The following is a 55,881-nucleotide window of genomic DNA, read 5'->3' on the forward strand; positions in this document are numbered from 1 at the left end:
CCGCTTTGACCTGTTCGTAGCGTGCATAGCGATCACCGTAGGGATCTTCGCGCCAAACGATATCCGCGCGCGGTTTGATGGTATTGGCTTCCGAAACGGTCAGCGTCTCAGGAACGGTCACATTCACCTTGGTGACACGGAAATCTGGCGCAACCATTGCCGCACCGGCGCTTGCACCGCCGAGCGTAATGGCCCGTGAGGTAGCGTGCGATGTGGATTGTGTCGTACAGGCGCTTGTGGCAACGGCGATCAACAGAGCTGCGGCGATTTTGGTGGACTTTTGAACATTCAGAACAGTCATAACGGACCTTGATATTTTCTCTTTAGGTGAACGGGCACGCCCACTCATTTACGCGTTAACAAATCGTTTAAATAGGGCCAAAATGCGAAAATCCCGGAACATTTCCGGGATTTTCGTATGATATCGCAATGTCTTCTCGCAGCCCGTCAATAGGTCAGGCCACGCTACAGCCCATCTTAGGCCAGTTCGGCAGCCCGGCCGCCGTGAAGGCGAGCACGCAGCCATTGGCCTGCGCTGCGCACGACGGAGCGCATGATTTCTGCGCGCATTTGGCGGGCTTCTTTTTCGATTGCGGTCATGTCGATAAAACCTTCAGTCGTCTTGGTCATAGGATCACCTTTGCGTTGTCTTCAGCCTCTCGGCTGAGTGCCTGTTTGGCGGCGTTGTTACGTGGCCGTGTTCTGTTTTGGCCTGTCGTGACAAAGCCGGTTTGCGTTGATCCTCCCGATGTCATCAATATAGGTCAAAACGCCTGACGCAGACGAGTGCCAAAGCGGAAGACCCGTTATGCATCTGCAGCAACCCCCATGCGCTTGCAGCATGGCGGGAAATGCAGCGCAGGAGACAGGTGGACATTTTAAGGGAGACTTGATAGGTTAGCGCTAACTCATACACTTTCCGAAAGTGGCGCGACGCACGAAAGTAGCGTCGCGCAACTCCCAAACTCTTTATTTGCTAAAAGATATTCCCCCATCAGACCACCACCCAAGCAAAAGGCAAAGCCGTGAACAGCCAGATCGCCCCCCAGATCGCAGACGTCACCCAACGCATCATCGAACGGTCGAAACCCACCCGCGAGGCCTATCTCGCTCGCATCAATGAGGCGGCGGAGCAAGGCCCCGTGCGCGCGCATCTTTCCTGCGGCAATCAGGCCCACGCCTATGCTGCAATGGGCGACGACAAAGAAGTGCTGGCCGACGGGCGGGCGCCCAATATCGGCATCATCACCGCCTATAACGACATGCTTTCGGCGCATAAGCCCTATGAGCACTACCCCGAGATCGTCCGCGAGGTTGCCCGCGCGTCGGGCGCCACGGCACAGGTCGCAGGCGGCGTTCCCGCCATGTGTGACGGCGTGACACAGGGGCAAACGGGCATGGAGCTGTCGCTGTTTTCGCGTGACACCATCGCGCTGTCGGCCTCCATCGGCATGTCGCACAATTGCTTTGACGCAGCACTCTACATGGGTGTTTGCGACAAGATCGTGCCGGGTCTCATCATGGCCGCCGCTGCTTATGGCCATGTCCCCACCGTGTTCATCCCGGCAGGTCCGATGACCTCGGGCATCACCAATGATGAGAAGGCAAAGGTGCGCCAGAAATTCGCCACCGGAGAGATCACCCGTCGCGAGCTGATGGATAGCGAGATGAAGGCCTATCACGGTCAGGGCACTTGCACCTTCTACGGCACGGCGAATTCGAACCAGATGCTGATGGAAATCATGGGCCTGCACCTGCCCGGCGCGTCTTTCGTCAATCCGGGCACGGAACTGCGCGATGCGCTGACGCGTGAAGCCACCAAACGCGCGCTTCAGATCACCGCATTTGGCAATGAATACACGCCTGTGGGTGCCATTTTGGACGAGAAAGCCTTTGTGAACGGCATCGTCGGGTTGATGGCGACGGGCGGCTCGACCAACCTCGTGCTGCACCTGCCCGCCATGGCCCGCGCCGCCGGGATCATTCTGGATCTGGAAGATTTCTCCCAGATTTCCGACGCGGTTCCCCTGCTCGCCAAGGTCTATCCGAACGGTCTCGCCGATGTGAACCATTTCCACGCCGCAGGCGGCCTTGGCTATCTGGTGGGGGAATTGCTCTCCGTGGGTCTCTTGCATGAAGACGTCAAAACCGTCGCAGGCACCGGCCTGTCGCTCTATACCAAAGAGCCGAAATTGCGCGAAGGTGTGCTCACTTTCGAGCAGCCAACACATGAGACGGTGAACGACAAAATCGTCCGCCCCGCTTCTGACCCGTTCCAGAAATCAGGCGGCCTCAAAGAGCTGAAAGGCAATCTGGGCCGTGGTGTGATGAAGGTCTCCGCCGTCAAGCCCGAACACCATGTGGTCGAGGCAAAAGCGCGGATTTTCCACGATCAGCATGACGTCAAAACCGCCTTCCAGAAAGGCGAATTTACCGAGGACACCGTGGTCGTCGTCCGTTTTCAAGGACCGCGCGCCAATGGCATGCCAGAACTGCATTCGCTGACACCGACGCTTGCGGTGTTGCAGGATCGCGGCCTCAAAGTGGCGCTGGTGACCGACGGGCGGATGTCCGGCGCCTCGGGCAAAGTCCCCGCCTGCATCCACGTCTCACCCGAGGCCGTCACCGGCGGTCCGATTGCGAAACTCAAAGACGGCGACCTGGTGCGCGTCGATGCCACCAATGGTGTTTTGACCGTGCTCGAAGACGGCTTTGAGGCGCGCGAGGCGGTGACCGTCGACCTGACGGCCAACACGGTCGGCATGGGCCGCGAGCTGTTCGAAACCTTCCGCCGCAACGCCGGTCCCGCGACCGAAGGGGCGTGCTCCCTGTTCTGAGACAAAAACGCCCGCCGTTTTGGCGGGCGTTTCCATTTGTGAGCGCTTACAGCAATTGCGCCAAAGCCGCCGGATTAAACCCGCTCAGCTCATCCATCGCGCCGCGTTTGACCTTTTCGGCCCAGGCGTAATCCGACAAAAGCGCGCGGCCTACGGCGATCAGATCGAACTCCTCCGCCTCCATCCGTTTCACCAGATTGTCGAGCGGCGTCACCTTTGAGCTTTCGCCGCCGAAGGCCGCGAGGAATTCCCCCGACAACCCCACGGAGCCGACGGAAATCGTCGGCACGCCCGTGATTTTCTTGGCCCAACCGGCAAAGTTCAGCCCCTCTTCGCCGCCGTCGATCTCGGGGAATTCCGGCTCCCAGAACCGACGCTGCGAACAGTGCAGAATGTCGACACCGGCCTCGACCAGAGGCGCAAGCCAGCGCTCCATCTCCGCCGGATCGGCGGCGAGTTTCACGCCGTAATCCTGTTGTTTCCATTGGCTGAGGCGCAGGATGATCGGGAAATCCGGTCCGACGGCCTCGCGCACTGCCTTCACCACGGCGACGCCAAACCGCGAGCGCTCTTCGATCGTGGCGCCCCCCCAATGATCGTCGCGCAGGTTGGTGCCCGCCCAGAAGAACTGGTCAATGAGATAGCCATGCGCGCCGTGCAGCTCGGCCACGTCAAAGCCCAGTTCTTTCGCCGCCTTGGCGGCCTCTGCATAGGCGGCAATCGCGGCCTCGATGTCGGCCTCGGACATCGCGACACCGCGCGGATCGTCCGGACCAACCAAAGCGGAGGGGCTCTCCACCGGCGCCTCCGGCTCCCATTTGCCCGCGCGGGTCGAGCCGGTGTGCCAGATCTGCGGCCCCATCTTGCCGCCCTCGGCGTGAACCGCGTCGATCACCCGGTTCCACCCCGACAGGGCCTCGGGGCCATGAAAGAACGGAATGCCCGGATCGTTTCGCGAGGCCGGGCGGTCGATCACTGTCCCTTCGGAGAGGATCAGCCCCACTTCATGGGACGCACGGCGGGCGTAATAGGCGGCATTGTCCGGACCGGGAATGCCCCCGTCCGTCATGCTCCGCGTCATTGGCGCCATGACGATGCGGTTTTTGAGTGTGAGGCCCTTATAGGTAAAGGGACGGAATAGCGTTTCAGTCGGTATCTTCATCGGTGCAGTCATATCTGCGCTCCCAACGGGTTTGGAGTGTTTTGGCATGAAGGTCTCGCACGGCTCGTTTGCCATGTTTGATCTGTGCGTCTCTGTCGCGCTGATCTAAGAGGGCGCGCGCACGTGACAAGCCCCGCGGGGGTGGCTTGACAAAATCGCTCAGGCTGAGAGGCTGAGACATGAGATGGCATGTATCAGGGCTTTCCCTGCAGCGCATTTAGCGCTAACAAACACATACACACCGAACACATACCCCAACAGCCCACTGGAGACCGATCATGACCCCGCAGGACGCCAGCCTGAAATCCGCAGAGGTCTGTGGCCTCGCCCCCGTCATCCCCGTGCTTGTCGTCAAGGACGTGGCCCATGCCCGCCCCTTGGCCGAGGCTTTGGTCGCGGGCGGTTTGCCTGCGCTGGAAGTCACGCTCCGCACGCCGGTTGCGCTGGATGTGATCCGCGAAATGTCCAAGGTCGAAGGCGGCGTTGTCGGCGCCGGCACGCTTTTGACGCCAGAGGATGTGAAGAACGCCATTGCAGCAGGCGCCACCTTTGGCGTGTCCCCGGGCGCGACGGATACGCTTTTGGACGCCTGCGAAGCCGCCGATTTGCCGCTTCTAGCCGGGACTTCGACGGCATCGGATGTCATGCGCCTGTTGGAGCGCGGCTATACGGTTGCGAAATTCTTCCCCGCCGAGGCCAATGGTGGCGCGCCTGCGCTCAAAGCCATCGGCGCGCCCCTGCCGCAGATGAAATTCTGCCCAACGGGCGGCGTATCTCTCAAGAACGCCAATGATTACCTGTCGCTGTCGAACACGCTCTGCGTGGGCGGAAGCTGGGTCGCTCCCGCTGATCTGGTGGAAAAAGGCGATTGGAAAGCCATCGAAGAGCTCGCCCGCGAGGCCTCGCAACTGCCCCGCTAAGGCGGTCACCTACCCTTCCCAAGCACGCGGCACGGCCTGCTGCGTGCGTTTCAATCCTTCGCGCAGCACATGGCTCATCGGATGATCTGCCCCTGCCTGCGGCGCATAGAGCGCCAAGAGCCGCCGGATCGCAGTGCCCGTTGAAACACGCGGGCCAAGCCGGAACGCCCAGTCGAGATAAACCGCCCGCGCCTCTTCAATCCCCATGGCCGCGTCGCGATAGGCGGCCAAGATCATCCCCTCTGGATCAATCGCCTGATCCACGGCAGGAAAATCCGGAGGAAACGGGTCAGCAGTCATCCTGTCACGACCTCGACACGGCCCGGTCCAGCACCTCAGAAATCACGCGGGCTGCGGCTTCCGCCCGGCTGCGCAGCTCTTCGGACAAGGCTTCCATCGACACCGCCCCGTTCGAGCGGCGCAAAAAGTCGCGCCCACCCGCGCCTATAGCTTCCGGGTCCAGCTTTTCGCCGGTCAAAAGCCGTGCTGCCGATTGCAGTCGCCACATCAGGCGATAGGTTTCGACCAGCAACGCATATTCATCGCCCGTCAGCCACTTCGCCGCCCGTCCAGCGCCCAGTTGCGCATAGATGTCCTGCTCCGCGCTGCCCGCCAAAAGGGCGGCGGTTTCGGCCAAAAGCTCGATGTCCATCATCCGACCGGGACCGTTTTTCGGGTCCCAATCGCTGCCAGGTTTGGCCTCGGCCAATCGCTCGCGCATCTCGCGGGTTTCTTGGCGAATGCGGGCCTCGTCTCGCAGGTCCGCAATCAGATCGGTGCGGAAATCTTCCACACCGCACATCAGGTCTGAATCCCCCGCCAGCGCCCGTCCCCGCGTCAACGCGAGATGTTCCCAGACCCAAGCCTCGGTCTTCTGATAGCTCATGAAGCTCTCAAACGAGGTTGCCACCGGCCCCTGTTTGCCCGACGGACGAAGCCGCATATCGACCTCGTAGAGCCGTCCTTCGGCGGTCTGGGTGGTGATCGCGGTTATAAGCGCTTGGGTCAGACGGGCATAATATGTGCGCGACGGCAAAGGCTTGCGCCCCTCGGAGGCTTCCACGCCTCCTGCGTCATAGATCACGATCATGTCGAGATCAGAGGCCGCCGTCAGCCGCCCTGCGCCCAAGGACCCCATCCCCAAAACCATCGCGCCACGCCCCGGAGGCGTGCCATGTTTGCGGGAAAACTCCGCCACGACGGGCGGGTAAAGCGCGGCCACACAGGCCGCCGCGACATCGCAATATTGCGCGCCCGCCTGGTCGGCTGTGATCAGATCGCGCAATTGATGGACGCCGACGCGGAAATGCCATTCCTTGGCCCAACGGCGACAGACGTCGAGTTGACGTTCATAATCCCCCGCCTCTTCCAAATGCTTGGCCAAATCCGCGATCAGGGCCTCGCGCCCCGGCCAAGGCGCAAAGAATCCGCCGCCGATCACCGCATCCAGAACGCTGGCATTGCGCGACAGGTAGCGCGCCAGATGCGGCGCGGTAGAGACGATGTCGAGGATCAGATCGATGAGTTGCGGATTGGCCTCGAAAAGCGCGAAAAGCTGCACGCCAGACGGCAAGCCCTTGAGAAAGCCGTCGAGATGCGCGAGCGCCTCTGACGGTTTATCGAGGTTCTGGATACGGCGCAAAAGTTCGGGTTTGAGGCGGGTGAAAATCTCCTGCGCCCGCGTTGTCCGCAGGCAGGGATAGGTCGACCAGCGTGCGGTGATCTCAGCCTCTTCCGCCGAAAGCTCCGGCGCAGGGGCGGCGTCCCCCGGCGCAAAGAAATCCTCGGTCAGCGCGTTGACCCGTTCGCAGCGCTCGGCGATCTCGGCGCGCATTTCGGGCACTGTCGTCCCCATCAAAGCGGCCAGCCGGTCGAATTCTTCGGGCGAGGTCGGCAGGCTGTGGGTCTGTTGATCGCGCAGCATCTGGAGCCGGTGCTCGACCTCGCGATGGGCGATGTAATCAGTGCTGAGCGTCGCGGCGACCTCATCCTCCACCCAGCCCTTTTCCGCCAGCACCTTGAGCGCCGGCACGGTTTCACGCAGCCGCAGATCGGGGTCGCGCCCGCCCGCGATCAACTGTCGGGTCTGAGCGAAGAACTCGATCTCGCGGATGCCGCCATAGCCCAATTTCATATTGTGGCCTTCGAGGCAGAGCGCGCCACCGAGACCTTTGTGCGCGCGGATTTTCAGCCGCATGTCATGCGTCTCGCGAATGGCGTTAAAATCGAGGTGCTTGCGCCACACGAAAGGCGTCATATCCTTCAAAAACCGCGCGCCAGCCTCCATGTCACCGGCACAGGTGCGGGCCTTGATATAGGCCGCGCGCTCCCAGGTGCGCCCAACGCTTTCGTAATACCGCTCGGCGGCATCCATCGCGAAACAGACGGGCGTCACCGACGGATCGGGCCGCAGGCGAAGATCGGTGCGGAAGACATAACCCTCACCGGTCAGATCCGAGAGCGTCGCCATTGCCTTGCGCGTTGCGCGAATGAAACCCGCGCGGGCCTCCATCCGGTCGATGCCATCGAAACGGCTCTCATCAAAGAGGCAAATCAGGTCAATATCGGAGGAATAATTCAATTCCCCCGCCCCGTGTTTGCCCATGGCGATCGCGAACATGCCACCACAGCTTTCAATGTCGTCTTCGGTTTGGCCGGGGATTTTGCCGCGTGTAATCTCGCGCGCCACATGCGCCCGGATCGCCACATGGGTAGCGCGGTCGGCCAAGAGCGACAGCGCGCCGGTAACTTCGAACAGCCCCCAGACGCCCGCCACATCGCACAGCGCCGACAAAAGCGCCACGCGGCGCTTGGCCTGTCTTAGTCCAGCGTTGATCTGATCGAAGGGCAGCGCCTCAATACGGGCGATTTCGGCCTTGAGCGCCGCTTCCGGGGCGTCGAGCGCGTCGGTCAACCACTCTGCCTCTTTCAAGATCAAACCATGTAAGTAAGGCGCCGATCCTGCCGCGCCTTCTATCACATCCGCCACGGCACCGGTCACCGCAGGCAAGGCCGCACGGGCTTCCGCGCCGCGTTCTGGTTCATAGGCGCGCGGGCTTCGGGTGATCCGGGATTCAAACGTCATGACTGTTCCTCCAACTGCCTTAAAAGAGCGGATTTTTGACCCGGAGTGCAAGCCCATTCGACCTACGCCTTCGGACGCAAAAGGCCTGCGCAGGGGTGCGCCTTGACTCTTTGAACCAAGACGCGCCCTCTGGGCGCAAAGACAAAGGACTGACGATGCCACAGGACAGCCAAACCCGCTTTGATGACGAACTTGAAACCCGTTTGATGCGCTACGCCGCGATCGACAGTCAAAGCGATGCGAATTCTCAAAGCTCTCCCAGCACCGCGCGGCAATATGACATGCTGAGGCTGTTGGAGGCGGAGTTGACAGAGATCGGCGCGGAGGATGTTGAGATCACAGAGTATGGCACGGTTCTTGCCACCATTCCCGGCACTGCCGCGGGTCCAACCGTCGGATTTTTGGCCCATGTCGACACCGCACCACAGTTCAACGCAACGGGTGTGAAACCCCGCGTGATCAAGGGCTATAACGGCGGTGACATCACCTATCCGGACAATGCCGAACTGATCCTCTCGCCCACCGAATTTCCCTATCTCGCAGAAAAACAGGGACATGACATCATCACTGCCTCGGGCACCACGCTCTTGGGTGGCGACGACAAGGCAGGCGTGGCGATCATCATGACGGCGGCGCGACATCTATTAGCCAACCCTGAGATCAAACACCCGCCGCTGCGCATTGCCTTTACCCCGGATGAGGAGATCGGGCGCGGTGTCGATGCGGCCCTGCCGAAAGATCTGGCCGCCGATTTCGCCTATACCTTCGACGGTGGCGAGGTGGGCGAGATCGTCTACGAGACCTTCTCGGCCGATGGCGCCGAAATCGTGGTCAAAGGCGTCTCGATCCACCCGGGACACGCCAAGGACAAGCTGGTGAATGCCATTCATTTGGCGTCCAAAATCATCCAGACCCTGCCGCAATCGGTCATGGTGCCGGAGACCACAGACGGCCACGAGGGCTTCATCCACGCAACCGATATGGTGGGCGGCTCATCGGAGATGAAAATCTCACTGATCTTGCGGGATTTCGAACGCGAGGGCCTCGCCGAGAAAGGCGAGATTGTGCGCAAGGTCTGCGAGGCGGTGGCGGCCACTGAGCCGCGTGCCGAGATCACCTGCACAGTCACGCCGCAATACCGCAACATGCGCTATTGGCTGGAGGAGGATATGACGCCCGTCGATCTGGCGCGGGACGCCTGTCGCGCGCTTGGGATCGAGCCAATGTCCGTGCCGATCCGGGGCGGCACGGATGGGTCGCGGCTGACCGAAATGGGGGTGCCGACGCCGAACCTCTTTACAGGCATGCAAAACATCCACGGCCCTTTGGAGTGGATTTCGGTGCAGGATATGGCGCTGGCGACCGAGCTCTGTCTTGAGCTGGCCGGATTGGCTGTGGAGGGCTAATCCCGAAACGTCTCGCCCCTGCCCCAGTTAGAGAGCCCGCTGCGCAAAAGCGGCGAGCAATGTGGGGAAGCTGTCCATCTCCGGCATAGCGTCGAATTTATGCGGCGCAGGCGTGTCGGCCCAGGGCAGCTTGTTCGCCAACATAGTCTCGATAAAGGGCGTGGCCCAGCCCATGACATCCGAGTCCGACAGGTCGAACAGCGTCGGGCGAATATTGACGAGCGCGTCAAAGCCGGTGATGCGGGTGAACATCCATGTCATGCAATTCGGACAGCAATAATGGTCGAGATCGGGCCCTTTGGCACCACCTTTGACCACCTCGCCCTTTGCAACGCGAAAGCCCTCGGCAGGCACCATGGCCGTCAGAGAAAACGCGCTCGCACTCATTTTCTGACAGCCCGTGCAATGACAGGCCGCGGTCATCACCGGCGCTTGAGAAACTTCGATCTCAACAGCGCCGCAGCGGCAATTGCCAATTTTAGATAGAATTTTATCGGGCATGGGCAGAACCTTATCTCAGACGTCACCACGGTATGCCACCTAGCAAGACGATACTCCGGACGTTCAACTGAAAGGTCACTCATGAGGGACTTGCGTAAAAAAACGGCCCCTCTTTCGAGCGGCCGTTCCCCTGTCTCAGTTTTTGCGAAAACTCAGAATTTATAGCCCAAACGCAGGGAGATGGAATCCACATCCGGACCTGCTTCGTAAGACGACCCCATCACGTCATATGTCAACTCACGACGGGACCATTCGAGACCCACGAGGAAATTCTCCTTGATCAGCATATCGGCGCCAAGACCGTAGGCAATGCCGTCTTCATCGAGGGACACAGAGCCGGTCGGCGTCGGACCGGAAATCTCGGACTGCGCGTAGCCGACAAAACCATAGGCCAAGATATTGCCGAAGCTGTAGCCAAGACGACCGCGCAGCTCGAGAACCTCGTCCTGCTTGACCCCGGGGGCCGCACCGTCAAAGCCGGCATCGAGCGCCATGTAGTCAAGCTCACCACCGAAGACGATATTGTTGATCTGCCAGTTGTAACCGACGAAGAGGCCGGCGGCGGTGCTGTCATCCATCTCCGGCAGGCCGCCCATGACGGGGGCATTGGTGTCAAAATCGCCGCTCATCATGTTGGCGGAGACACCGCCGTAAAACCCGGCCCAGGATGTATCGACGGCAGCTTTAGCCGGCGCGATGACTGCGGGGGTTTCGACGGCCGGGTCATAGGACCCTGCGGTGGCGGCGGTTGCAATAAAGGTGGCGGCCAAGCCAAATGCGATTGCACGGGACATACTCATACTCCTGATAACGATATGTACTTTTTAACGTTCGGTCAGAAATAGAGAACGCGTCAGCGGGTTCAAGACATTAAATTCCGCAAGTTCTCAAAACCATATTTACGTTGCAGATTCGCAACCGGGGGAATTTTGGACCTACCCTCCCCCACAAATTAAGCTCCACAACCATTTGGGAAAAAAGAGTATTTCCAACTAATGTAAAAAACATTCACATTACCCCTTGCGCGACAGATACAAGCCTCCCATCTTGGTAATGTGAAAAGCATTCACATCAACCGAAACACAAACCTCACTTCTTCGAAAGGGAACCCCAAATGACCCATGTCGCCTCCACTTACGCCCCCGCCGGGACCGCACAGAGCTGGTTTCGCCGCGCTGAGGCCTGGCTTGACGACAAGGGCAAAGGCGCCTGGATCGCGGCTATGGTCCTTGGCTTTATCTTTGTCTGGCCCGTCGGCCTCGCCCTTCTCGCTTATATGATCTGGAGCAAAAGAATGTTCGCTTGCAAACACCGTTCTGAATTCGGCCCGCGTGGTCGCCAAATGTCCCGCAACCGCTTCCGCACAGCGCACGCCGCAACGCGGTCGTCCGGCAACACGGCTTTCGACGCCTATAAAGAAGAAACCCTGCGCCGCCTCGAAGAGGAACAGGACCAGTTCGAAACCTTCCTCGAGCGTCTTCGCGCCGCCAAGGACAAGGCCGAGTTCGACCAGTTCATGAACGACCGCGCCAAACGAGCCACCGAGGAGCACGCCGAGGCCGACGCGTCCGAGAAAAAAGAGAACGAGTAATCCTCAAGCGAGCCCCACTTGTATCGCAGGCGGGGCTTGCCCACATAGGAGACAGGACAATGAGTATGATGATGCCCGAAGACAGATTTGGCGACAGCCGTGACGAAATCCACTGGGGCCTTCCCGACCCCGACCGCCAGTCCGCCTTTTACGATATGGTGGCCACCAAACGTGCGCTGGCCTTTCTGGTCGACTTGATCATCGGTGTGGTGATTGCCGCACTCATCGTGCCTTTCACCGCTTTCACCGGCATCTTCTTTTTCCCCTTCCTCGTAGCCGTGGTGAGCTTCGCCTATCGGGTGATCACCATCGCCAACGGATCGGCGACCTGGGGGATGCGCCTCATGGGTATCGAGTTCCGCGACCGCAATGGCGCGCGCTTCGATCTGGGAATGGCCGCGCTGCACACCACACTGTTTACTGTCTGGTGTTCGGTGGGGATTTTGCAGGTCGTCTCCGTCGTCCTCATGGCCACCACCGCGCGTGCGCAGGGCCTGACCGACCTGATCCTCGGCACAGCCGCGATCAACCGTCCGTCGAGTTACTGAACTGGGTCCGGCGAAAAGCGCCCTTGGTAGCGCCCAAACAGTTTCAAATTTCAGGCAAATGGGGGCCGTTTGGCTCCCTTTGTCGCATCCGGACGGCTTTTCTACATGTCCCCCTTGGCGAATGGCAACGGAGTTGCTACCTTTTTGATCAAGCTGTTAACCCGTCCTTCGTGAATTCATCGTAAGTCCACCCCATGCGTCACTCCCTCCCTTTAGCGCCGCAGTTTTACGTGACGGCCCCTCAGCCCTGCCCCTATCTCGAGGGCCGGATGGAGCGAAAGCTTTTCACATCTTTGCAAGGCGAAAACGCCAATCAGCTGAATGACAGCCTGTCGAAACAGGGGTTTCGCCGGTCGCAGAATGTGCTCTACCGCCCGACTTGCGCCGACTGCAGCGCGTGTCTCTCGGCGCGCATCCGGGTTGCAGATTTCAAACCGTCGAAATCGCAGCGCCGGACGATCAACAAGAACAAATACCTGAAACGCGGCGCCACCTCGCCTTGGGCCACCGAGGCGCAATATGAGCTGTTCCGCGAATATCTCGAGACTCGTCACGCCGATGGCGGCATGGCGGATATGGACGTTTTTGAGTTCGCTGCGATGATCGAGGAAACCCCGATCCGCACCCGCGTCATCGAATATTACATCCCAAGTGAGAGCGGCCGCCCACGCGAACTGGCCGCGACCTGTCTGACGGACCTGTTGGATGACGGGCTGTCGATGGTCTACTCGTTTTACAAACCCGATCTGATCAAGGACAGCCTCGGCACCTATGTGATCCTCGACCACATCGAGATCGCGCGCGAGGCGGGTCTTCCCTATGTCTACCTTGGCTATTGGGTGCCGGGCTCACCGAAAATGGGCTACAAAGCGCGGTTCTCCGCACTTGAGGTCTATCAGGGCGGTCAATGGGTGGATCTCAAGGACCCCGAAGAGTTTGAGCAAGACACACATCCGCTGGAGAGCGAGCCAATCGCTCAGCAGGTGGCAAAGATTGACCTGCCGGATATGCAGGGTTCAGGGCACAATACGCCTGAGTTTTGAAACGAAAACGCGGCCGGATGGGCCGCGTTTGTTTTTGAGCTCACCGGATCAACCAGCTTAGTGAACCATCATAGCCCGCGGGTCGGTCCGAAGCGTGGCGTCGATCAACAGGCCCAGTTGTTCCGCCATGGAGACGGCCAAGGGCGCAATGTCTGCGCGCAGCATCAGCATGGCCATGAGCGTGGCGTCTTCGCGTTTGCCGCGGGCGGCGAGGTTCACGAATTGCGCCAGAACCGCTTCATCCGCCCCGAGGCAGTCACAGCGCATGCCGTGGCTCACCAAAGGGCGGCGCGCGTGGCGCGCGAAGACCAGCATCATCTGGTCGAACACCTTGCCCAAATCACTAGGCCCGCGCAACGCGTCTGACCTGCGAAACAGGGTCACGACCACCCGCCCCTGTTCCGAAATCTGAGAGAGCTTCCCCACCGGCTGCGCGCCGTCACGGGCGTCTTCAGAGATTTGATCAATGGCACGGGCGGATTGGAAAGACATGGCGGTTCCCTAGCGTTTAAATACCTTAGTATTTCTATAAGACATTATGCGACGCGCAAGAGATTCTTTTCCATAAAGAAAAACCCCGCCGAAATCGGCGGGGTTTGCAGTGATCTTATTTGGACAAAAGGTTCGGCACGATGGTCACAATATCCGGGAAGAGCCAGAGTGTGCCAAGGCCAAGGACCTGAATGAGCACGAAGGGAATGATGCCCTTGTAGATGTGCCCTGTGGTGACCGATGGCGGCGCAACACCGCGCAGGTAGAAGAGCGCAAAGCCGAAGGGCGGCGTCAGGAAGGAGGTCTGAAGGTTGACCGCGATCATGATCGTCACCCACTTCGGGTCCATCGTGCCACCGTAGATCACCGGACCGACGATCGGTACGACGATGTAGATGATCTCAAGGAAATCGAGCACAAAACCCAGAATGAACAGCACCAACATCACCAGCAAGAAGACGGTGAATTCATTGTCGAAGCTGCGCAGGAAGCTCTGGATGTAATGCTCGCCGCCGAAGGAAATCACCACGAGGTTCAACAGCTGAGAGCCGATGAGGATGGTGAAGACCATCGAGGTCACCTTGGCCGTTTCGCGCACCACGATGCCCAAAGTGCCATCTGAGAACAGCACCCAGCAGGCGTAGAGAATGCCGAACATGGCGTAGTAATAGGCGCCCAAAGCGACGATATAAGCGGCCCAATCCTCGAACGGCACATCGCCCCGGCCCAAACGCAGGTCAAAGTTCGACCCGATCAGGATCATCACGATCACGGCAAAGGCCGCGCCGAGGATGATTTTGCCGGACTTATGATGATCGGCAAGCTTGCGATAGGCCGCCAAAAGCAACGCACCACCAGCGCCCAGACCAGCAGCTGGCGTCGGGTTGGTGACGCCCCCCAAAATGGAGCCAAGCACAGCCACGATCAGCACGAGCGGAGGGAAGACGACGCGGAACAGCTCATTCTTGGCCAGATGCGAGGCAGCATATTTCAGCCCGTAGAGCAACGCCAGGAAGGGGATCAGATAGATAACAAAGGCGGTGCCGGAGCTGGTCAGCGGACCGACAAAGAGCGCGTCAAGCACGAGAACACCCGCGATACCACCAGCACCGATCAGCAGCGGAGCCGGGTTCGCCAGCGGCGCCACACCACGGCCAAAAGCCAGCGTGATCGCCAAAAGCACCATGACGGTCAGCAGGCCGGAGCCCAGTTTCGGCGCGTTGGCGATGGCTTCGAGCGTCAGCGCCTCGATCTGTTCCGGCGTGCGCTGGACAGAGACTTGCGCGCCACCAGAGGCTTCGATCGCGGCTTGTTCGGCCAAGGCCTTGTCCCAGGCCATCTGACCATGCAGATCAATCATCGCTGCCTGACATTGCGCCGAGACATTGGTGCGAAGGCTCGCGGTCGCGCCAGCTTCGGTAAACTCGGAGACCTGCACCTCTTGCGAGCCCGACAAGCCGAATTGGCCAGAGAACACCGCAGCACCGATCAAAAGAACCGGCACGGCCACCATCCACAACAAGCCGTCACGACGGGTCATGGTTTCGTGGCTGGTGTGCTCAAGATGCACCGGCGGCGCCTTGGACGGGTTGAACAGCGCGTAGCCGAAAGCATAAAGCGCATAGAGACCGGCGAGGAAGATGCCCGGCAGCATCGCCGCTTGGAACAACGTGCCGACAGAAACCACGGCGGGTTCACCAAGGAAGGTCAGCGCATCGGTACAGCCGGCAGCTTGGGCGCGGGCTTCTTGGGCTGCGGAATAGATGTCGCCCGCCAGCGTGCCCAAAAGCACGATCACGATGGACGGCGGAATGATCTGACCCAAAGTGCCGGAGGCCGCGATAACACCGGTGGCCAGCTGCGGCGAGTAGCCGTGACGCAGCATGGTCGGCAGGGACAAAAGACCCATGGTCACAACGGTGGCGCCAACGATTCCGGTCGAGGCGGCCAAGAAGGCACCCACAATCACCACGGACACCGCCAGACCGCCCGGAAGCGGACCAAAGACGCGGGCCATCGTGGTCAGCAAATCGTTTGCGATCTTGGAGCGCTCCAGCACGATCCCCATCATCACAAACATCAGAACCGCCAGAAGCGTCTCGATGGAAGCGCCTGCGAAGACCCGTTCGTTCATCCGGTTGACGATGAAGGAGAGGTTGCGATCCACCGCCTGCTCCCAGCCGCCGGGGAAAAGTGCCTCTGAGACCGTTGGCAATTCCGGGTATCGGAAATGCGAGATCATATTGGGGTTCACCCCAGAGTTTACCAAATCCCTATAGGCCTGCGAGCCGGTATCCAGCGCTTGGTGCACCAGAATGCCCGCGCTGTCCAAAGCGGCAATGATGCCAAAGGACATCAGACCCGCACCACCGATGGCGAAAGCCACCGGGAACCCCGTGAGAATACCGCCGAAAAGGCAAAGGAAAACGATGATGAGGCCGATTTCTACGCCATCAAGTCCGAAAAGCATGTGTTTGTTCCTTCGCCCGAATTAATGCGTGCCTTCAAAGGCTTCTTCGCCTTCGCCGAGCGTGTCTTTGTCGAGATATTTGCCTGCGCTCTCCTCGCCTTCAACAAATTCGAGGAAGGAGCGGTAAAAGAACGCCAGCGCCTGCAAGATCACCAGCACGAGGAAGCAGAGCATCAGGATCTTGAACAGGAAATAACCGTTGAACCCGTTGGCGGAGAAAGAGATCGTCTCGACGTTCCACTTTACGATCCGGGCTTTCATCAGCATGCGGTCGAGCGCATCGGAGGCCGACACCTTCGGCGTGATCAGGTGCCGCCAGAGGAAGAACCAGGCATACATCCATGTCAGCAGCGCCACGGGCAGCATGAAGAACAACGCGCCGAACATATCGATCGCACGTTTGGTACGGTGCTTCACGCCCGCGTAGACCAGATCTACCCGCACATGGCTGCCCTGCACGAAGGCGTAGGAGACACAGAGTGCCACAACGAGCGCGTTCTCGAACTTGAGGCTCTCGGAGAACCAGCCGACGGATTGCGTAAAGCCGCCACCGAAGGGAGAGATGGAAATCTCACCCTGACGGAAGATCGACTGAAGGAAGACCACCATGATCTGTTGCAGAACCATGAGAAGACCGCCCCATGCGGCCACACGGCCCGCAGTGTTGGCGATCTTTTCAAGCCCGCGCACCAGCGCCCAAAGGAAGGGCCGGTAGACAAAGCCGATCACGGAGACCACGATCACCAGATCGAAAAACACGAACAACAGCTCCTTCGAGCCGCCGTAATAGACAAAGCGCAAAAGGCTTTCCTTGTCCGACCAATCGAGCCAAAGGCTCGGATGCGTGATCGCATAGATGATATGCCAGAACCCGAGCCCGAGATTGACGACGAGGCTCACCACCGCGTCTACCATGAGCCCGAAGAAAGACGTGCCGGTCTGTTCTTCCATCTCGTCTGTCCCCTTCCCGGCCCGCGAAACCTGCGGCCCGTTCCCAGAATGTGTTGTTTTCTTGTGTTTTGTTATCGCGCTGCTTTACGCCCCTCCGCACCGGACGACAACCCCGGACACCCCTGCGAAAAGGCCGAAAATGCGCGCGAGAACCGCGCGCATTTCGTATTTTTACCGATCTTACAAAAAGATCATTCGGCTTGGGACGCCATCACGCGGTCGCGCTGCGGCGTGTAGTTGCCATCGGAACGACCGATCCAGGCAGAGGTCTGCGCCATCGCGCTCTCGTAGGAGGTGCGAATTTCCGCGAAAATCTCGTCGCCCATGTAGCCGTCGAGTACCTCTTTGGCGGCATTGCCGAAGGCGGACCAGACATCGTCGGAGAATTCCTTGAGCTGGGTGCCACCCTGAATAAGCCGCTGAAGCGCGGGACCGTTGTTCGCAACGAAGAGCGCATAGTTGTGCTGATGGCACTCGCCCGCGGCGATCTCGATGGCCTTTTGCTGCATCGGGCTCAGACCTTCGAAGACTTCGAGGTTGGTGGTGACGCAGAGTGCGGCGCCCGGCTCGTGGAAGCCAGCCGGATAGTAGAAGTCACAGACCTCCTGCAGGCCGAGCTTCTCATCCGACCACGGGCCGATCCACTCGGTGCCGTCGAGCGCGCCGGAGGACAGCGCTTGGTAGATCTCGCCGCCCGGAAGCACCTGAACGGAGGCGCCGAGTTTCGATACGGTCTCGCCGCCGAGACCCGGCATACGGAATTTCAGGCCCTGGAAGTCGGAGGGAGAAGTGATCTCCTTGCGGAACCAACCGCCGCCCTGACCGCCGGTCTGACCAGCAATAAAACCTTTGAGACCAAAGATTTCGCCCAGTTTGTGGTGAAGTTCCATGCCACCCATCGAATAATACCACACCATCATCTCAGGTGCGGTCATGCCGAAGGGCACAGTGGTGAAATAGGCCAGTGCCGGGTGTTGACCGGTGAAATAATATTCGCAGCCGTGATAAAGATCGGCCTGACCTGCGGTCACGGCGTCAAAGACTTCAAGCCCACCAACGAGTTCACCCGCCGCTTTGGCGTCAATGGTCAGCTGGCCATCGGTCAGCGCATCAACATTGGCTGCAAAACGTTCAACAGAATCCCAAACGCCCGCAAGACCGCGCGGCCAGGTGGTGACCATGGTCAAGGTCCGCTTGCCCTGCGCATATACGGGGGCCGCAAGCGTGGATGCAGCAGCGGCAGATGCCCCGCCCAGAGCGGACGTTTTCAGAAAAGAACGACGATCCATAGATAATTTCCTCCCAAGATGGTCTATGGTTTCCCTGCTCCGATCCCGTAGTCCCTTCCCCCTCATGCGGTCTTCAAAGGTCAAGACGCCTCCTGCATCTTTCTCTTCTCGACACGAACACGCCATCTACAGACAGAAGCTCTCGAAATAATTGAAAATAATTGAGCAAATCCACATGCAGACGTCAAAGGACAGGCCAAAACCGGACCAGATCGTAGGGGGACGTTAACGCTCACGGCGACGTGATGAAATACCCAACACTACGCAGTCCCGTATTTTTTATGTTCCGTTAGCGACCAACATCGCAACTTTACTGCGGGGCAGGCGCGGCTCAGAGAACAGATCGCGCGATTGACGCGCCCCCAGTCGTCGCTATCCTTCGCAGCTGCAAAACCTCACGATCATCTGTATCCAAGCCCTGAAAGCCCGACACTCACCCGATGATACGACTACGCCCCGAGCTGACCTATGCGCGCAAATTGTTCCTGCTCGCCACCCTACCGCTGATCCTGTCGGTGGCAGCGATTGCGCTTGTGGTCGCGCATCAGTCGAACAGCATGTCCGAGCGCGAGATCGCGGAGTTGGAAGATCAGATCCTCATTGCCAAGCGTCAGGAGCTTCAGAACTACCTGCAACTGGCCCGCAATTCGATCACCGCCGACTATAGCCCCGCCCCACCCGATGACGAAGAGGCCAAGCTCAAGGTGACCCAGACGCTTGCGGCGATGACCTATGGCACGGAGGGCTATTTTTTCGTCTACGACTATGACGGCACCAACCTCGTCGCGCCCCGTCAGACCGACCTGATCACCCGCAACTGGGCTGGCCTCAAAGACAGCGCCGGAACACCGATCGTGGATGAGTTGATCCGGCTCGCACGTCAAGGCGGCGGCTATCACGAGTTTCTCTGGCCGAAACCCTCGACCAATGAGGAGGCGCAGATGATCAGCTATGTGATCGGCCTTCAGGACTGGCAATGGGCCATCGGCACCGGCGTGTTTATCGACGATGTGCTGACCTCGGTGGCCGCCGCGCGCGCCGACGTCCAGACCCGCGTGCGCCGGACATTTGCCTATATCGGCGCGATCACCATGGCGGCGGTCTTGCTGGTCTTTATGTCCGGGGTGACGATTACAATCCGCGAACGCCGTCTGGCGGATGCCAAGCTCAAAGAACTGACCCAGCGGATTTTCGACACACAGGAAGAAGAGCGCGGACGCGTCGCGCGCGAGTTGCATGACGGGATCAGCCAGATTTTGGTCGGCGTGCGCTACGCCATGGAATTGACCCGGCGACAGCTGAAGGCGAATGATCCGAAGGCCCCTGCCAGTCTGGATCGCAGTTTCGACATGCTGGGCGGTGCTTTAACGGAGGTGCGACGCATCTCCCGCGATCTGCGTCCGGGTGTGTTGGACGATCTGGGCCTTGGCCCGGCGCTTCAGGCCTTGGCGGAGGAGTTCGAGAAACGCACCGGGATCAAGACCGAGCTTGAAACCGTTGTCTTCCGCAACCGGCTTGATGAGGAGGCCCGGATCGCGCTGTTCCGGATTGCGCAGGAGGCGTTGACCAACATCGAGCGCCACGCGGGCGCCACCGAGGTTTCGATCAAACTTGCAGGGCATCGCACCGGCGCGACGCTGTTGATCTGCGACAACGGGCGGGGGTTCGATCCCCAGACGCAGGGCAAAGCCGGGCGCGGCATCGGGTTGCGCAACATGGCCGAACGGATGGAACAACTGGACGGCACGCTGAAGATCACGCCTCGGTCTCCCGGCACCTCCATTGACGCCACGGTTCCGTTAAAGCATATCCTGCCACCCGCAGGTTCCAACCGACCCCGCTCCGAGATAGGAAACGCTCGATGACAGAAAAAATGACCCGTGTCCTGATCGTCGATGACCACCCGATGGTGGCCGAAGGCATCCGCGCGCTGTTGGAAAGTTTTGACGACCTCGACGTGGTCGGCACGCTCTGCAACGGGCGCGAGGCGGTGGATCAGGTCGAGGATCTGGCCCCCGATGTGGTGTTGTTGGATTTGAACATGCCGCAAATGGGCGGGCTGACCGCGACCGAATTGCTCTTGGAACGCCGCCCCGAAACCCGCATCCTCATCCTCTCGATGCATGACAGCCCCGAATACATCGGCGCGGCCCTCAGCCATGGCGCCATGGGATATGTCCTAAAGGATGTGCCTACTGAGGATGTGAAAGAGGCAATTGACGCGGTGATGCGCGGCGAGCAGTTCCTTTGCACCGGCGCGCAGGCCGCGATCGGCCCAAAGATCCGCGACGGGCGCGAGCCTTTGACCGAGCGCGAGCAGACCATCCTTTTGGAGTTGGCGCAGGGCAAATCGAACAAGGAAGTCGCCGCCGCCCTCGACATCTCTGTGCGCACGGTCGAGACCCATCGCAAGAATATCAAACGAAAGTTGGGGATTTCCTCGACCGCCGGTCTGACGCGCTACGCGATGGAACATGGCGTATTACAAGGCACGGGACGGTTTTAACCCCCTCAGGCAGAGAGCCAACTTTCGAGTTTCGCCTTATCTGGCAATCCGCCCGCATGGACGAGTTTGCCGTCGATAGAAATCCCCGGCGTAGACATCACGCCCGCCATGGCGATAGATTTCGGATCGGTGATCTTTTCGACATCGACCTCAAGGCCAAGTCTCAACGCCGCATCCCGAACCATCTGTTCGGTGGTTTCACAGCGTTTGCAGCCGGGGCCATAGACTTTGACAGTTGTCATGACGGTCTCCTTTCAGAAAATCAGGTTGAACAGGATGCCGACGGCCAGAATGCCACTGCCGACGACGCCGATGAAGACGGCGATCAGCCGGTAGGTCAGCACCTGTTTGAGGATGATCATTTCAGGCAGGCTCAGCGCAATGACGCTCATCATGAAGGCGAGAACTGTGCCAAGCGCTGCGCCCTTACCCAAGAGCGCCTCGACGATGGGGATCACACCAGCCGCGTTGGTGTACATGGGAATGCCCAGCACCACGGCGGCAGGGACCGACCACCAGGCGTCCGCGCCCATGATCGAGACCATCAAGTCCTCGGGCACATAGCCGTGGATCAACGCGCCCATGGCAATACCCAAAAGAATCCAGGCCCAAACCTTGCCAAAAATCTCTTTTACAGCGGCAATGCCGAGGCGATAGCGATCAACCATCGTCAGGCGTTCGCCTCCGGGCATCTCGACCGCTCCTGCCCCGGAATGGATCTCCCGCACCCAGTCCTGCAACCAGCCTTCGAGATGCAGCTTGCCGATGACAAAACCCGCGACGACGGCGAGACCCAGACCAAAGGCCAGATAGGTCGCCGCCACCTGCCAGCCGACCAACCCGAAAAGCAGCACAAGCGCCACCTCATTGACCATGGGGGCGGCGATCAGGAAGGAGAAGGTCACGCCCAAAGGCACACCCGCCGAGACAAAGCCGATGAACAGCGGCACGGCAGAACAGGAGCAAAACGGCGTGAGCACGCCGAGACCCGCGGAAAGCACATTGCCGACACCCTCGCGTTTGCCGGACAGGAGCGCGCGGGTTTTCTCCGGCGAGAAGAACGAGCGCACCACGCCCATGGCAAAGACGATGAGCGTCAGAAGCATCATCACCTTCGGCACATCATAGAGGAAAAACGCGATGGCCTCGCCTGTGTGACTATGACGCTCGACCGGAAGCTGGGCGGTGAGCCAGTCGGCGATCGGTTGTAGCTGATGGTAAATCCCCCACCACAGAGCGACGAAGGTCACAACGCCAAGGTGCCAACGCCAATCGGGACGTGTCGGATGGGTCGGGTGTGTTTGGATCGTGCTCATGCTGCACTCCTTTCCCTGTTCAGCTGCGCCTCCGCCCGAAACAGGGCGTCGAGCAGTGTGCGAAGCTCGGGCGAGAGATCGGGGTTCATCCGATATCGCACCCATTGCGCATCGCGGCGATCCACCACGAGACCGGCCTGTTTCAGCACCTGCATATGCCGCGACATCCGGCTTTGCGTGGCGCCAATGACGCGCATCAACTCACAGACGCAATGCTCGTCACCGTCATACAACAGGCGCATGGCGTGGAGTCGGGTGTGTTCAGAAAGAGCGGACAGGATGGGCAACATGGCTCAGACCTCCTTATGCGCCTCGGCGCGGGCCTCCTTATGCGCTTAAACGCATACACCTGTAGACGCGCCGTCGCAATGTGACACGATGTCCTGACGCTGTTGAAAAACCCTCCGTCCGAGATAGTTTCTATTCCGCCCTAAATTCGCCTACATTAAGGGGTATTTAGTGAATAAGTTAAGTTTTCGTCGTGGAGCGAAATATGCCTTTTGATACGACCTACTGGGCTAAGATTGATAGCCCGACCGCCAAGAACGCCGAACTCAATCTCAAAGGCGACGATGCCTTGGAAATCACCTTTGTTGCCGAAACGGCCGATGGTGGTGAGGGGGATTTGATCCTTGATCAGGAGACCGGGGGTGGCGCGGACAGCGACACGATGCTCCAGATTGGCGAGGACACCTACGCGTTCAGCGTCGAATTCACCGGCACGCTGCCGACTTTGGCAAAGGACGGCGCGGGCAAATTCCCCAGCGAATATATGGACTCAACGGTGATCGTGATCACCGTCTACGACTATCCCACGCCGGGAGAAACGACCCAACTCGTCTTTATGCCCGACGAAGATGCCACCGCGGCGGACATGAACGCCTTTCAGACGGGCGCCATCAAGTTGCAGGCCGTCGACACCACTGTGCCATCCACACCGGTTTGCTTGCTCAAAGGGACGCTCATCCGCACCCCGACCGGAGACCGCCGCATCGAAGATCTCCGTGAGGGAGATTTGGTCCTGAACGCCTCCGGTGCGCCCATGCCGATCCGCTATATCACGCATCAAAGCTTTGCCGATCTGGGCATAGTCAGCCACGACAATGTCCGCCCTCGCATGATCCCGAAAGATTTTTTTGGCGAAGGACGACCTTATCAGGACCTCTATCTATCGAACAATCACCGGATTTGTCTCTCGGACGCGCTTGTCGCGCTGCTCTTTGGCACCGAAGGCGCTTTTGCGCAGGCCAAATTCTTCTCGGAAACGTCGATCACCGCCCCGCTCGGTCTTATCGAATGGTTCAATATCCTGCTGGATGATCACGCGATTATTGTCGCCAACGGTCAGCCTGTCGAAAGTCTGTTCCTCTGTGAAACGACGCTCAAAATGCTGTCGACGAAAGATCGTCGCGCGATCCGGCTGCGATTTGGCGCCGAAATCGCAGCACAGATTGATGAAAACGCGACCCACCTGCCCTCGCTCAACAGCCATGAGGCGGCGGTCTATTGTCATGCGCGTGGGCTGAAACCTGTCCGCGCGTCAGGCAAAGCATATCTCGCTCGGGCGGCCTGACACGTACAAGACACATCTCCCGAACACGAAGAAACGCGCGAAGGCTCCCCTTCGCGCGTTTCTTTATCTCTTAGACCCTGTGTCCGATCACTCGGAGCTTCATTCGGCGATCATACCCAGAACACGGTTGCGCTGTTCGGTGTAGAAGCTGTCGGACTGGCCCATCCATGCGGAGGTGGCGCGCATCGAGTCTTCGACGGACTTGCGGATTTCGACGAAGAGATCGTCGTCCATATACTGATCCAGAACCTCTTTCGACGCGCGACCGAAGGCTTCCCAAACATCGTCGGGGAATTGTTTGATCTGCGTGCCACCTGCGATCAAACGCTGAAGCGCCGGACCGTTGTTCGCCATGAAGAGCGAATAGTCGAACTGGTTACATTCCGCAGCGGCGTTGTCGATGATCCGCTGTTGCGCGGGTGTCAGCGACTGGAACACGTCGAGGTTGGTGTTGACAGTGAGCGCGGAGCCCGGCTCGTGGAACCCGGCCGGGTAGTAATAGTCACAGACCTCTTGCAGGCCGAGACGCTCGTCCGACCACGGGCCGACCCATTCGGTGCCGTCCAAAGCGCCAGAGGACAGCGCCTGATAGATGTCGCCCGCCGGCATCACCTGAACGGAAGCGCCGAGTTTGCCGACCACTTCGCCGCCGAGACCCGGCATACGTAGTTTCAGACCCTGGAAGTCAGAGACAGCGGTGATTTCCTTGCGATACCAGCCACCGCCTTGCGCGCCGGTCTGGCCGCCAATGTTGGTATGAAGGCCAAAGATTTCACCGAGGTTGCGGTGAAGCTGCTGACCGCCCATGCCGTAATACCAGACCATCAGCTCCGGTGCGGTCATGCCGAAAGGCGAGGTGGTGAAGAACGCCAGAGCCGGGTGTTGGCCGGTGAAATAGTAATCGGCGGAGTGGTAGATGTCGGCCTGACCAGAGGTCACGGCGTCGAACACCTCAAGACCGCCGACCAGTTCGCCTGCGGCGCGGGCTTCGATGGTGAGCTGACCGTCGGACATGGTGTTGACGCTGTCGACAAAACGCTCGACCGCGTCCCACACACCCGCAAGACCGCGCGGCCAAGAACAGACCATGGTCAACGTGCGCTGGCCCTGCGCATACATCGGCGCAGCCAGCGTCGATGCGGCGGCGGCGGAGCCGCCCAGAGCGGAAGTTTTCAGAAAAGAGCGGCGATCCATGGTCTATCCTCCAAAGGGCGCGCGAGGGGAGGCCCCGCGCCAAATCGCGCGCACCATAGAGACCGCCCGCGGAAGATTGAAGGGGGTGAGACGCGACATTTCGGCCCGAGATTGCGCGCGGATGCGCAAAGGGGGATGCATTGTTGCTCAGAAAGCCGATTTTGTGACGTTTTATATTGCAAAGAACATCCCGTCGAGATTGCAAAGCCGCAGCGGACAGCAAGTCCCGCGCAGCCACAAAACGGCCCTCAGCGTGTCACGACGCTTGCCAGATCGAAAATTCATCGCATAATCGGAGAAAAGAAGCGCAACGACAGCGCATCGGAACAGGCGGCATGAACGGGATCATCTGTCCCGCACAATGAACAGGTTTGGGCGCAAAAAGATGGACCAGCGCCACCATCCCCCGGCCCCGCCCCATAAAGAAAGCACGTATCATGACCTCTGTCCTGTCTGGCATCTGGGCCCTGCTTCTCGGCATCGTTCTTGTCATGCTCGGCAACGGCATGCATTTCACCCTTATTGGCCTGCGCGGCGCAGTCGAGGGGTTTTCGGCGACCGAACTGGCCGTAGTCACCTCCGGTTACTTCATCGGCTTTCTCTCAGGCGCGCGCACCACGCCCAAAATGATCCGTCGCGTCGGGCATGTGCGGGTCTTTGCGGCGCTCGGCAGTTTCATGTCGGCAGCGTTGATCGCCCTGCCCCTCTTGACCGAGCCGTGGGCCTGGACACTTCTGCGCATCCTCATCGGCTTTTGCATGTCGGGCATTTATGTGACCGCCGAAAGCTGGCTCAATGACGCGGCGACGAACGAAACCCGCGGCAAAGTTCTGTCCGCCTACATGCTGGCGCAAACCATCGGCATCATCGGCGCGCAGGGGCTTCTGACCTTGGGCGATGCGGCCACCTCGGCTCTGTTCATCGGGGCGTCGATCCTTGTCTCGATCTCCTTCGCGCCCATCCTTTTGTCCGTCACCCCCGTGCCCGCCGTCGAAGTGGCACCGCCGATGCCGCTTAGAACTTTGTTCAAACACTCGCCTCTCGGCACGGTCGGGATTTTCCTCTTGGGCGGCGTCTACGCTACGCAATCCGGCATGGGCGCGGTCTTCGGCACACAAATCGGGCTCAGCGCCTCTCAGATTGCGATGTTCGTTGCCATGCTTTTCGCCGGCGTTCTCGCCTTTCAGTATCCGATCGGCTGGCTGTCAGACAAAATCGACCGGCGCAAAGTCATTCTGGGCGCGGCCGTCATAGGAACCGCGGCCAGCGCCTTTGGCTGGATCATGGCCGACAATTTGTGGCTTTTGATGGCAACCGCCTTTGTCGCGGGCGGCGTCACCACACCGCTCTACGCCCTCTTCCTCGCCTACACGAATGACACGCTCACCCCCGATGAAATGCCCGCGGCCTCCGGCGGGCTAGTCTTTACCTTTGGCATCGGTGCGATCGCCGGCCCGCTGGTGACCGGCGCGGTGATGGAAGCACTTGGTCCCTATGGGTTCTGGCTTGTGACCGGGCTCACCTTTGTGGCCATCGCGCTCTATGCGGCCTACCGCATCCTCAAACGCGCAGCGGTGCCGGTTGAGGACACCGAGAGCTACCTGAACGTCCTGCCCTCAAGCTCCGCAGTGGCGGTCGAAGCCGCCGGGGTTTGGTCTGCGGAACATGGGGGGACGGAGGCGGATGAGCGAGAAAAATAGCACGTGATATTGCCATCTAGTCTCCTACTGGCGCGCCTAGACCGCTCTGCCTCCAAATGCAGGCTCAGGGAAAAGACAGACGAAACAATAAAAGCGCTAGAAATGGGGTGGACTTGGGGAGGGGGCAGTCGGATGACACCCTAGGCCTCAGAGCAGAGGAACTAAAAACTATCAGCCCGCAAACTCCCAAAAAGATTTATCTCCACCATATTGTTCACAAACACTTAGCAACTCGGCCTCGACCTGAGGGATCGCCCCTGCCGTCAGCGGGACCACGATATCATAGCGGTAATAGACAATTTTTTGAGGTTCGTTGTGTGTCACCGAACCATGGAAAGCCGCTCGTTTAAAAACCTTGCGCATAGATGCGGCGGCCTTGAACACATCATCTTTGGTTGGCATCTCAACGAAAAACCCAACTTCCTTTTCTGAAAACAAAGTTACGCCATCTTGCTCAAATTTTTTTAAGATACTTTCATTCACGCCATAGAGACGTTCTTGAAGTTCAATAATCCGGTTCTTCATACTGTTTCCTGTTCGAAATTATTTGCAAAATTCCGACAACAACGGGCAACATCTACTGCAATGGCGGTCTAGATGCTCAAATCGCGCCGCCATGGGCGATCGCAATGAGTGCCTCTTTCTTCAATTCATCTAGCAATATGTCCGGGTCCACCCCCTATCTCTGTATGGCCTGCCCCAAGGGCCCTTGCCCTGTCCCGGTGTAAATGTTGGCGGATGTCTCTTTGATTTCGAAAAACCACCTTGGAATATCAACAAAACTTAACATCAAATTTCTCTCAAGAATTTGCTTTCTCCATATCCACCCTCGCCAACGGATGGCATGCGGGTCAAGGTTGGGGCTCACGTCCCCCCCCTTAAAAATAAGAGGTGCGGCTTTCACCGCACCCCTCGCCTGATAAAATCTCGGGATGAAATCCCTTGGCCTAATCGGCTTAGCCAATCAGAGCGCCATCTTCACGCCACACGGCAATCACCGACGAGCGCGGTTTGCCGTTGCCGTCCGGCCAGGAGCCGCCCGGGTGCTGGATGCCGACGAAAGCCACTTTCTTATCCGCGGACCAGGTGAGGCCCGTGACCTCGGCGCCGTTCGGAGCCGTCAGGAAGCGTGCGATTTCGCCTGTTTCCGTGTTGCCCACGAGCATCTGGTTGTTGCCTTGGCCGGCGAACTCGCCTTCGTTGCTGTCGTCGCCGTCGGTCTGGATCCAGAGGTAGCCATCGGAGGAGAACGCCATACCATCCGGCGAATTGAACATGTTGCCCGCGTTAACGTTCTCGGAACCCGCATAGGCGTTGTCGTAGACGTCGGGGTTCCCCGCCATGACGTAGAGATCCCAAGCGAAGCTGTCCGCGCCGTGATCTTCGCCTTCCGGGCGCCAGCGCACGATTTGACCGTAGTTGTTGGTCTCACGCGGGTTCGGGCCGGAGGCCGGAGTGGCATCGCCACCGGCGTTCGGTTTTACGCCACGGTTTTTGTTGTTCGTGAGCGCGCAATAAGCCTCGGCCTTGAGCGGGTTGGCGGCGATCCATTCCGGACGGTCCATGGTGGTCGCGCCCACTTTGGAACCAGCCATACGGGAGAACACGAGGATCTCTTCCATCGACATGCCGGTGGTTTCCGGCGTCAGGGTCAGCCACTCGCCGGTCATGTCGTCGTTGAACTTGGCCACGTAGAGCGTGCCGTCGGACAGGAGACCTTCGGTCGAACCGCCTTCGGTCCAGGTGCCGTTGGAGACGAATTTATACATGAATTCGCCACGCTCGTCGTCGCCCATATAGACCACAACACGACCGTCAGCGGCCTGTACCATCTCGGCGTTTTCATGTTTAAAACGGCCCAGAGCGGTGTGTTTCACCGGAGTGGACGCCGGGTCGAGCGGGTTGATCTCGGTGACCCAGCCGTGACGGTTCGGCTCGTTCGGCTCTTGGCTCAGATCGTAACGCGGATCGAATTTCTCGTAGGCGTAGCGGCCTTCGCCACCGATGCCGTAGCGGGTGTGGCCTTCGGTCTCGGTGTATTCGCCGGTCGCACCAAAGTAGCCGTTGAAGTTCTCTTCGCAGGTCAGGTAGGTGCCCCAAAGCGTCTTGCCGGAGCCACAGTTGTTCATCGTGCCTTTGGGCGACATGCCTTCCGGATCGGCGTTGGTTTTCACCAGATCGGAACCGGCCGCCGGGCCGTCCATCGTCATCTGGGTCTCATGGGTGATGCGGCGGTTGTAGGGGCTGTCGACGACAACCGCGTAACCTTCGCCATTGTCCGCGACTTCCATGACGGTCACGCCCTGCATGTTCTTCAGAAGCGTCACTTCGTCGGCGGTCTGCGGCATGCCTTCGGAGACGGCGGGGAGGTTGATCTTCGGGTTCACATATTCGGAGTTGATCGCGAGGATCGTTTTGTCGCCATCGACAAAGGTTTCCATCCCGTCGGTGTTCTCGCCGAAAACCTTGTCGGACATATCAACAGACACGCCGGTCTCGGCGGAATAGGCGCCTTCGGCTTCGGAGAACAGAGCATCGCCCCAACGGACGAGGACTTTCCACTGGTAGCCTTCCGGCACGTGGATGTCGAAATCGGTGGCGATGTCGATCGGCTTGAACGCAAAGCCCATGCTTTCGGCGCGGGCCGCGGTGGTGGAGGACATCAGGCCAGCGGCGCCCATCGCCAGGGCGCCAGACCCAAAGGCCAAGGCGCCGCCCAGGAAACCGCGGCGCGAGATCGCGCGTTCGACGACCGCGTCGAAATCATTGGTGTTCGGACGCGGGTCGCGCATCTCGTCAAAATCATCCCAAGACAGGTCGGTGATATCCTGATCTTTCATCTGTAGCTCCATCGCTTTTGTGCGTTGCTGAATTCCATGTGTCGCGGTGCCCCTTGCAGCGGCCCGATCCATCGCCGCGACAAGTGCCAAGTCTTCGCAACAGTTCCGTGACCGACGTATGACAGCTCTGTGAAGCCGAGGAGATCAGAATATAAGATCGAAATAAAAGCTTTTTTTATCACGTAGATAGATGAAAACCTTATGTCACACATGACCCAACGTGAGGCTATGAATTTTTCGAAAGCAAAACCTGACAACAGGGAAGATTTCACTTTCTTTACCCCTTTTCTCTTGCCGCCGCTCCGGTCAGAGTTCCCGCGATTGAATGCCGGGGCCGACCGCCCCGAAACGAAAAGGATTTCCCGATGTCGTCACTGACCCCTTTCATGCGCCCTGCGTTGCGCGCCTTGGCCACCGCCTCCGTTTTGGGCCTCACCGCGCTGCCCGCCGCCGCCGAGACGGAAGTCCTGACCTTTGACGATCTTGATGTCTTTGAAGAACTGTTGAGCGGCTTTGGCTCGGTCGAGGCAGACACGGATGGCGAAGACGACCCTATGTTCCGCGGTCGCATCAGCGGTACGCCCTACGCACTTTATTTCTACGGCTGCGACAACCACAAGGACTGCAACAACGGCACCTTCGTGGCCTATTTTGACGGTGATGACTATTCAACCGACCCAGCTGTGATCAACGACTACAACAACAGCTATCGCTTCGGCAAAGCCTCCATCGACCGGGATGGCGATCTTGAGATCAACTACTCTTTCACCTTCAAAGGCGGCATCACGCGGGTGGGGTTGGACGACACCTTTGACTGGTGGCGGGTGATCTTGGATGAGGCCGAAGAGCATTTCGAATAAGCGAAACGCGTCTCTGAATGTCACGAAAGGACGTCCTCACCGGGGCGCCCTTTCTCTTTAGGGGCGTTAATTTGAGGTAAGATTGGGCAAAAACAGGTCGTTGTTCACGTCGTAAAGCAGCGCACTCCACGAGGTCACAATCTGTCGGATGTCCCTCTTGGACAGCGCCGGATCAAGCGAGGCCGACATTTGCACAATCATGACGGGCTCGCTCACATGATATGCAACACGCCCCCCCGGATGCTCCGCCATAAACCGCTCAAGTCGGTCCGGGTCCTTGGTGTAAGCGGCCGCATCGTATTTTGCGAGGAAGTCGACCCGCTGACAGTCTGTCTGCGCCGCACAATCTTCGAAATAGGCACGGTAGTGGACGGTGTGTGTCACGGCACTGAGGGCACCGTAGAGAACAGGTTCGCCATGCGCGCGCCAGCCGCGATCAACCGTCCCCTGCCGATCCAGAGAGGCCTCAAGCGCGATCATCTGAGATGAATACGCCGCTTTCGGCGTCATCTCTTGTGCCAAAGCAGGGGCGCCCGCCAAGAGCGCCAATAAAAACCATCTCAAAAACATTTGCCGCCCTTTTCGGGGATTATTCAGGTTCTGAACATCCTTCATCGGGGCGGCACACGCAAGGCAATGTGAAGCTTATCTCAAACGAGACGGAATCCCAGAGGATCAGTCAACCCAGAACCCCTGCCCCGCAAATGCCTCCCGCGCGGGCGCGCCGTCAAGATAGCCCATAAACTGTGCTGCGGCGTCCGTGTCATGGCCCGCGATCATGGCAATAGGATAAACGATGGGCGGATGGCTCTCCGCAGGGAATTTCGCAACCACGCTCACACGCGGTTCTGCAGCAGCATCCGTAGCGTAGACGATCCCGTAGGGTGCTTCGCCCAAGGCGACGAGCGCCAAAGCGGCGCGGACATTGTCAGCCTGTGCGACCTGCGGCGCGAGTGTGTCCCAGAGGCCGAGGTGCTCCAGAGAGGCTTTGCCATAGATGCCCGCAGGCACCGCATCGACCAGCGCCATGGCGAGGCGGTCGTCTCCCAAGGCCTCGGGCAGCGTCTCAATCTCCATCGCGGCGGCGTCGCCCGTCGCGATCAGCACGATCGCATTGGTCACCAGATCGCGACGTGTGCCCTCGGCCAAAAGACCGTCCTTTTCGAGCACATCCATCCAGCCGGGATTGGCGGAGATGAAAATATCGGCGGGAGCACCCTGTTGAATTTGCCGCGCGAGCGCCGAGGAACCTGCATAGGAAATCGCCAGATCATGGCCGGTCTCTGCCTCGAAAGCGGTTTCGATCTCGCCCAAAGCATTCGTCATGCTGGCAGCGGCGAAGACGGTAATCTGATCGGCAGATAGGGCAGCAGGCGCGACAAACAGCGCCGCAGCAAAGGCCGCGGACAGGGAACGGATGAGCATGTGATCTCCAAATGTCTTTCGATATGTTTTTCAAAACATATTGCAAAGCAACAGGTCGGACGCAAGCAATATTCCTCAATGAACATATCGAAAGCCTGCGGTTCAAAAACCTACGGTGCCAAAAGCGCCTCAATCGCGGCGATGTCGTCTTGGCCGGCTTGCAAAATGATCTCTTCAAGACGACGATAATGTGCCAGCACGCGTTCGCCCATCTCCGTCAAGGACGCCCCGCCGCCCTGCGCGCCCCCGCGGCTGGAGTGCACCAATGGCGCACGAAACGCCGCGTTCATCTCCTCAACGAGAGACCAGGCGCGTTTGTAGCTCATCGACATGCCGCGCCCTGCAGCAGCGATGGAGCCAGTGTCGCGAATACCCTCCAACAAATCGGCCTTGCCCGGCCCGAGCTTCAAAACATCACCAAAATGCAGTCGAAGCCGCAGGCGGATCGGTGAGGGAGTTGCGGGCAGCGCATCTGAGGGAGGGCGTTGTGCGTTGGACATGGGCGCACTCTGCCCCGCCGCCCGATCCTGCGCAAGACAGAGGTCAAAACAGTGCGGAATGGCCTCCTGAAAATAGGTCAGTCCTTTTAACATTATTTCGCGCACACCCCGCCCCGCGACATTTTATTCACGAAACGTCGGTTTTGCAGTTGACGCCTGCTGCGGCTGCACATAATGTCCCCGCACGCAATGAAGGACCCCAAGCCATGTCAGGCATCATTCTTGTAGTCGTAGGGAAAACGCGCATGGGCCGGTGACGGTTAACCAGAATGGAACCCATGCGCCCCCGATTGAAACCGGGGGCTTTTTTATTGCCAAAAACGTAAGTGACGCGTGAGACGGAGAGAAACATGACACGTCAGATGACCGGAGCAAAAATGGTGGTTCAAGCCCTGAAGGATCAGGGTGTGGACACGGTATTTGGCTACCCGGGGGGCGCTGTCCTTCCGGTCTACGACGAAATTTTCCAGCAGAACGACATCAAACACGTTCTGGTGCGCCATGAGCAGGCCGCGATCCACGCCGCCGAAGGCTACGCCCGCTCGACCGGCAAACCCGGCGTGGCTCTCGTGACCTCTGGCCCCGGCGCGACCAATGCTGTGACCGGTCTGACGGACGCGCTGTTGGACTCGATCCCGCTGGTGGTGTTCTCCGGTCAGGTGCCGACCTTCATGATCGGCACGGACGGGTTCCAGGAAGCCGACACCATCGGCATCACCCGCCCCTGCACGAAGCACAACTGGCTGGTGCAAGACACCGACAAGCTGTCCGAGACGATCCATCAGGCATTTCACGTCGCCACCACCGGCCGCCCCGGCCCGGTGCTGATCGACCTGCCGAAAGACGTGCAATTCGCCGATGGCGAATACACGCCCCCCGCGAAGGCCAAGGTGAGCCATTACAAGCCGCGTGTGAAAGCCTCGATTGAAGAGATCAACAACCTCGTGTCTCTCATCGAAAAGGCCGAGCGCCCCGTGTTCTACACCGGCGGTGGCGTGATCAACTCCGGCCCCGGCGCGTCTCAGCTGCTGCGCGAGCTGGTGGATGCCACTGGCTTCCCGATCACCTCGACGTTGATGGGTCTGGGCGCCTACCCGGCCTCTGGCAAAGCCTGGCTCGGCATGCTCGGCATGCATGGTCTCTATGAGGCCAATATGGCGATGCACGGTTGTGACCTGATGATCAACATCGGTGCGCGGTTCGACGACCGGATCACCGGCCGGATTCAGGATTTCTCGCCGAACTCCACCAAAGTGCATGTCGACATCGACCCCTCGTCGATCAACAAGATCATCCGCGTTGACCTGCCGGTCATAGGTGACGTTGGCCATGTTTTGGAAGACGTGCTCAAGGTCTGGAAATCGCGTGGTCGCAAGACTGCCGATACTTCCGCGTGGTGGAAACAGATCGAAGAATGGCGCGAGGTTCGCTGCCTGACTTACAAACCGTCCGAGACGGTGATCAAACCGCAATATGCGCTGGAGCGTCTTGAGGCGTTGACCAAGGGTATGGACCGTTATGTCACCACCGAAGTGGGCCAGCACCAAATGTGGGCGGCACAGTTCCTGAACTTTGAGGACCCGAACCGCTGGATGACCTCCGGGGGCCTCGGCACCATGGGCTACGGCTTCCCCGCCTCCATCGGTGTGCAACTGGCGCACCCGGACAGCCTCGTGATCAACGTCGCGGGCGAGGCCTCGTGGCTGATGAACATGCAGGAAATGGGCACGGCGATGCAGTACCGCACGCCGGTGAAACAGTTCATCCTGAACAACGAACGCCTCGGCATGGTGCGCCAGTGGCAGCAACTCCTGCACGGCGAGCGCTATTCGTCGTCGTGGTCGGAAAGCCTGCCCGACTTTGTGAAATTGGCCGAAGCTTTTGGCGCAAAGGGCATTCAGGTGTCCGATCCGAAGGACCTGGACGATGCGATCATGGAGATGATCAACTACGACGGTCCGGTGATCTTTGACTGCCTCGTCGAGAAGCATGAAAACTGCTTCCCGATGATCCCGTCGGGCAAGGCGCACAACGAAATGCTGTTGGGCGATGCTTCGACCGAAGGCGCGATCAAATCCGACGGCGCGGTTCTGGTCTGATGAAACACTTCGGCAAACTCATCCGCCGGGCTCTGGTCGCGCTGGTCGCGACCTGGGGTCTGGCCGGCTGAGACCGGGATCTACAAAGATATTCGCCACGCGCCCCGCGTGGATTAAGGGAGAAAAGCATGTCCGCCCTACGTATCCAACAAGGCTCCACGAGCCATTCCGCCTATGACCTTCGCGACTACCACGCCGAAGTGATCGAGAAACACACGCTGGCCGTTCTGGTCGACAACGAAGCGGGCGTTTTGGCCCGTGTCATCGGTCTTTTTTCCGGCCGCGGCTACAACATCGAAAGCCTGACCGTCGCCGAGGTAAACCACGACACCCATCTGTCGCGCATCACCGTGGTGACCACCGGCACCCGTGACGTGATTGAACAGATCAAGGCCCAAGTCGGTCGCATCGTGCCCGTGCACGAGGTCCACGACCTGACTGTTGAAGGTCCCTCAATCGAGCGCGAACTGGCGCTGTTCAAGGTCGAAGGCACCGGCAACAACCGCATCGAAGCACTGCGTCTGGCCGAGATTTTCCGCGCCAATGTGGTGGACAGCACACTTGAGAGCTTTGTCTTTGAAATGACGGGCACCTCTGAGAAAATCGACGCCTTCGCCGATCTGATGCGCCCGCTGGGTCTGGTGGAAACCGCCCGCACGGGCGTCGCCGCTCTGGCGCGTGGCAGCCACGCCTGAGACGCAACAAAACGAGACAGAGAAAGGGCCCGGTCGGGCCCTTTCGCTTATCTGAGCGGCGCGAATTTGTCGAAAAATCCCCGCACCAAAGGCGCGTAAATCTTGCGCTCGTGAATGCCGAGCCGGTGGCGGGATCCGACAAGGACAGAGAGTTTCGGCTCCAGACGCTCCATGAGGATCGGAGACGGCGCGATGACATCTTGGGTCGAGACCGAGCTGCCGAAGTAGTATTTCGGATTACCGATGTAATTGGCCTCAAAGCCGCCCAAGACCATCAATGGCACATGATCCATCGTCGCCATAAAGGCAAATCCGACCAGTTGACGAAACACCACCCCGTGAAATACCCGGGCAGGTGCGGCCCGCGGCAGACCGATCCGGGCGCCCGACGCATAGGGCATATAGCCTCGAATACGCAGGTTGGCACTGTCGTCGTAATAGAACTGCAGAAGTGTCGTGCTGATCTGGTCGGGCACAAAATAGGACACGCGATGATGCAGGTAATAGCCCGCAGGAAAGGCATCCGGCGCGACTTTGAGCGCATCGACATCGAACAGAAAAGAGGACAGCACCCGTGCAGCATCTTCTTTGCTGGCGCGTTCTGTGAGGCAGTCCAGCGGCTCCAACAAGATCCGCGCATCGACGTCGAAATACTGGCAAATCTTGGAAAGCACATCAGGGCGCGGAAACGCCTCGCCGTTCAGGTAGCGGTTGAACTGGGTCCGGTTGATGTCGAGATCGCGACAAAGCTGAGAGATCGAGCTCGCTCGCTTCGAGAGCTGCCTCAAATTCTCTCCAAATATATGGCGCAATTGCGCGGGAGATAATTCCCCTTGCCGCACGCGTCCCCCCTTCTATGTACCGGAGTGCCTCATGCGTTTTAAGACATCGCAATTTTCTGCGGCATCCAAGTCAGTACTCAAGCCAATTGACGCCAACCTCCAGGCTGACGCCAAAGGTCTAAGAGAGGCACAGGAACAATGTTCCCGGTATGAATGGTCCAATTATGCGACTTTAACGCCGCGTTTGATACAGTTTTGTTTCAATCCGCTAAAATTCAAAGCGATTGACGCGAATTAGCGTCAGCGCGCGTTCGTTTGTGACACATAACTCAGAATATTTTGCGATATCTGCTCGTGCTACAAATGAATGCTCACATGACGTGATCAATAACGAGTGTTGAAGAGTATTCACATGGATGGAATTGTTCTCTGGTCCAACCCGGACACGCAGAAGGCGGTGATCTGGTGCAGTGACCACGCCGATTTGGTTTATGCGTCCGGCGCAGGCGCCATGCTTGGCTCTTTTCAGATGCCGGAACCGGGAACCATGGTCTCGTTCAAAACTCGAATGGAAAACGGTGTGCGCATTTGCTCCCATTTGACCCCGCTTCAACGACACGTGGCCCCCGAACTGGCTCAAGCGCTGCGCGACTTTGCTGCGAGTATGATCGCGGCCTAATTCGCCCTTTTTAGAACTCGGGCACGCGCCCGCTCTTGGCGCAGGCCATAAAAAAAGGGGGACCGAACTGGCCCCCCTGAGGTTCGCTGATCAGGCTCATCATTGATACCGCCCGGTAAGTTTTTTTGCCTGCGGCCTGATCCGCGTCAGGGGCGAACGCATCCACCCCGGAAAAGGAATTCTTCTCAGAACCCCTCACTCTGGATGCCCTGATCAACCAATGTAGTCGATCAAAGCATCCCCACCCCGGATCGCCCATGTGAGGCGGACGATCCGTATTCCTTCAATGCAACACCTGCCCCGCAGAGCTGTTGACCGAAAACGTCGCGCGACACCCGCGCTCGCCCTCGGTGCGGTAGGTTTGCACCGAATAGGTCACCGACAGTGACGGCACCCCCAAAACAGAAACCGCATGACTGCCGTCATAGGCGTCAGCCAGCGCGCCCACCACGTTGCGGTCGAACTCCGCCTCCAAAGTGTTGCCCTTCATCGTCACGCGATCTGCCGCGCACAATTGACCGGCGATGTCGAAAACCAGTTCCATTCCCATGCTCCTCAGCTACAGCCGGACGTGCCGCCGCAGGTGTTGCATTTCATGCAGGTGCCGTTGCGCACCAGCGTATAGTTGCCGCATTCGCCACAAGGATCGCCCTCGTAGCCCTGCATCTTTGCCTTGTCCCGCGCGGTCATAGACACGGTGCCGGTGGAGAGCGCCGTTTCCGAGATTGCTTTGGTCTCAGGCACCAACGTCTGAAGCGCGACTTGCGGATCGATGGAACCATCCAGAGCCACAGCACCCGACTGCATTCCGCCTTGCAGAACAACGAGTTCCTGCGGCAGGCGCTTGCGCAGATAGCCGGTCGAGGAAATCTGTTTCAGCACCTCGATGGATTTGGCAGACGCACTTTCCGACGGGGTCTTGACGTTCGACACTCCCTCAGCCGCGTCACGGTCGAGATCATCGAAAGCCGCGCCCTGCGGTTTCACATGCGCCAGATCGGTGCGGTCGAGGTACGACACGGCCAACTCGCGGAAGATATAATCGAGGATCGAGGTGGCGTTCTTGATGCTGTCATTGCCCTGCACCATGCCCGCCGGTTCGAATTTGGTGAAGGTGAAGGCATCGACGAATTCTTCGAGCGGCACACCATATTGCAGACCGACAGAGACCGCGATGGCGAAGTTGTTCATCATCGCCCGGAAACCCGCGCCCTCTTTGTGCATGTCGATGAAGATTTCGCCCAGAGAGCCGTCTTCGTACTCGCCAGTGCGCAGGTAGACTTTATGTCCGCCAACGATGGATTTCTGAGTGTAGCCTTTGCGACGATCCGGCATCTTTTCGCGGCCGCGGGCGACCTCTTTGATGATAACCTTTTCGACGATCTTCTCGGCCAGCACGGCGGCTTTTTCCTGCGCGGTGCCGGAAGACAGAATTTCCTCAGCCTCTTCGTCGTCCTCGATCAAAGCGGTGGCCAACGGCTGCGACAGTTTCGATCCATCACGGTAGAGCGCGTTGGCTTTGGTGCCCAAGGACCAAGACAGCTCGTAAGCGGCCTGACAATCCTCGATGGTGGCGTCATTCGGCATGTTGATCGTCTTGGAGATCGCACCGGAGATGAAGGACTGCGCCGCCGCCATCATCGTGATATGGCTCTCAACCGACAGATAACGCTTGCCTTTTTTGCCGCAGGCATTGGCGCAATCGAAGACGTTGTAGTGCTCTTCCTTGAGGAAGGGCGCGCCTTCGAGGGTCATCGTGCCACAGACATGATCGTTGGCCGCCGCGATGTCTTTGGCGGTAAAGCCAAGGCTGCGCAGCAGGTCAAAAGACGGATCAGCGAGCTTCGCCGCCGGGATGCCGAGCGTCCCGGTGCAGAACTCTTCGCCCAGCGTCCATTGGTTGAACACAAAGCGGATGTCGAAGGCGGACGGCAGAGCGGCCTCAATCTTGTCGATCTGCGCCTGACCGAAGCCGTGGCCGATCAACGCGGTGTGGTTGATCCCCGGCGCGTTGCCGATGGTGCCATGACCCACGGCGTAGGACACGATTTCCTCAATCTCAGACGAAGAATAGCCCAACTTTTCAAGGGCTGCGGGCACGGAGCGGTTGATGATTTTGAAATAGCCACCGCCTGCGAGTTTCTTGAATTTCACCAGCGCAAAGTCCGGCTCGATCCCCGTGGTGTCGCAATCCATCACCAGACCGATGGTGCCGGTGGGCGCGATCACGGAAACCTGCGCGTTGCGGTAGCCGTTTTTCTCGCCAAGGGACAAAGCCTCATCCCAAGCGGATTTCGCCAGCTCCACGAGATGCGCGTCAGGGCAGTTGGCGTGATCCAAAGCGACCGGTTTGACCTCAAGGCCTTCGTAGCCCGTGGTCTTGCCATAGGCGGCGGTGCGATGGTTGCGGATGACGCGGAGCATGTGCTCGCGGTTCTTCTCGAACTTGGCAAACGCGCCCAATTCGCCCGCAATCTCGGCGGAGGTCGCATAGGACACACCGGTCATGATCGCAGTCAGAGCGCCAGCCAAAGCGCGGCCCTCGTCGCTGTCATAGCCAAAGCCCATGTTCATCAAGAGGCCGCCGATGTTGGCATAGCCGAGACCCAGCGTGCGGAAATCATAGGAGCGCTGCGCGATCTCTTGCGACGGGAATTGCGCCATCATCACGGAAATTTCCAGCGTCAGCGTCCAGATGCGCGTCGCATGCATGTAGCTTTCCGCATCGAACACGCCGTCATGCAAAAAGGTCAGCAGGTTCATCGAGGCGAGGTTACAGGCCGTGTCGTCGAGGAACATATATTCCGAGCACGGGTTGGAGCCGCGAATCTCGCCGTCTTCCGGGCAGGTGTGCCAAGCGTTGATCGTATCGTGGAACTGGATGCCCGGATCGGCACAGGCCCAAGCGGCGTGGCCGACTTGCTCCCAGAGATCGCGGGCCTTGACCACTTTCGACACTTTGCCGTCGGTGCGGCGCAGCAGCTCCCATTCGGCATCGTCTTTCACGGCTTTGAGGAAAGCGTCCGTCACGCGCACGGAGTTGTTGGAGTTCTGACCGGAGACGGAGGCATAGGCCTCGCTATCCCAATCCGTGTCGTAGGTCGGGAATTCGATCGAGGAATAGCCCTGTTTCGCGTAATCCAGCACGCGTTTGACATAGGTTTCCGGGATCGCGACCTGTTTCGCGGATTTCACAGCCGCCTTCAGCGCTGGGTTCTTGGCCGGATCGAAAGCATCGACTTCCGCGCCATCCCAAGTGCCAATCGCATCGAAAATCGCGTTCAACTGACGTTCGTGCATCTTGGAGCCCGCGACGATGGACGCCACTTTCTGCTCTTCGATGACTTTCCAGTTGATGAAATCCTCAATATCCGGGTGATCCATGTCGCAGATCACCATCTTGGCCGCGCGGCGCGTCGTGCCGCCGGATTTGATCGCACCCGCTGCCCGGTCGCCGATTTTCAGGAAGCCCATGAGGCCGGAGGATTTGCCGCCGCCCGAAAGGCTCTCATTCGCCGCACGCAGCGAGGAAAAGTTGGTGCCGGTGCCGGAGCCATATTTGAACAGACGCGCCTCACGCACCCAGAGATCCATGATGCCGCCATCGGACACAAGATCGTCGGCGACGGATTGGATGAAACAGGCATGCGGCTGCGGATGTTCATAGGCGGAGGACGAGCGGGTCAGCTCACCCGATTGATAATCCACATAATAATGCCCCTGCCCCGGACCGTCGATGCCGTAAGCCCAATGCAGACCGGTGTTGAACCACTGCGGGCTGTTCGGCGCGCCCATCTGGGCCGCGAGCGTGAACCGCATCTCGTCGTAATAAGCTTTGGCGTCTTCTTCAGAGGAGAAATAGCCCCCTTTCCAACCCCAGTAAGCCCAAGCGCCTGCCAGACGGTCAAACACTTGTTTCGCGGAGGTCTCACCGCCGAAACGGGCCTCTTCGGGCAATTGTGCGAGCTTGTCCTCATCGGGAACCGAGCGCCAGAGAAAGGACGGAACGCCTTTTTCACGCACTTTTTTCAGCGCCGCCGGTACGCCCGCTTTGCGGAAATATTTCTGGGCGATGACATCGGAGGCAACCTGCGACCACTTCGCCGGGACTTCACAGTCATCGAGTTTAAACACCACCGTGCCGTCCGGGTTGCGGATTTCAGAGGAGGTCTTGGAGAACTCCAGTTCCGCATATGCGTCTTTGCCTGCCGTCGTGAATTTGCGTTCGATTTTCATCTGCCTCAACTCTCGCGTTGTTGTCGCTTTACCGCCAAATTTCCGTCACCGGCGACACGTCGACCGCATCCACATCTTGTGTCTTCTGGCTGGCGAGAAACGCATCCTGATCGCAGACAACCCCCGTCCCCTCCGATGCGGCCATGGCCCCCGGCTGTGTGGTAGATTCGTCTTTGGTCCTCAAGATGATCCTCAGCGCCATATCCGTTCTTACCCCGGCCGCATGCCTTATTTTCATGGCTATTCGCCCGAAAACCGCTGCGATCCCTATGCGGATATGCTCCCCGAGACCCTTGTCCCTCGCCGCACAATAACAACTAAATGTAGTGTGTCCCTCATCCGGCCTCCACAATGTGCAGCGGCCAAGCCCTCGTGGTCAACGCAAAATTTACCCTTTCGAAACGCAAAAAACGTTTGACGAAAATTGCCCACAGGCCCCTTCGATTCGAAGCGGTTCAAGTTAATACTTTTTTCTTTGTTTCCTATAGGTTTCGTGAAAATCGTTAAGACTTTGCACAAGCCCATGTGGATAAGTGACCGCGACAAAAAAAGTGCCGGAGGAGACGCTGTGTGGCACATTTGCACATTTTGTCAGCATACTACATCTAGTGGACGCCCTCTCGCGCTAAAATCCGGGAAATCAGCATTTTTCATAGGAAATTCCCTGAAAACATATGGGCTTACCGCGTCAGAGCGCCGTTTCTGACACCAAGAGTGCACCAGGACCGTGCACAAGGCCGCGCTCGAATCAGTTTTACGACGCAACTCAAAGTTGAGAGGCCAGCACACCACTTCAGATCAATCCAGCACACGCCCGAGAGACGCTCTGCGCCCACAGATCATATGAGCGTTCAAAACAGTGCCATGTGATGAAAGGAAGAAAGTGGTCGGGGCGGCGAGATTCGAACTCACGACCCCCTGTACCCAAAACAGGTGCGCTACCAGACTGCGCCACGCCCCGACCGTGCGCCTCTCCTACCGTGCAAACGCGCGGTTGAAAAGCACTTATTTTCGCGCTTACTCCGTGAGACAGGGATCAGCGGCCTCCGGGCCAAAGGCCGGATGGCGCAGATGATCTCCGGGACGAATACCCAGAGCCTCAGCCAGCCCTCCGTTGATCTCCAAAACCGCAAAGACCGCGTCGCCGCCCTCGATGGGGGTGCGATCCAGAGGCACCGCCTCATCATGCACGCGGGTCACGACCCCGCGCTGATCCAAAAAGATCATATCAAGCGGAATCAAAGTATTGGCCATCCAAAAGGACACCGGCTGCGGTTGTTCATAGATAAAGAGCATACCATGCGAGCGCGGCATCTCGGGGCGGTTCATCAACCCCAGAGCACGTTCGCCCGCGTCATCCGCGATCTCGACGGTAAAGCGGGCCTTTGGCTCCGGCCCCGTGACCAGAACCTCGTCGTTCCGACAAACGGACTGTGCCGACAAAGCGCCGGAAGACAGGCAGATCAGCGCGGCCAACACGCCCGTCGAAAGACGTGACCAGCAACGCATCTCAGGCGTCGACCTCTTCGGCTTCGCGCAGTGCCGCGTCCCACGCGGTCACATGAGCCGCCATCCGACCACGACGCCCATCGATCACACGAAGACCGACGGCCTCGCCCGGCATCAGATCGGCCAGACCAGAACGGCGGAGCACTTCGATATGGATGAAAACATCCTCCGGGCGTCCGAAAACATTGGCGAAACCAAAGCCCTTGCCCTTGTCGAACCATTTCACACGCGCGGGTTCGAGCGGCAGAGACAGGCTCTCTTCATCGACCTCTTCGAGGTCCTCCAACATCGTGCCCGTGCCCGGCGCCGGAGGTGCAATCTCAAGCACCTCGACCGCCTGCACGCCGCGATCCGTGCTTTGCACAACGAGACGCACCATGGCGGCATCCGCCACGGAGCTTTGCCCGAAGTTACGCAAAACATTCGCGTGTAACAAGATATCCGGACCGCCGTCATCGGCGATCACAAAACCAAAGCCGCGAGTCGGATCGAACCATTTTACATGGCCCGAAACGACCTTCCCCAAGTCTGTGTCGTTCATTCTCTCATTTACTCATAAGGGCCAATGCGAAATTCGACCGGCCCATAACAGGGGGTACGCACCCCTCATCCCGCTCTGAACCTGAGACAATCGGACGAAAGGTGCAAGCCCCCTTCCCCCTGTCTTTTTGACCAATTGCAAGCGCGGTCCGGTGAATTTCGTGATTTCAGGGATTGAGACGCCGAATTTCCCACGCCGCATCTGGGCTCTGGCGGCGCCAGCGGAACCGGTCATGCAGGCGGAATTCGCCATCAGCCCAGAACTCGATCTCCAGAGGCGTAATCCGATAGCCTCCCCAAAACGGCGGACGTTTCGGATTGGGACCGTGTTTGAGGCCCTCCTTGGCCACAGCCTCCATCAACGTGGTCTTCGACTCAAGCGGTCGCGATTGCTGACTGGCCCAGGCGCCGATGCGCGAGCCGAGCGCGCGCGATTTGTAATAGGCATCCGAGGCTTCCGGCGTTTCGCGTGTGACCAAGCCTCGCACACGGAGCTGACGGCGGAGAGACTTCCAATGCATCACAAAGGCAGCTTTTCCTGCGCTTTCAATCTCTTGCCCTTTGGCGCTCTCATAGTTTGTGAAAAACACAAAGGCGTCGTCGGCAATCTCTTTCAAAAGCACCATCCGCACGTTCGGCAGACCGTCGGGGTCCACCGTGGCGATGGCCATGGCGTTGGGATCGTTGATCTCCTTGGCCTCGGCCTCCTTCAACCACAGTCGCGAAATCTCGAACGGGTCGTCTCCGGCAAAAATGCCTTTGCGTGGCACATTTCCTGACACCATTGTGGCTCTCCTCTGGCGGCTTTCTTTGGCTGCTTTCTCGATAGTCCGAATGCGGAAAATCGGCAAGGGCGCGCCCCTGCCAAGCAGCCGTGCACAGGCGGTTTGCAGTGCCCAAATGACCCTACGTCGCGAAATTGCGGGGGCCAGACTTGATCGCTTTGCGCAAAACCCCTAAAGCACGTTTCAACACCAATAATAAGCGGAACATAGGACGCCATGACGAAACTGATGGACGGCAAACGCGGGCTGATCATGGGCCTTGCCAATGACAAATCAATCGCCTGGGGTATTGCAAAAGCGCTCTCCGATCATGGCGCAGAGCTGTGTTTTTCCTATCAAGGCGAGCAGCTTAAAAAACGTGTGGACCCTCTGGCCGAGCGCCTGGGCTCTGACTTTGTTGTCGCCTGCGACGTCTCTGACGAGGCCTCGATGGACGCACTCTTCGCCGAGATCGAAGCGAAATGGGGCAAGATCGACTTTATCGTGCATGCCATCGGCTTCTCTGACAAAAACGAGCTGCGTGGCCGTTACGTCGACACCACGCGCGACAACTTCAACCTGACCATGGATATCTCCGTCTTCTCCTTCACCGCAGTCGCACAGCGCGCCGCGAAGCTGATGACCGAAGGCGGCTCGATGCTGACCATGACCTATTACGGCGCCGAGCGCGTGATGCCGCATTACAATGTGATGGGCGTCGCCAAGGCCGCTTTGGAAGCCTCCGTGCGCTATCTCGCCGAAGACCTCGGCAAGGACGGCATCCGCGTGAACTCCATCTCCGCAGGCCCGATCAAAACGCTCGCCGCCTCCGGCATTGGCGATTTCCGCTACATCATGAAGTGGAACGAATATAACTCGCCGCTGCGTCGCAATGTGACCATCGACGATGTGGGCAACTCCGCGCTTTACCTGCTGTCCGATTTGGGCGCGGGCGTGACCGGCGAGACCCACCACGTCGACGCAGGTTACCACGTCGTCGGCATGAAAGCGGTCGATGCCCCGGACATTTCCAAGGGCTGATCTGCGCCATAAACGCTTTTAAAACGGGGGCTTCGGCTCCCGTTTTGTTTTACATATGTCTTTGGGAGGAGACATGACCCTCGCGATTTTTCTGTCCATTTTGAGCCTGCATTTCGTCGCAGCCATGTCGCCCGGCCCCTCTTTCGTGGTCTCCGTGCGCACCGCCGCCTCCGAAGGCTTTCGTCCGGCCTTCGGGCTTGCCGTAGCCTTTGGGCTCGGCGCGGTAATCTGGGCGCTGGCCGCATTGTCCGGCCTTTCGATCCTGTTCGAAATCTTCCCCCGCGCCTACCTTGCCTTTAAAATCGCGGGCGGGCTCTTCCTGATATGGATCGGCTACAAAACCATTCGCCACGCCCGCGATCCACTGCCCGAGGCCACGACACTCGCCAGCCCGCGTTCGCTCGCCAATGCCTTTCGCCTCGGTCTCATGACGCAATTGTCGAACCCGAAGCCTGCGGTGTTTTTCGGCGCGGTCTTTGCCGGGCTGATCCCGCCCGAGACTTCTTTGGCCGTTAAGGGCTTGTTGTTGTTTTTCGTCTTTTTTGACGAAACACTGTGGTATGTGATTGTCGCGCGGGTTTTTTCACGGCAAAAAGCACGACAAGCCTATGGCCGGGCCAAACTTTGGACCGACCGCGCTCTGGGGGGCCTCATCGCCCTCTTCGGAGCCCGGATCGCGACCAGTTGACCTCCCTTCCGGCCCGCCACTTCGATGAAAGGATCAAAAGAGATGTCCGACCGCCTGCCCCATGAAAAAGGCTTTCACATCAGCTGGGATCAGATTCACCGCGACAGCCGCGCGCTGGCGTGGCGGCTCGACGGCAAGGGACCGGATGACGGCGCGTGGCGTGCCATCGTGGCAATCACCCGCGGCGGCATGGCGCCCGCGATGATCATCGCGCGCGAGCTGGACATCCGCACGGTCGACACGATTTCGGTCAAATCCTACGACCATCAGAACCAATCCGAGGCCGTGGTCCTCAATTCGCCGGATGCGGAGATGATGGGCGATGGCACGGGCATTCTGGTGATTGACGATCTGGTGGACAGCGGCAAAACGCTTGAGCTCGTTCGCTCAATGTACCCCAACGCCCATTTCGCCACCGTCTACGCCAAGCCGAAAGGCCGACCGCAGGTGGACAGCTACATCACCGAAGTGTCTCAGGACACATGGATATTTTTCCCCTGGGATATGGCGATGCAATACGTCAAACCCTATCGTGGGCGCGACTAAGACCAGACGTCAAAGGGGCCTCACGGCCCCTTTTTCATACGCCCTTCGCACCCAGAGCCTCAACCTTTTTGAGCCAGCGCGTGACTGTTTTGGGCGTCGCATCGGTGGCGCCCGCAAATTGTGTCAGCCGCACCGGTTTGATACCGACAAAGCCCAAGATATGGCCCTTGAGCGTCGACGCAATCGGATTGCGATAGGCCAGCCACAGGAACCATGTCGGCGTATCTGACGTCAGCACAACCCGCGCGCTGCGCCCCGTCAGCATCGGCGCAGGCATCCCGAACCGGTTCGGATTTCGTGTATCAAACGTCCGCCCCGGCAAGAAGGCGCGATCAAAGAGCCCCTTGAGCTTTGCAGGCAGCCCGCCCCACCACATCGGCGCAACGATCACCACATGCTCCGCCCACGCGATGTTGATCAAAACCTCTTCAAGATCAGGTTCCAGCGGCTTGACGTCTTTGTAGCCTGCGCGTTCGAAATCCATGTCAAAACTCAAACCATTCAGGTGCTGCACACGCGTTTCGAACCCTGCTGATTTGGCTGCCTCCGCGTAGGTTTCAGCGAGCGTTTTCGACAGAGACGCCGCGGCCGGATGACCATTTAAGATATATATGCGCTTTCTGGACATAATGTCCCCCAGATTAAATTGACCACGGTCACTTTCATAAACTTCAAAAATGACCACGGTCAATAATTAAATTTGACCACAGTCAGAAAACATGCACACTCCCCCCATGACCAAAACCGTGACCAAACCGATCCAGAAACGCGCGCTTGCGACCCGGGACAAGCTGCTCACAGCCGCAAAAGATCTGATTTCAAAAGAAAGTTTCGAGGCCCTGCGAGTCGAGGACGTAGTGCGCGCGGCGGGTGTCGCCAAAGGTACGTTTTTCGCGCACTTCAAGGATAAGGACGCCTTGATGGAGCAGATCATCGGCGCACGTATGGCCGAACTGATTGCCGAGACCGCGGCGGCGGCGACACCGAAAGACATACCGGAGATGGTCGAACTGCTCCTGCCGCTGATCCATTTCATGACGTCGGAGCGCTATGTCTTCGATGTGATCGTCCGCCACTCAGGGGCGGCGGCAATTTCGGACATCGGGCCGATTGCCACGCAATTCGATGAACAAATCGCTATATTCGCCCGCTGGGCGCAAAAGGCCCCCTACCGCCCCGACATTGCGCCGGAATTAGTGGGCGAAGGCATCAGCGCGTTTTTCATTCAGGCCATCGCCCTGAATTTCTGCGCGCTGAACAGTCGTCAGGCGCTGGAGAGCCGGCTCACAAGCTATCTCGATGCCTGGCTCTGTCCGAAGTAAGACGGTTCAGGCGGCGGAGGCCGTGCCCTGCGACCGCCAGAGCATATCCTGAACATTTTCAATCGCATGTTCGGCGGAGGCGAGACTGTTTTCGCGATCAAATCCGCGCATTGCCGCATCAATTGCGCCGCAGGCTGAGCGTACCAGATAGCCCGCCTGTCTCGGCATCATCTCGTAAGAAGCGTCGCGAATCTCTTCCGTCATTTCCTCTTCGCGGGCGAGATCGCCATCGCGCGCGGCTGTCAAAGCCGCCTTGAGCGCGTTGATCAGTGTGTCATATCCATTCGGCGCGGCGAAACCATATGCCATAATGTTAACCTCTTAAGTCCTGTTGTGGCGCGGGACACGGTCCCGGCGCTGTTCTGCTTCTTGTCTTCGCGCGCCCTCAAATTTCCAAAATGGCAGCGCCTCCTGTGGAGAGGCAGATGGGGGCGTTTTTCTTCAGAGTCATCCAAGATTGTGTCAAAAGAGGTAAACAAAGCTTGAAGCCACCCGATCAAAACCGCACAGCCGAGGTGAACGTCTTTTTTTTCAGCACCTTGCCTGCGTTTTGATCCATTTTAATGCGTCGCTCGTGATGCGTGCAGATGATTGCATCCCTCGCGAGCGCCCCCTAATCTTATCCCGTGATTTAGACCAAGGATTTCCGATGCTGACGCCTCTCGCCGCCCCCATGGCCCGCACCTTTGCCTCGCCCATCGTGGCCTCTCGTAAATGGGCCGAAGGTGTCACCTTTCCGCCTGAGCGCCCGTTGATCAACGTAAGTCAGGCCGCGCCGATGGAGGCGCCGCCGCTGCCCCTGCGCCAAGAGATCGCCCGCATGGCGATGGACGACACCAGCGCACATCTTTATGGGCCGGTTCTGGGCTTGCCGGAGCTGCGCAGCCAGATCGCCAAGGATTGGTCCTCCGCCTATCACGCAGACATCACCGCCGATCAGGTCGCCATCACCGCCGGCTGCAATCAGGCGTTCACCTCGGTTATGAGCACGATTGCCGCCCCGGGCGACGAGGTCATTCTGGTCGCGCCGTGGTATTTCAACCATAAAATGTGGTGCGATATGTCGGGCGTCACCGCCGTGCCCCTAGTCGCGGGAGACGATCTTTTGCCCGATCTCGAAGAGGCCGCGCGTCTGATCAGCCCGCGCACCCGCGCCATGGTGTTGATCACGCCGAACAATCCGGGTGGCGTGGAATATCCGCCGGAGCTTTTGACGAAATTCTACGCGCTGGCCCGTGATCGAGGCATCATGTTGATCCTCGACGAGACCTATCGCGATTTCGACAGTCGCGATGAGGTGCCCCATTATCTGTTCCGGCAAAAGGGCTGGCAGGACACGCTGGTGCACCTCTATTCCTTCTCAAAAGCCTTCCGCCTCACCGGCCACCGCGTGGGCGCCGTGATCGCCTCAGCAGAGCGGCTTGAGCAAGTTGAGAAATATCTCGACACCGTTTCGATCTGCCCCAATCAAATCGGCCAGAAGGCAGCGCTTTGGGGGCTGCAAAACCTGAGCGACTGGGTCGCGGGCGAGCGCGCCGAGATTCTGTCGCGTCGCCAAGCGATCATCGACGGTTTCCCGCAACTCGACGCCAAAGGCTGGCGCCTTTTGGGCTGTGGCGCGTTTTTTGCCTATGTCAGCCACCCCTTCGAGATGCCATCATCTGAGCTGGCCCCTTGGCTCGTTCGTGAGGCTGGGGTGCTTTTGCTGCCCGGCTCGACGTTTATGCCCGAAGGCGACAAACGTGCCGAGCATCAGCTCCGCATCGCCTTTGCCAATATCGATCAAGCGGGGATCACGGAGCTTTTCAGCAGATTGGCCGAAATCACGCCCTGATCTGCCTTGCCCTCGGTTTCGCTTGCCCCTACACAGTTTTCCAACCTTGAAGGAGACTAAAAACATGGCGAGCGGCAAGGGTTCTGGCACGAAAATGGTAGTGTGGGGCATCATGGGCCTCCTGATCGTCGGCCTTGGTGGCTTTGGCACGGCGAATTTTGGCGGCTCCGTGACCCGCGTAGGCGCGGTGGGTGATGAAGAGGTCTCGACCAATGCTTATGCCTCGGCCCTGCAAAACCAGATGCGCGCCATCGAGGCCCAGACCGGCCAGCCCTTCTCTGTCGCACAGGCGCAGGACTTCGGTCTGTCGCAACAGGTGCTCGACCAGCTTTTGTCGCAAGCCGCATTGGATGCGGAAACCGCGCGCGTCGGCCTGTCTGTGGGCGATGATGCCGTGCGCCGTGAATTGTTGAATATTGACGCCTTCAAAGGCATCGACGGCAAATTCGATGCGGAGGCCTATCGCCAGGCCCTGTCGCGCAACAACATGAACGACAAGGGCTTCGAGGACAATCTGCGCAAAGAGGCCGCGCGGGCGCTTTTGACCGGGGCCTTGGCCACCGGCATTACCATGCCGCCGTCCTACGGTCAGGTTGTCGTGGATTGGCTCGGCGAACGCCGCACCGTCTCCGTCGCAACTCTGGCTGCCGACGCGCTGGACACGGGTGCACCGATTGCCTCCGAGAGCGACATTCAGGCCTGGTATGACACCCACCCCGATGCTTACACCGCCCCTGAGGCCCGTCGCATCACCTACGCCTGGCTCACACCCGCGATGATCATGGATGAGGTCGATCTCGACGAAGAGGCACTGCGCAAACTCTACGACGAGAACATCGACAGCTACATCCAACCGGAGCGCCGTCTGGTCGAGCGTCTGGTCTATGGCTCCGTGGAAGACGCACAGGCCGCAGCCGACCGTATCGCCGCCGGTGAAACGAGCTATGAAGATGAGGTTACCGCACGTGGGCTCGATCTGATCGACACCGATATGGGCGATGTCTCCGCGGATGATCTGTCTTCCGAAGCGGGCGCTGCCGTCTTCGCCCTCGACGGCACCGGCGTGGTCGGCCCCGTGATGTCCGATCTGGGTCCGGCGCTGTACCGGGTGAATGGCACACTGGCTGGCTCCGCAGTCTCTTTCGAAGAGGCCCGCGAAGAATTGGCCGCCGTTATGGGCACCGATGCCGCAGCACGCCTGATCTCTGGCCTGCTCGAAGAATTCGACAACGATCTGGCCGAAGGCTACACGCTCGAAGATCTCGCCAATGAGACCCAAATGGAACTGGGCACGCTCGACTGGACACCCTCGAGCGAAGGCGGCATTGCCGCCTACACCGCCTTCAAACAGGCCGCAGCGCAAGTGACGCAGGACGACTACCCTGAAATCATTGAGCTGTCCGATGGCGGGGTCTTTGCCCTGCGCCTCGACGAGATCGTTTCCGCGACCCTGATGCCGCTGGACGAGGTGCGTGAACAGGTCGCCGCCGATTGGGAGGCCGACGCGCTGCAACAACGCCTCACCGCGCGCGCCGAAGCGATTGAGACCGAGGTTGCCTCGGGTGCCGTCATCACTGAACTTGGCCTGCCGACAGAAACCTTCTCCGCCATTACGCGTCAGGATTTCCTGTCCACCATGCCCGAGGGTTTCATGGATGCGGTCTTCGCGCCAGGTCTTCAGGCTGGTGGCACCACGCTGATCCCCGGTGAAAACCGCGTGATCATCGCCAAGATCGACACGATCGAGCCGCCCGCGACCACCGATGAAAACGCCACCATCGCACAGAGCTACATCACCTCTGCCGCACAGGGTGCTGCCACCGATGTGATCGACGCATTCTCCGAGGCGCTGCGCGCCCGCGAAGGTGTGACGATCAACCAAGCGGCCCTGACCGCCATTCACAGCCAGATGCAATAAGAGACCCTCATGGCCACGCTCATCCCAAGCTATTCCGACTTTGAACAAGGCTACGCCCAAGGCCAGAACCAGTTGGTTTACGCCAAAGTGGCCGCCGATCTCGACACGCCGGTGTCGATCATGCTCAAACTCGCAGGCGCTCGCACCGACAGCTTCATCCTCGAATCCGTCACCGGCGGCGAGGTGCGCGGGCGCTATTCCATCATCGGCATGAAGCCTGACCTGATCTGGAAATGCGAAGGCACAGGTGGCGACGCGGTCGCCTCGATCAACCGCAACGCACGCTTTGACGACGACAGCTATGAGGTAGACGAGAAAGACCCGCTGTCTTCGATCCGGGCTCTGATCGATGAGAGCCGCATCGACATCCCCGACGAATTGCCGGGTGCCGCCGCCGGTCTCTTTGGCTATCTGGGCTATGACATGATCCGCCTTGTCGAACATCTGCCCAATGTGAACCCCGACCCTATCGGCCTGCCCGATGCGGTCCTCATGCGGCCCTCTCTGGTGGCGATCCTCGATGGGGTCAAAGGCGATGTGATCCTCGTCTCCCCCGCTTGGGCCTCCTCCGGTCTCTCCGCCAAAGCCGCCTATGCGCAGGCCGCCGAACGCGTGATGGATGCGCTGCGCGATCTAGAACGTGCGCCTTCTGAGGCCAGTCACGAAATGGGCGAGGCTTACATTGCGCCTCCCGCCACCTCGAACTTTACCCACGAGGGCTACAAAGCCGCCGTCGAGAAGGCGAAAGAATACATCACCGCAGGCGACATTTTCCAAGTCGTGCCCGCGCAGCGCTGGAAGCAGGACTTCCCGCTTCCGCCCTTCTCGCTCTATCGCTCTTTGCGCCGCACCAATCCGTCGCCCTTCATGTTCTTCTTCAACTTCGGTGGCTTCCAGATCATCGGCGCCTCGCCCGAAATTCTCGTGCGCGTTTTCGATGGCGAGGTCACCATCCGCCCCATCGCCGGCACCCGCAAACGCGGCGCGACGCCCGCCGAGGACAAGGCCTTCGAAGAAGACCTGCTGTCCGATGAAAAGGAACTCGCCGAGCACCTGATGCTTCTCGATCTGGGCCGCAATGACACCGGCAAGGTCTCGAAAATCGGCACGGTGCATCCGACCGAAGAGTTCATCATCGAGCGCTACTCCCACGTCATGCACATCGTCTCCAATGTGGTGGGCGAGTTGCGCGACGACGAAGACGCGCTCTCCGCTCTCTTGGCCGGTCTGCCCGCAGGCACCGTCTCCGGCGCGCCGAAAGTCCGCGCGATGGAGATCATCGACGAGCTGGAACCCGAAAAACGCGGCGTCTATGGCGGCGGCGTGGGGTACTTTTCCGCAGGCGGCGACATGGACATGTGCATCGCGCTCCGTACCGCCGTTTTGAAGGACGAAAAGCTCTACATACAGGCCGGCGGCGGCGTGGTCTACGACAGCTCTCCCGAGGGCGAATATCAGGAAACCGTCAACAAATCCAACGCGCTGCGCAAGGCTGCCGAGGATGCGGGCCTGTTCACGCGCTCCGGAAACCGCTGAGCTGATCGACACTTAGATCAAGGGCGCATCGGTTTCCCGCTGCGCCCTTTCTTTTGTCTAAAAATATCCTGCGGGGGTCCGGGGGGGGCAAAACCCCCGGCATCCTCTCAAAGCGGCAACATCGTCGTTGACTTGATCTCTTCCATCGACAGAAGCGCCGTCACATTATAGATCGACACCTCGCCGATCAGGGCTTGATAAAACTCGTCGTAGGCCTTGGCGTTCTTCACCCGAACCTTGAGGATATAGTCGATCTCGCCCGCGAGCCGGTGCGCTTCCAAGACCTCGGGACGTTTTTGCAGTACTTTGAGGAATTTCTCCTGCCACCCCGCCTCATGCGCGCTGGTGCGCACGAGGACAAAGAAACAGGCCTCAAGGCCGAGGCTCTCGGGATCCAAAATCACCGTCTGCTGACCGATGACACCCGCGTCCTTCATTTTGCGGATGCGATTCCACACCGGCGTCTTGGAAGAGCCGACTTTGCGGGCGATTTCGTCCAAAGACTGGCTCGCATCGCGTTGCAGCTCGCCCAGAATTTTCCGGTCCATCGCGTCGATCTGGTCCACCATTTCGATTTTCCTCTTCATATCGGAATTCCGGCCTTCCTGCTGCAATGCAGAGGAACAATCATCCTTATCTCTCTGCGCATCTGGCCAGATATTGGGACAATGTTCTAAATTAATAGCAAGAATTCGCAAGTTGGAAAAAGCCATGCCGCGCCCGTTTACGCCCAAAGCCATCACCGCCAACGCCCTTTTGGAGGGCGATGTGATCTATCTCGATGACAACGGCCAGTGGGTCCGCGACCTGCGTCAGGCCCGTGCCTTCACCGAAGCCGAGGTCGCCGACGCCGCTCTGGCCGAGGCCGCGAAAGACGGCATGGTGGTCGGCGCCTATCTGACCGACATCAAGCTGGGCGAAAACGGCCCCGAGCCCACGCACTTCCGCGAGGAGTTCCGCCGCACCGGACCGTCCAACTACTTCCACGGCAAACAGGAGGCCGAAGCCCATGTATAAGTACAACGACTTCGACGAAGCCTTTGTCCGCGAGCGTGTCGCTCAGTTCTCCGCTCAGGTGGCCCGCCGCATCGACGGCAGCCTGACGGAGGAAGAGTTCCGCCCGCTGCGCCTGATGAACGGCCTCTATCTGCAACTCCACGCCTATATGCTGCGCGTGGCGATCCCCTATGGCACGCTCAACAGCGGGCAGATGGATCAGCTTGCTCATATTGCCGAAACCTATGACCGCGGCTACGGCCATTTTACCACGCGGCAGAACATCCAGTACAACTGGCCGAAGCTGCCCGATGTGCCCGCGATCCTTTCGGATCTGGCGGATGTGGAAATGCATGCGATCCAGACCTCCGGCAACACGATCCGCAACGTCACCGCCGACCATTTTGCGGGCGCGGCCGCCGATGAGGTCGCCGATCCGCGCCCTGTGGCCGAGTTGGTGCGTCAGTGGTCCACCGATCACCCGGAATTCCAGTTCCTGCCGCGCAAATTCAAAATCGCCGTCTCGGGCGCCAAAGCCGACCGTGCGGTGATCAAAGCCCATGACATCGGGCTTTACCTGCGCGAGCAGGACGGCGAGATCGGCGCTCAAATCATCGTCGGTGGCGGCCTCGGCCGCACGCCGATGGTGGGCAAGGTGCTGAAAGACTTCGTGTCTCTCGCAGACCTTTTGCCCTATCTCGAGGCCACGGTGTCGGTATGGAACCTCCTGGGCCGCCGCGACAACAAATACAAAGCCCGGATCAAAATCACTGTGCATGAGCATGGCATTGAGGACATCCGTGCCCGTGTCGAAGAGCGCTTTGCCCAAGTCAAACCGCTGTTCGGCGGCATCGACCTGGCGATGCTCGAAGAGATCAAAGCCGCGTTTGCTCCGCCCGCGTTCCGCGAGGCTGCGACTGACGCCTATGACCGCGCGTATGCCACCGATGCGGTGTTCCGCGCCTGGGCCGACACCAACCTCTCCACGCACCGCGCGCCGGGCTATGCCATTGCAACCGTGTCGATCAAAACGCCGGGCCAGACCCCGGGTGATGCCTCCGCCGATCAGATGCGGGTTCTGGCACAGTTGGCGCGCGACTATGGCCACGACGAACTGCGCATCTCGCATGAGCAGAACGTCATCCTGCCGCATGTCCATAAATCCGACCTGCCGGTGATCCACGCAGCACTCAAAGAGGCCGGGCTTGCGGCCGCCAACATCGGTCTCGTGAGCGACATCATCGCCTGCCCCGGCATGGACTACTGCGCGCTGGCCACGGCCCGCTCGATCCCAGTGGCGCAAGGCATTGCGACCCGCTTTGACGAGTTGAAACTCGAACACGAGATCGGCCCGCTCAAGATCAAGATCTCCGGCTGCATCAACGCCTGTGGGCACCACCATGTCGGTCACATCGGCATTCTGGGCCTCGACCGCGCCGGTGTGGAGAACTATCAGATCACGCTCGGCGGCGACGGAACCGAAGACATGGTGATCGGCGAGCGCACCGGACCAGGCTTTGCCTACGACGAGATCATTCCTGCGATTGAGCGCATTCTTGCGACCTATCTGGAGCTGCGAGAGGCACCTGAGGAAACCTTCCTCGAGGCGTATCGCCGCCTCGGCATGGCGCCGTTCAAGGACGCGCTCTATCCTCCGAAAGAGGAAAAAGCGAATGCAGCATAATCTGGCGGAAGCCATCTCTTTGCGCGAGGAGTTCGGCTCGGTCGACGACCGTGTCGCGCGCCTCAACGCGCGCTACGCCAACCATTCCGCGACCTCGGTGCTTGAACTGGCGCTGCGGGACCGGGAGTTGGGGCGGATCGCGCTTGTGTCGTCTTTCGGCGCCGAAAGCGTTGTGCTCTTGCACATGATTTCGGTGATGAAACCAGACACGCCGGTGATTTTCATCGACACGGAAATGTTGTTCGAAGAGACGATCCAGTATCAGCTCGAGCTGATCGACAAGCTCGACCTGCGGGACGTGCGGCGCATTTCGCCCTCGCCGGCGCGCGTGGCCGCGCATGATCCCGACGGGTTATTGCACCTGTCAAACAAAGACGCTTGCTGCGATCTGCGCAAAACCGTTCCGCTGCAAAATGCGCTCGGCAATTTCGACGCCTGGATCACCGGACGCAAACGCTTTCAGGGCTCGACCCGTGCCTCACTCGATTTCTTCGAAAACGAAGAGAACACGCGGATCAAGATCAACCCGCTGGCCTATTGGGCGCCTGAGGATCTGAAAGACTACATGATCAACAACCGCCTGCCGCGCCATCCTTTGGTCGCGAAAGGCTACCCGTCGATCGGCTGTGCGCCTTGCACCAGCCCGGTCAAAGAGGGTGAAGACCCGCGGGCCGGCCGCTGGCGGGGCGAAGACAAAACGGAATGTGGGATTCACTTCGTCAACGGCAAGATCGTGCGCGGCCCCATCACAGGAGATGCATCATGAGCGTGATGGTACGCGACACCGGATTTCAGCCGGAAGA

General features: G+C 59.2%; 54 protein-coding genes and 1 tRNA gene (2 of these 55 running past the window's edge). 25 read left to right on the forward strand and 30 right to left on the reverse strand.

The window, feature by feature from the left end; genetic code table 11:
• On the reverse strand, window positions 1–301 hold the beginning of the coding sequence (locus tag J5Y17_RS06445; RefSeq protein ID WP_219784401.1) for a DUF6778 family protein. The gene continues 335 nt to the left of window position 1, outside the view; the window shows 301 of its 636 coding nt (coding positions 1–301); its start codon is at window positions 299–301; its stop codon lies beyond the left edge, outside the window.
• A gap of 176 nt (window positions 302–477) precedes the next feature.
• Window positions 478–630, reverse strand: coding sequence for an RSP_7527 family protein (locus tag J5Y17_RS06450; protein ID WP_219784402.1), 153 nt, complete (start codon window positions 628–630; stop codon window positions 478–480).
• 395 nt (window positions 631–1,025) lie between these two features.
• On the opposite strand from J5Y17_RS06450, the gene edd reads away from it, so the two are divergent.
• Window positions 1,026–2,837 carry a phosphogluconate dehydratase gene (edd, locus tag J5Y17_RS06455; RefSeq protein WP_370628882.1) on the forward strand — a complete coding sequence of 604 codons (1,812 nt, stop codon included), beginning with the start codon at window positions 1,026–1,028 and terminating at the stop codon, window positions 2,835–2,837.
• A gap of 46 nt (window positions 2,838–2,883) precedes the next feature.
• Here edd and J5Y17_RS06460 read toward each other — a convergent pair whose 3' ends face one another.
• Entirely contained in the window at window positions 2,884–4,011 is a 1,128-nt protein-coding gene (locus tag J5Y17_RS06460) for an NADH:flavin oxidoreductase (protein ID WP_255571912.1), read from the reverse strand.
• A gap of 266 nt (window positions 4,012–4,277) precedes the next feature.
• Between J5Y17_RS06460 and eda the strand changes: the two genes are divergently transcribed.
• On the forward strand, window positions 4,278–4,919 hold the full coding sequence (eda, locus tag J5Y17_RS06465; protein WP_219784403.1) for a bifunctional 4-hydroxy-2-oxoglutarate aldolase/2-dehydro-3-deoxy-phosphogluconate aldolase: 642 nt from the start codon (window positions 4,278–4,280) through the stop codon (window positions 4,917–4,919).
• Between the two features lie 9 nt (window positions 4,920–4,928).
• On the opposite strand, the gene J5Y17_RS06470 is transcribed toward eda, so the two are convergent.
• Window positions 4,929–5,219 (reverse strand): hypothetical protein, encoded by a 291-nt coding sequence (locus J5Y17_RS06470; protein WP_219784404.1) that lies wholly within the window; start codon window positions 5,217–5,219, stop codon window positions 4,929–4,931.
• Window positions 5,220–5,223: 4 nt separating this feature from the next.
• A complete protein-coding gene (locus tag J5Y17_RS06475) occupies window positions 5,224–8,004 on the reverse strand; it encodes a glutamine-synthetase adenylyltransferase (RefSeq protein ID WP_219784405.1) in 2,781 nt (926 codons plus the stop codon).
• Between the two features lie 155 nt (window positions 8,005–8,159).
• Here J5Y17_RS06475 and pepT point away from each other — a divergent pair, with 155 nt between their 5' ends.
• Window positions 8,160–9,410: a peptidase T gene (pepT, locus tag J5Y17_RS06480; RefSeq protein WP_219784406.1), complete on the forward strand. Its 1,251-nt coding sequence runs from the start codon at window positions 8,160–8,162 to the stop codon at window positions 9,408–9,410.
• Between the two features lie 27 nt (window positions 9,411–9,437).
• Here the strand turns inward: pepT and J5Y17_RS06485 are convergent, their stop codons facing one another.
• Window positions 9,438–9,911, reverse strand: coding sequence for a GFA family protein (locus J5Y17_RS06485; protein WP_219784407.1), 474 nt, complete (start codon window positions 9,909–9,911; stop codon window positions 9,438–9,440).
• Window positions 9,912–10,063: 152 nt separating this feature from the next.
• Window positions 10,064–10,705, reverse strand: coding sequence for an outer membrane protein (locus J5Y17_RS06490; RefSeq protein ID WP_219784408.1), 642 nt, complete (start codon window positions 10,703–10,705; stop codon window positions 10,064–10,066).
• Window positions 10,706–11,025: 320 nt separating this feature from the next.
• Between J5Y17_RS06490 and J5Y17_RS06495 the strand changes: the two genes are divergently transcribed.
• The 3 genes from J5Y17_RS06495 (at window position 11,026) to J5Y17_RS06505 (ending at window position 13,093) form a co-directional block, all read left to right on the forward strand.
• Window positions 11,026–11,502, forward strand: a complete 477-nt coding sequence (locus J5Y17_RS06495; protein ID WP_219784409.1) for a DUF2852 domain-containing protein — start codon at window positions 11,026–11,028, stop codon at window positions 11,500–11,502.
• Between the two features lie 65 nt (window positions 11,503–11,567).
• On the forward strand, window positions 11,568–12,050 hold the full coding sequence (locus tag J5Y17_RS06500) for an RDD family protein (RefSeq protein ID WP_255571932.1): 483 nt from the start codon (window positions 11,568–11,570) through the stop codon (window positions 12,048–12,050).
• 194 nt (window positions 12,051–12,244) lie between these two features.
• Window positions 12,245–13,093 (forward strand): arginyltransferase, encoded by an 849-nt coding sequence (locus J5Y17_RS06505; protein ID WP_219784410.1) that lies wholly within the window; start codon window positions 12,245–12,247, stop codon window positions 13,091–13,093.
• A 57-nt stretch (window positions 13,094–13,150) separates the two neighbouring features.
• On the opposite strand, the gene J5Y17_RS06510 is transcribed toward J5Y17_RS06505, so the two are convergent.
• From J5Y17_RS06510 to J5Y17_RS06525, 4 genes are all read right to left on the reverse strand, one after another.
• Entirely contained in the window at window positions 13,151–13,585 is a 435-nt protein-coding gene (locus tag J5Y17_RS06510) for a hypothetical protein (protein WP_219784411.1), read from the reverse strand.
• 115 nt (window positions 13,586–13,700) lie between these two features.
• A complete protein-coding gene (locus tag J5Y17_RS06515) occupies window positions 13,701–16,055 on the reverse strand; it encodes a TRAP transporter large permease subunit (protein WP_219784412.1) in 2,355 nt (784 codons plus the stop codon).
• A 21-nt stretch (window positions 16,056–16,076) separates the two neighbouring features.
• Window positions 16,077–17,006: a TRAP transporter small permease subunit gene (locus J5Y17_RS06520; protein ID WP_219784413.1), complete on the reverse strand. Its 930-nt coding sequence runs from the start codon at window positions 17,004–17,006 to the stop codon at window positions 16,077–16,079.
• A 191-nt stretch (window positions 17,007–17,197) separates the two neighbouring features.
• Window positions 17,198–18,295: a TRAP transporter substrate-binding protein gene (locus J5Y17_RS06525; protein ID WP_219784414.1), complete on the reverse strand. Its 1,098-nt coding sequence runs from the start codon at window positions 18,293–18,295 to the stop codon at window positions 17,198–17,200.
• A 440-nt stretch (window positions 18,296–18,735) separates the two neighbouring features.
• Between J5Y17_RS06525 and J5Y17_RS06530 the strand changes: the two genes are divergently transcribed.
• Window positions 18,736–20,160, forward strand: a complete 1,425-nt coding sequence (locus tag J5Y17_RS06530; RefSeq protein ID WP_219784415.1) for a cache domain-containing protein — start codon at window positions 18,736–18,738, stop codon at window positions 20,158–20,160.
• Window positions 20,157–20,801: a response regulator transcription factor gene (locus J5Y17_RS06535; RefSeq protein ID WP_219784416.1), complete on the forward strand. Its 645-nt coding sequence runs from the start codon at window positions 20,157–20,159 to the stop codon at window positions 20,799–20,801. Before J5Y17_RS06530 ends, J5Y17_RS06535 begins: the two co-directional genes overlap by 4 nt.
• A 5-nt stretch (window positions 20,802–20,806) precedes the next feature.
• On the opposite strand, the gene J5Y17_RS06540 is transcribed toward J5Y17_RS06535, so the two are convergent.
• Genes J5Y17_RS06540 through J5Y17_RS06550 form a run of 3 tightly spaced genes read right to left on the reverse strand, consistent with a single transcriptional unit; the run spans window position 20,807 to window position 22,407 of the window.
• A complete protein-coding gene (locus tag J5Y17_RS06540; protein WP_219784417.1) occupies window positions 20,807–21,043 on the reverse strand; it encodes a thioredoxin family protein in 237 nt (78 codons plus the stop codon).
• Between the two features lie 12 nt (window positions 21,044–21,055).
• Window positions 21,056–22,117 (reverse strand): permease, encoded by a 1,062-nt coding sequence (locus J5Y17_RS06545; RefSeq protein WP_219784418.1) that lies wholly within the window; start codon window positions 22,115–22,117, stop codon window positions 21,056–21,058.
• Window positions 22,114–22,407 (reverse strand): metalloregulator ArsR/SmtB family transcription factor, encoded by a 294-nt coding sequence (locus J5Y17_RS06550; RefSeq protein WP_219784419.1) that lies wholly within the window; start codon window positions 22,405–22,407, stop codon window positions 22,114–22,116. Before J5Y17_RS06550 ends, J5Y17_RS06545 begins: the two co-directional genes overlap by 4 nt.
• Before the next feature lie 203 nt (window positions 22,408–22,610).
• Between J5Y17_RS06550 and J5Y17_RS06555 the strand changes: the two genes are divergently transcribed.
• Window positions 22,611–23,690 (forward strand): Hint domain-containing protein, encoded by a 1,080-nt coding sequence (locus tag J5Y17_RS06555; RefSeq protein ID WP_219784420.1) that lies wholly within the window; start codon window positions 22,611–22,613, stop codon window positions 23,688–23,690.
• A 99-nt stretch (window positions 23,691–23,789) separates the two neighbouring features.
• On the opposite strand, the gene J5Y17_RS06560 is transcribed toward J5Y17_RS06555, so the two are convergent.
• The gene (locus tag J5Y17_RS06560; protein ID WP_219784421.1) at window positions 23,790–24,884 is read right to left on the reverse strand and encodes a TRAP transporter substrate-binding protein; all 1,095 of its coding nucleotides are present in this window, start codon (window positions 24,882–24,884) and stop codon (window positions 23,790–23,792) included.
• Between the two features lie 437 nt (window positions 24,885–25,321).
• Between J5Y17_RS06560 and J5Y17_RS06565 the strand changes: the two genes are divergently transcribed.
• Window positions 25,322–26,584: an MFS transporter gene (locus J5Y17_RS06565; protein ID WP_219784422.1), complete on the forward strand. Its 1,263-nt coding sequence runs from the start codon at window positions 25,322–25,324 to the stop codon at window positions 26,582–26,584.
• A gap of 171 nt (window positions 26,585–26,755) precedes the next feature.
• Here J5Y17_RS06565 and J5Y17_RS06570 read toward each other — a convergent pair whose 3' ends face one another.
• Window positions 26,756–27,109: a ribonuclease E inhibitor RraB gene (locus J5Y17_RS06570; RefSeq protein WP_219784423.1), complete on the reverse strand. Its 354-nt coding sequence runs from the start codon at window positions 27,107–27,109 to the stop codon at window positions 26,756–26,758.
• Window positions 27,110–27,540: 431 nt separating this feature from the next.
• Window positions 27,541–29,424: a PhoX family phosphatase gene (locus tag J5Y17_RS06575; RefSeq protein ID WP_219784424.1), complete on the reverse strand. Its 1,884-nt coding sequence runs from the start codon at window positions 29,422–29,424 to the stop codon at window positions 27,541–27,543.
• 365 nt (window positions 29,425–29,789) lie between these two features.
• On the opposite strand from J5Y17_RS06575, the gene J5Y17_RS06580 reads away from it, so the two are divergent.
• Window positions 29,790–30,284 (forward strand): YbjN domain-containing protein, encoded by a 495-nt coding sequence (locus J5Y17_RS06580; RefSeq protein WP_219784425.1) that lies wholly within the window; start codon window positions 29,790–29,792, stop codon window positions 30,282–30,284.
• Between the two features lie 66 nt (window positions 30,285–30,350).
• On the opposite strand, the gene J5Y17_RS06585 is transcribed toward J5Y17_RS06580, so the two are convergent.
• From J5Y17_RS06585 to J5Y17_RS06595, 3 genes are all read right to left on the reverse strand, one after another.
• Window positions 30,351–30,854, reverse strand: a complete 504-nt coding sequence (locus J5Y17_RS06585) for a hypothetical protein (RefSeq protein WP_219784426.1) — start codon at window positions 30,852–30,854, stop codon at window positions 30,351–30,353.
• Between the two features lie 105 nt (window positions 30,855–30,959).
• Complete coding sequence (gene modA, locus J5Y17_RS06590; RefSeq protein WP_219784427.1) at window positions 30,960–31,709, reverse strand: molybdate ABC transporter substrate-binding protein; 750 nt, start codon at window positions 31,707–31,709, stop codon at window positions 30,960–30,962.
• A gap of 110 nt (window positions 31,710–31,819) precedes the next feature.
• Complete coding sequence (locus J5Y17_RS06595) at window positions 31,820–32,209, reverse strand: winged helix-turn-helix domain-containing protein (RefSeq protein WP_219784428.1); 390 nt, start codon at window positions 32,207–32,209, stop codon at window positions 31,820–31,822.
• 350 nt (window positions 32,210–32,559) lie between these two features.
• On the opposite strand from J5Y17_RS06595, the gene J5Y17_RS06600 reads away from it, so the two are divergent.
• Together J5Y17_RS06600 and ilvN are read left to right on the forward strand one after the other, a co-directional pair.
• Entirely contained in the window at window positions 32,560–34,308 is a 1,749-nt protein-coding gene (locus J5Y17_RS06600; RefSeq protein WP_219784429.1) for an acetolactate synthase 3 large subunit, read from the forward strand.
• Window positions 34,309–34,436: 128 nt separating this feature from the next.
• A complete protein-coding gene (gene ilvN, locus J5Y17_RS06605) occupies window positions 34,437–35,003 on the forward strand; it encodes an acetolactate synthase small subunit (RefSeq protein WP_219784430.1) in 567 nt (188 codons plus the stop codon).
• A gap of 47 nt (window positions 35,004–35,050) precedes the next feature.
• Here the strand turns inward: ilvN and J5Y17_RS06610 are convergent, their stop codons facing one another.
• Window positions 35,051–35,791: a helix-turn-helix transcriptional regulator gene (locus tag J5Y17_RS06610; protein WP_255571914.1), complete on the reverse strand. Its 741-nt coding sequence runs from the start codon at window positions 35,789–35,791 to the stop codon at window positions 35,051–35,053.
• A gap of 406 nt (window positions 35,792–36,197) precedes the next feature.
• Here J5Y17_RS06610 and J5Y17_RS06615 point away from each other — a divergent pair, with 406 nt between their 5' ends.
• Window positions 36,198–36,464, forward strand: coding sequence for a hypothetical protein (locus J5Y17_RS06615; RefSeq protein ID WP_219784432.1), 267 nt, complete (start codon window positions 36,198–36,200; stop codon window positions 36,462–36,464).
• Between the two features lie 283 nt (window positions 36,465–36,747).
• Here J5Y17_RS06615 and J5Y17_RS06620 read toward each other — a convergent pair whose 3' ends face one another.
• The 6 genes from J5Y17_RS06620 to pdxH form a co-directional block, all read right to left on the reverse strand.
• Entirely contained in the window at window positions 36,748–37,008 is a 261-nt protein-coding gene (locus J5Y17_RS06620; RefSeq protein ID WP_219784433.1) for a hypothetical protein, read from the reverse strand.
• Between the two features lie 11 nt (window positions 37,009–37,019).
• Window positions 37,020–40,700: a vitamin B12-dependent ribonucleotide reductase gene (locus tag J5Y17_RS06625; RefSeq protein ID WP_219784434.1), complete on the reverse strand. Its 3,681-nt coding sequence runs from the start codon at window positions 40,698–40,700 to the stop codon at window positions 37,020–37,022.
• An 884-nt stretch (window positions 40,701–41,584) separates the two neighbouring features.
• Window positions 41,585–41,661 (reverse strand) — tRNA-Pro (locus J5Y17_RS06630).
• A 56-nt stretch (window positions 41,662–41,717) separates the two neighbouring features.
• Window positions 41,718–42,209: a DUF192 domain-containing protein gene (locus J5Y17_RS06635; protein ID WP_219784435.1), complete on the reverse strand. Its 492-nt coding sequence runs from the start codon at window positions 42,207–42,209 to the stop codon at window positions 41,718–41,720.
• A 1-nt stretch (window position 42,210) separates the two neighbouring features.
• Window positions 42,211–42,750, reverse strand: coding sequence for a cold-shock protein (locus tag J5Y17_RS06640; protein WP_219784436.1), 540 nt, complete (start codon window positions 42,748–42,750; stop codon window positions 42,211–42,213).
• A 166-nt stretch (window positions 42,751–42,916) separates the two neighbouring features.
• Window positions 42,917–43,534, reverse strand: a complete 618-nt coding sequence (pdxH, locus tag J5Y17_RS06645; protein ID WP_219784437.1) for a pyridoxamine 5'-phosphate oxidase — start codon at window positions 43,532–43,534, stop codon at window positions 42,917–42,919.
• 216 nt (window positions 43,535–43,750) lie between these two features.
• On the opposite strand from pdxH, the gene fabI reads away from it, so the two are divergent.
• The 3 genes from fabI (at window position 43,751) to gpt (ending at window position 45,788) form a co-directional block, all read left to right on the forward strand.
• Complete coding sequence (fabI, locus tag J5Y17_RS06650) at window positions 43,751–44,554, forward strand: enoyl-ACP reductase FabI (RefSeq protein ID WP_219784438.1); 804 nt, start codon at window positions 43,751–43,753, stop codon at window positions 44,552–44,554.
• Window positions 44,555–44,627: 73 nt separating this feature from the next.
• Window positions 44,628–45,242 carry a LysE family translocator gene (locus J5Y17_RS06655; protein ID WP_219784439.1) on the forward strand — a complete coding sequence of 205 codons (615 nt, stop codon included), beginning with the start codon at window positions 44,628–44,630 and terminating at the stop codon, window positions 45,240–45,242.
• A gap of 42 nt (window positions 45,243–45,284) precedes the next feature.
• Complete coding sequence (gpt, locus tag J5Y17_RS06660) at window positions 45,285–45,788, forward strand: xanthine phosphoribosyltransferase (RefSeq protein WP_219784440.1); 504 nt, start codon at window positions 45,285–45,287, stop codon at window positions 45,786–45,788.
• 34 nt (window positions 45,789–45,822) lie between these two features.
• Here gpt and J5Y17_RS06665 read toward each other — a convergent pair whose 3' ends face one another.
• Complete coding sequence (locus tag J5Y17_RS06665) at window positions 45,823–46,416, reverse strand: NAD(P)H-dependent oxidoreductase (RefSeq protein WP_219784441.1); 594 nt, start codon at window positions 46,414–46,416, stop codon at window positions 45,823–45,825.
• A 106-nt stretch (window positions 46,417–46,522) separates the two neighbouring features.
• Here J5Y17_RS06665 and J5Y17_RS06670 point away from each other — a divergent pair, with 106 nt between their 5' ends.
• Window positions 46,523–47,110 carry a TetR/AcrR family transcriptional regulator gene (locus J5Y17_RS06670; RefSeq protein ID WP_255571915.1) on the forward strand — a complete coding sequence of 196 codons (588 nt, stop codon included), beginning with the start codon at window positions 46,523–46,525 and terminating at the stop codon, window positions 47,108–47,110.
• A 6-nt stretch (window positions 47,111–47,116) separates the two neighbouring features.
• Here J5Y17_RS06670 and J5Y17_RS06675 read toward each other — a convergent pair whose 3' ends face one another.
• Window positions 47,117–47,419 carry a hypothetical protein gene (locus J5Y17_RS06675; RefSeq protein WP_219784442.1) on the reverse strand — a complete coding sequence of 101 codons (303 nt, stop codon included), beginning with the start codon at window positions 47,417–47,419 and terminating at the stop codon, window positions 47,117–47,119.
• A gap of 340 nt (window positions 47,420–47,759) precedes the next feature.
• Here J5Y17_RS06675 and J5Y17_RS06680 point away from each other — a divergent pair, with 340 nt between their 5' ends.
• The 3 genes from J5Y17_RS06680 to trpE all read left to right on the forward strand — a co-directional run bounded on the left by J5Y17_RS06680 (window position 47,760) and on the right by trpE (window position 52,398).
• Complete coding sequence (locus J5Y17_RS06680) at window positions 47,760–48,944, forward strand: aminotransferase (RefSeq protein WP_219784443.1); 1,185 nt, start codon at window positions 47,760–47,762, stop codon at window positions 48,942–48,944.
• Between the two features lie 64 nt (window positions 48,945–49,008).
• Window positions 49,009–50,862: a SurA N-terminal domain-containing protein gene (locus J5Y17_RS06685; RefSeq protein ID WP_219784444.1), complete on the forward strand. Its 1,854-nt coding sequence runs from the start codon at window positions 49,009–49,011 to the stop codon at window positions 50,860–50,862.
• Window positions 50,863–50,871: 9 nt separating this feature from the next.
• A complete protein-coding gene (gene trpE, locus J5Y17_RS06690; protein WP_219784445.1) occupies window positions 50,872–52,398 on the forward strand; it encodes an anthranilate synthase component I in 1,527 nt (508 codons plus the stop codon).
• 107 nt (window positions 52,399–52,505) lie between these two features.
• On the opposite strand, the gene J5Y17_RS06695 is transcribed toward trpE, so the two are convergent.
• Window positions 52,506–52,967 carry an Lrp/AsnC family transcriptional regulator gene (locus J5Y17_RS06695; RefSeq protein WP_219784494.1) on the reverse strand — a complete coding sequence of 154 codons (462 nt, stop codon included), beginning with the start codon at window positions 52,965–52,967 and terminating at the stop codon, window positions 52,506–52,508.
• A 142-nt stretch (window positions 52,968–53,109) separates the two neighbouring features.
• Here J5Y17_RS06695 and J5Y17_RS06700 point away from each other — a divergent pair, with 142 nt between their 5' ends.
• The 4 genes in view from J5Y17_RS06700 to J5Y17_RS06715 are tightly spaced (each overlapping or abutting the next) and all read left to right on the forward strand, a layout consistent with a single transcriptional unit that may run on beyond the window.
• Entirely contained in the window at window positions 53,110–53,415 is a 306-nt protein-coding gene (locus J5Y17_RS06700; RefSeq protein ID WP_219784446.1) for a DUF2849 domain-containing protein, read from the forward strand.
• Window positions 53,408–55,078, forward strand: coding sequence for a nitrite/sulfite reductase (locus J5Y17_RS06705; protein ID WP_219784447.1), 1,671 nt, complete (start codon window positions 53,408–53,410; stop codon window positions 55,076–55,078). The genes J5Y17_RS06700 and J5Y17_RS06705 overlap by 8 nt, the downstream gene beginning before the upstream one ends.
• Window positions 55,068–55,844, forward strand: coding sequence for a phosphoadenylyl-sulfate reductase (locus tag J5Y17_RS06710; RefSeq protein ID WP_219784448.1), 777 nt, complete (start codon window positions 55,068–55,070; stop codon window positions 55,842–55,844). The genes J5Y17_RS06705 and J5Y17_RS06710 overlap by 11 nt, the downstream gene beginning before the upstream one ends.
• Window positions 55,841–55,881 carry the beginning of a DUF934 domain-containing protein gene (locus tag J5Y17_RS06715; RefSeq protein WP_219784449.1) on the forward strand. 346 nt of this gene lie beyond the right edge of the window, so the window shows 41 of its 387 coding nt (coding positions 1–41); its start codon is at window positions 55,841–55,843; the stop codon falls past the right edge of the window. The genes J5Y17_RS06710 and J5Y17_RS06715 overlap by 4 nt, the downstream gene beginning before the upstream one ends.

Origin of the sequence: Celeribacter sp. PS-C1 (assembly GCF_019429625.1) — a bacterium.
Classification (GTDB): Bacteria; Pseudomonadota; Alphaproteobacteria; order Rhodobacterales; family Rhodobacteraceae; genus Celeribacter.

What these genes read in the sequence shown, in the direction of transcription:
- J5Y17_RS06585 (WP_219784426.1), bottom strand. Translation starts at nt 30,854, where the DNA reads ATGTTTTTGAGATGGTTTTTATTGGCGCTCTTGGCGGGCGCCCCTGCT.
- J5Y17_RS06520 (WP_219784413.1), bottom strand. Translation starts at nt 17,006, where the DNA reads ATGGAAGAACAGACCGGCACGTCTTTCTTCGGGCTCATGGTAGACGCG.
- J5Y17_RS06565 (WP_219784422.1), top strand. Translation starts at nt 25,322, where the DNA reads ATGACCTCTGTCCTGTCTGGCATCTGGGCCCTGCTTCTCGGCATCGTT.
- J5Y17_RS06535 (WP_219784416.1), top strand. Translation starts at nt 20,157, where the DNA reads ATGACAGAAAAAATGACCCGTGTCCTGATCGTCGATGACCACCCGATG.
- modA (WP_219784427.1), bottom strand. Translation starts at nt 31,709, where the DNA reads ATGCTCATCCGTTCCCTGTCCGCGGCCTTTGCTGCGGCGCTGTTTGTC.
- J5Y17_RS06695 (WP_219784494.1), bottom strand. Translation starts at nt 52,967, where the DNA reads ATGGTGGACCAGATCGACGCGATGGACCGGAAAATTCTGGGCGAGCTG.
- eda (WP_219784403.1), top strand. Translation starts at nt 4,278, where the DNA reads ATGACCCCGCAGGACGCCAGCCTGAAATCCGCAGAGGTCTGTGGCCTC.
- J5Y17_RS06540 (WP_219784417.1), bottom strand. Translation starts at nt 21,043, where the DNA reads ATGACAACTGTCAAAGTCTATGGCCCCGGCTGCAAACGCTGTGAAACC.
- J5Y17_RS06505 (WP_219784410.1), top strand. Translation starts at nt 12,245, where the DNA reads ATGCGTCACTCCCTCCCTTTAGCGCCGCAGTTTTACGTGACGGCCCCT.
- pdxH (WP_219784437.1), bottom strand. Translation starts at nt 43,534, where the DNA reads ATGGTGTCAGGAAATGTGCCACGCAAAGGCATTTTTGCCGGAGACGAC.
- J5Y17_RS06500 (WP_255571932.1), top strand. Translation starts at nt 11,568, where the DNA reads ATGATGATGCCCGAAGACAGATTTGGCGACAGCCGTGACGAAATCCAC.
- J5Y17_RS06525 (WP_219784414.1), bottom strand. Translation starts at nt 18,295, where the DNA reads ATGGATCGTCGTTCTTTTCTGAAAACGTCCGCTCTGGGCGGGGCATCT.
- J5Y17_RS06450 (WP_219784402.1), bottom strand. Translation starts at nt 630, where the DNA reads ATGACCAAGACGACTGAAGGTTTTATCGACATGACCGCAATCGAAAAA.
- J5Y17_RS06670 (WP_255571915.1), top strand. Translation starts at nt 46,523, where the DNA reads ATGACCAAAACCGTGACCAAACCGATCCAGAAACGCGCGCTTGCGACC.
- J5Y17_RS06655 (WP_219784439.1), top strand. Translation starts at nt 44,628, where the DNA reads ATGACCCTCGCGATTTTTCTGTCCATTTTGAGCCTGCATTTCGTCGCA.
- J5Y17_RS06675 (WP_219784442.1), bottom strand. Translation starts at nt 47,419, where the DNA reads ATGGCATATGGTTTCGCCGCGCCGAATGGATATGACACACTGATCAAC.
- J5Y17_RS06615 (WP_219784432.1), top strand. Translation starts at nt 36,198, where the DNA reads ATGGATGGAATTGTTCTCTGGTCCAACCCGGACACGCAGAAGGCGGTG.
- gpt (WP_219784440.1), top strand. Translation starts at nt 45,285, where the DNA reads ATGTCCGACCGCCTGCCCCATGAAAAAGGCTTTCACATCAGCTGGGAT.
- J5Y17_RS06595 (WP_219784428.1), bottom strand. Translation starts at nt 32,209, where the DNA reads ATGTCCAACGCACAACGCCCTCCCTCAGATGCGCTGCCCGCAACTCCC.
- J5Y17_RS06530 (WP_219784415.1), top strand. Translation starts at nt 18,736, where the DNA reads ATGATACGACTACGCCCCGAGCTGACCTATGCGCGCAAATTGTTCCTG.
- J5Y17_RS06680 (WP_219784443.1), top strand. Translation starts at nt 47,760, where the DNA reads ATGCTGACGCCTCTCGCCGCCCCCATGGCCCGCACCTTTGCCTCGCCC.
- J5Y17_RS06515 (WP_219784412.1), bottom strand. Translation starts at nt 16,055, where the DNA reads ATGCTTTTCGGACTTGATGGCGTAGAAATCGGCCTCATCATCGTTTTC.
- J5Y17_RS06560 (WP_219784421.1), bottom strand. Translation starts at nt 24,884, where the DNA reads ATGGATCGCCGCTCTTTTCTGAAAACTTCCGCTCTGGGCGGCTCCGCC.
- J5Y17_RS06700 (WP_219784446.1), top strand. Translation starts at nt 53,110, where the DNA reads ATGCCGCGCCCGTTTACGCCCAAAGCCATCACCGCCAACGCCCTTTTG.
- J5Y17_RS06470 (WP_219784404.1), bottom strand. Translation starts at nt 5,219, where the DNA reads ATGACTGCTGACCCGTTTCCTCCGGATTTTCCTGCCGTGGATCAGGCG.
- J5Y17_RS06635 (WP_219784435.1), bottom strand. Translation starts at nt 42,209, where the DNA reads ATGCGTTGCTGGTCACGTCTTTCGACGGGCGTGTTGGCCGCGCTGATC.
- J5Y17_RS06620 (WP_219784433.1), bottom strand. Translation starts at nt 37,008, where the DNA reads ATGGAACTGGTTTTCGACATCGCCGGTCAATTGTGCGCGGCAGATCGC.
- J5Y17_RS06490 (WP_219784408.1), bottom strand. Translation starts at nt 10,705, where the DNA reads ATGTCCCGTGCAATCGCATTTGGCTTGGCCGCCACCTTTATTGCAACC.
- pepT (WP_219784406.1), top strand. Translation starts at nt 8,160, where the DNA reads ATGCCACAGGACAGCCAAACCCGCTTTGATGACGAACTTGAAACCCGT.
- J5Y17_RS06705 (WP_219784447.1), top strand. Translation starts at nt 53,408, where the DNA reads ATGTATAAGTACAACGACTTCGACGAAGCCTTTGTCCGCGAGCGTGTC.
- J5Y17_RS06580 (WP_219784425.1), top strand. Translation starts at nt 29,790, where the DNA reads ATGTCGTCACTGACCCCTTTCATGCGCCCTGCGTTGCGCGCCTTGGCC.
- ilvN (WP_219784430.1), top strand. Translation starts at nt 34,437, where the DNA reads ATGTCCGCCCTACGTATCCAACAAGGCTCCACGAGCCATTCCGCCTAT.
- J5Y17_RS06665 (WP_219784441.1), bottom strand. Translation starts at nt 46,416, where the DNA reads ATGTCCAGAAAGCGCATATATATCTTAAATGGTCATCCGGCCGCGGCG.
- J5Y17_RS06545 (WP_219784418.1), bottom strand. Translation starts at nt 22,117, where the DNA reads ATGAGCACGATCCAAACACACCCGACCCATCCGACACGTCCCGATTGG.
- J5Y17_RS06710 (WP_219784448.1), top strand. Translation starts at nt 55,068, where the DNA reads ATGCAGCATAATCTGGCGGAAGCCATCTCTTTGCGCGAGGAGTTCGGC.
- J5Y17_RS06570 (WP_219784423.1), bottom strand. Translation starts at nt 27,109, where the DNA reads ATGAAGAACCGGATTATTGAACTTCAAGAACGTCTCTATGGCGTGAAT.
- J5Y17_RS06510 (WP_219784411.1), bottom strand. Translation starts at nt 13,585, where the DNA reads ATGTCTTTCCAATCCGCCCGTGCCATTGATCAAATCTCTGAAGACGCC.
- J5Y17_RS06495 (WP_219784409.1), top strand. Translation starts at nt 11,026, where the DNA reads ATGACCCATGTCGCCTCCACTTACGCCCCCGCCGGGACCGCACAGAGC.
- J5Y17_RS06555 (WP_219784420.1), top strand. Translation starts at nt 22,611, where the DNA reads ATGCCTTTTGATACGACCTACTGGGCTAAGATTGATAGCCCGACCGCC.
- J5Y17_RS06475 (WP_219784405.1), bottom strand. Translation starts at nt 8,004, where the DNA reads ATGACGTTTGAATCCCGGATCACCCGAAGCCCGCGCGCCTATGAACCA.
- fabI (WP_219784438.1), top strand. Translation starts at nt 43,751, where the DNA reads ATGACGAAACTGATGGACGGCAAACGCGGGCTGATCATGGGCCTTGCC.
- J5Y17_RS06485 (WP_219784407.1), bottom strand. Translation starts at nt 9,911, where the DNA reads ATGCCCGATAAAATTCTATCTAAAATTGGCAATTGCCGCTGCGGCGCT.
- J5Y17_RS06685 (WP_219784444.1), top strand. Translation starts at nt 49,009, where the DNA reads ATGGCGAGCGGCAAGGGTTCTGGCACGAAAATGGTAGTGTGGGGCATC.
- J5Y17_RS06640 (WP_219784436.1), bottom strand. Translation starts at nt 42,750, where the DNA reads ATGAACGACACAGACTTGGGGAAGGTCGTTTCGGGCCATGTAAAATGG.
- trpE (WP_219784445.1), top strand. Translation starts at nt 50,872, where the DNA reads ATGGCCACGCTCATCCCAAGCTATTCCGACTTTGAACAAGGCTACGCC.
- J5Y17_RS06575 (WP_219784424.1), bottom strand. Translation starts at nt 29,424, where the DNA reads ATGAAAGATCAGGATATCACCGACCTGTCTTGGGATGATTTTGACGAG.
- J5Y17_RS06600 (WP_219784429.1), top strand. Translation starts at nt 32,560, where the DNA reads ATGACACGTCAGATGACCGGAGCAAAAATGGTGGTTCAAGCCCTGAAG.
- J5Y17_RS06460 (WP_255571912.1), bottom strand. Translation starts at nt 4,011, where the DNA reads ATGACTGCACCGATGAAGATACCGACTGAAACGCTATTCCGTCCCTTT.
- J5Y17_RS06550 (WP_219784419.1), bottom strand. Translation starts at nt 22,407, where the DNA reads ATGTTGCCCATCCTGTCCGCTCTTTCTGAACACACCCGACTCCACGCC.
- J5Y17_RS06625 (WP_219784434.1), bottom strand. Translation starts at nt 40,700, where the DNA reads ATGAAAATCGAACGCAAATTCACGACGGCAGGCAAAGACGCATATGCG.